The following is a 57,671-nucleotide window of genomic DNA, read 5'->3' on the forward strand; positions in this document are numbered from 1 at the left end:
CGAATCCGGCTCGGTGGAAGCGCTGGCGCAGGCCGTCAGCGACGCGTTCGGTACCCCGCACGTCGTCGTCAACTGCGCCGGCATCCTGCAGAGTGGCAAGCACGTCCTCGACCAGGATCTGGACGAAGACGAGAGGATGTGGCGAGTGAACTATCGCGGCACCTTGCTGGGTTGCCAGGTGTTCGGTCGGCTGATGTCGGCTGCCGGGCGAGGCGCGATCCTGAACGTCGGCTCGCTTGCCTCCTTCGCGCCGCTGTCCCTGCCCGCCTACACGCCCGGAAAGCATGCCGTCCTGGCCTTGACCCAGATCCTGGCCGCCGAGCTCGGTCCGCACGGCGTACGCGTCAATGCGGTGGCACCCGGCTACACGCTTTCGGACGGGCTGAAAGCCAGGATCGCCAAGGGTGAGCGCAACCCCGAAGCCATCCAGGCGACCACCGCGCTGCGCCGCTTCGTCGAGCCGCGCGACGTTGCCGAGGCCGCACTGTTCCTCTGCTCCGACCGGGCCGCATCGATAACCGGCGTCACCCTGCCCGTCGACGCCGGCTGGCTCGTTCAGGCGCCCTACGCACAATATCTGCAGGGAAACCCCATCCGCCAGACGCCGGCAATCTGAGTCCATCCGGCGGAGGCCGGAAATCTGACCCATCCGGCGGAGGCCGGAAATCTGACCCATCCGGCGGAGGCCGGAAATCTGACAAGGACAATCCAATGAGTGACATCAAGCGCTTCGACTTCGACACCCGCATCCACCACGGGGTCATCCACAATGGCACCCTCTACCTCACCGGCCAGGTCGCAAAGCCGGGTCAGTCCGCAGCCGACCAGATGCGCGAGGCGCTTGGCAAGGTCGACGTCCTGCTTGCCAAGGCCGGTACGGACAAGACACGTATCCTTCACGTGCAGATGTGGCTGGACGACATCAGGGATTTCGACGAGGTCAACACGGTCTGGGACGGATGGATGCCGAAGGAGCATGCACCCGCGCGCTCTTCCGGCGAAGGACGGATGGCCAAGCCTGGAATGCTGGTCGAGCTGATCGTCACCGCGGCGGTTTGAATGGCCTTGCCGGTTCGGGCATCATCGCGAATCTGGCTAAGGGGAGACTGATGACGAAGCGCAAACCGCTTTCCACTGTCGTGGCGGAGAGTCTGTCCGAAAAGATCCGTTCCGGATCTCTGCTTCCCGGCGCGCAATTGCCGACCGAGGCGGAGCTTTGTGCCGAGTACGACGTCAGCCGGACGGTGGTGCGGGAAGCGGTGGCGCGATTGCGCTCCGAAGGGATGGTGGTGCCGCAGCAGGGCCGCGGCATGTTCGTCAGCGAAACGCCGGCGCCGCGCAATTTCTCGATACCGGACGAGGCGCTGAGGACCTTGCCGGAAACCATTGCCCTGCTCGAACTGAGATTGAGTGTGGAAGTGGAGTCCGCCGGGCTATGCGCGGAACGGCGCACCGATGCGGAGGCGAACGGAATCCGAACCCTGATGGAACAGGTCGACGCCCAGCAAGCGGATCCCGCTGTGGTCCAGATCCACTATGACTATGATTTCCATCTGGCGATCGCCAAAGCCGCGCGCAACGAATTCATCCACGGCTTCCTGAGCTATCTCAGGCCGATGATCGTTCCACGCTTTCAACTGGGCTACGTGGTCACGCCGGCGCTCAAGGACAGCTATTACGCACGCATTCACAACGAGCACAAAACCATCGTGGATGCCATCGAAAGGCAGGACGGTCGTGCCGCTCGCCAGGCCATGCGCAAGCATCTGCACAACAGCCTCGGGCGTGTGCGCGCTTTGGCACGGGCTTCGGGCGTCGCGGCGACAGAGGCAGAGCAGCAGGCGGCTGCGGCCTCGCTCTTTACCGATATGAAGAGGCCTGTTTCGACCGGCGGATAGGCCCCGGCTTCGATCACCCAGGCATTCGCACTCACCCAGATTAGCCACCGCATTGCGAAAGCCATGTTTTGGCTCCGCCAGCTGACCTGAACCGTTTCCCGCAGGTTGAGAACATCGTTTTCCCGTCGTTTCCTTCGGTTTTCAGCCTCGGCGCCGAGGTCACCACCTGTCCAGGTTTCGGGCGGGAGAAGAGAATTCGAAAGTTTATCTTTCCTTTTTGCTGGTTTTCTTGGTTTCGCGGCATCGGCCCAGGCCGCAGACTGAATCAGGCAATCAGGGAAGCCAACGTGACGACAGCCTTCATCACAGGTGCAACAAGCGGCATAGGGCGGGCCATGGCGATCGCACTGAGCGACGCCGGCTACGATGTCTATGCGGTCGGGCGCAGCCAGGCCGCGCTCAAGGCGTTGCAGGCCGAGCGATCCGGCATCGTGCCCATCGCCGTCGACGTGACCGATCGCGAGGCGCTGGAAGCTGTTCTGGCGGATCTGACCATCGACGTGCTGATCAATAATGCCGGGATCATGCCACCGTTGGGCAATTTCGCCGACATGAAAATCTCCGACATCGACACCACGCTGGAGGTCAACCTCAGCGCGGCAATCCTGCTTACCCGCCTCGTCGTTCCGCAGATGCGCGAGCGGCAGGCTGGCCACATCCTGTTCACCGGCTCCACCGCGGGCCACGCGGCATATTCCAACATTGCCGTCTATTCGGCCACCAAGGCGGCGATATCAGGCTTTGCCGCCGCGTTGCGCGCCGACCTCTCCCCATCAGGCGTCCGTGTCACCGAGATCGTCGCCGGCCGTGTCGAGACGCAGCTCTACCAGGACATCCTCGACGCAAAGGCGCGCGCGGCCATGTACGCCAGCAAAGTGGTGCAGCCGGATGACGTGGCCAGAATGGTGGTCGCGGTACTCGGCCTGCCCGCATGGGCCGACGTTACCCGTTTCGACATCATGCCGACATGGCCAACCTCGCCAAGCGGCACCAAGTAAGGAAAAACTGGAATGAAGGATCTTTCCGTTCTGATCGTAGGCGGCGGCGCTGGCCTCGGCGCGCTTTTGGCCAGGATGGCTGTAGAGGCCGGGGCTGCAAAGATCGGCATCATCGACATCAACCAGGACGCCGCCGAAGCCGCTCTCGCACCGGCAAAGGCCAACGGCCTGCCGACCGCGGCCGCCCTGTGCGACATCCAGGTCGGCCCTCAGTGCCACGCCGCCTTCGACGCCATCGTTTCGAAGCTCGGGCGTATCGACACGCTGATCAATTGCGCCGCGATCTACCCTCGCCGCCCGCTCCTCGAGATCAGCGACGCCGATTGGGATGCCTCCAATGGCATCAACATCAAGGGCACTTATCACATGATGGTGGCAGCCGTTCGCCACATGCAATCGCAGGAGCCGAAGAGCCATGTGCGTGGCCGGATCGTCAACCTGACCTCTGTCGATGCCTTCAAGGCGCATCCGCAGAACGCCCACTATGCGGCAACCAAGGCCGCCGTGGTCAGCCTGACGCGCTCCTTTGCCCATGACGTCGCAAAACACGGGATCCTGGTCAATTCGGTGGCCCCCGCAGGCATGGCCACGGAGCGGGCCAAGGCCCTCGGCTTCCTCGAGGAACTGGCCAAGGCGAGCCCGCTGGGTCGTGGCGCCGAGCCTGCGGAGATTGCCGAGTGGGTTCTCATGACCGGCGGCCCCAAGAATACCTACATGACGGGAGAAAATGTAATTGTTTCAGGTGGTTATATATACGCCTGAGCTATTTTCGCGGCGCCGGCGGCGCTGAATTGTCCAACAGGAACGCAAGCGAAAGGAGGTGGAATAGACGATGACCGGCAAGCTTCGCCTTCCCTCGCTGAATGCGCTTCGCGTCTTCCACGCCGTCGCGCAGCACAAGAGCTTTCGGCAGGCGGCGGATGAATTGCTGGTCACGCCGCAGGCCGTCGGACAGCAGATCAAGCTACTGGAGGACACGCTTCAGGTGACACTGTTCGAACGCAAGGGGCGGTCGGTCGAATTGACCGAGTCTGCCATCCTTCTCTCGCACTATGTCAAAGCTGGGTTCGACGAGTTTTCCGAAGGTGTTCGCCGCGTCACCAAGTCGAATTACCGGGACCGCATCAACCTGAATGCGAGCCCCTATTTCGCGACCCACTATTTGCTGCCTCGCCTATCTCTGTTCCGGGAGATATTGCCCGGTGCGGATCTGCGCCTGACGACGATGGTCGATCTGCCCGATTTCGGACGCGACGACATCGATATGACCGTCCAGTGGGGCTACGGCAATTGGCCGGACTACGAGACCATACTGCTGGTGCCTGATCCGAAGGTCATCTGCTGCACTCCGGCCATCGGCGAGAGCATCAAGTCGGCGCAGGACCTGACGTTGTTCACGTTGCTGGACACCGTCAAGTCGAAGCGCCTTTGGCCAGACATTTTACGCCACCTTGCCATCGAGCAGACGGACGGCAACCGAAGCATCAGCTTCGACGATGCCGCGACCATGCGCCGTGCAACCCTGCAAGGCATCGGCGTCGGTCTCGTCTCCGTCATCGACGCCGAGGAAGATTTGAGGTCGGGCGCGCTGGTCGCGCCGGTCGGGCGCGACGCCCTTGCCGATATGCGGCCGGAAGAAGTTCCTGGATTCTACCTGATCGTCCCGCGCGGGCACCTGCGCGTGAAGGCGGTCGCCGCCCTTCATCGATGGCTCGCCCAGCAGGACTGGGGCAGCGATCTGAAGATTTCCTCCGTGCCGAAACCGACCCCGCTTTCCGACTAGGAGCGGCTTTGAGACCGAGCTCCGAAAGAGAACTTTTGGGCCTCCAACAACAAGAAACCAAACAACCTCAACAGTGGAGACGGAACATGAAGACGATGAAATGGGGGGCCGCAGCCATGGCCCTTGGACTTGTGCATTTTGCAGCGCCGGCAGAAGCCGCCGGCGGCAAGACGCTGGAAGCCGTCAAGGCGCGCGGCGTGCTCAACTGCACCGGCCATGACGGGTCTTACCTCGGCTTCGCCGAAGTCGACGACAAGGGCAACTGGAAGGGCATGGACATCGATCTCTGCCGGGCGGTGGCCACGGCCGTGCTCGGCGACCCGGCAAAACTGAAGGTCGTTCCGATCAGCTGGGCGCAGCGCTGGCCGTCCCTGCAATCGGGCGATGTCGACATCATCATCAAGGCGTCGGGCGGCACGCTCAGCCGCGACACCGAGCTCGGCCTGCAATTTTCCATGTCCTATTACCTCGGAACGACCAAGGTGATGGCGCACAAGGAGCTAAACCTCAAGTCGCTCAAGGATGCGGCCGGCGGCACGATCTGCATTCCCGCCGGCACGTCGCAGGAACAGCAGGTCGCGGCCTATACGGCCAAGCTTGGCATCAAGCTCGAACCCGTGCTCATCGAAAAGACCGAGGAGCTCGAGCAGGCCTATTTCTCCGGACGCTGCGATCTCTATGCGCAGTGGGGCCCGACGCTCGCCATTGCGCGCATCGCCAAGAGCAAGGTCGACGACCATGTCATCCTGCCCGACGTGCTCGCCGTCGAGCCTGAAGTCATGATCATGCGCCAAGGCGACGACAATTGGGTTGACATCGCCAACTGGACGCTGAGCACGCTGATCTTCGCCGAGCAGGAAGGCATCACCTCCAAGAACGTCGACGAGGTCAAGGCCAAGCCGACCTCGCCGCAAGTCGCCAAGTTCCTCGGCGTCACGCCAGGCATGGGCAAGGGTCTCGGTCTCGATGATGACTGGGCCTACAAGGTGATCAAGAACGTCGGCAATTACGGCGAAATCTTCGAGCGCGACCTCGGCAAGGACTCGCCCTACAAGATGGACCGCGAGTTGACCAACCTTTGGAACAATGGCGGGGTCCTGTTCCCGCTGGTGATCGACTGATCCGTCCTTAACTCACCCGCTCCAGGCCCCGCCCGGCACAGCCGGGCGGGGTCGGCGACAATTCGGCAAGGATCTTTGGATGGTCAGCCTGCTGAGAAATCAAAAGGTCCGCAACGCGCTGTTGCAGGTCCTCTATGTCGGCTCGATCGCCGCGATGGTGCTTGCCGGCATCGTGATCGCCCGCCGCAACCTGGCTGATCAGGGGATCACCTCCGGATTCGACTTTCTGTTCAAGTCGACGGGTTGGGATGTGAATTTCTCGCTGCTGCCCGCCACGGCCAATGATCCCTATTGGTGGTACTTCCTCATCGGCATCATCAACACGCTGTTCCTGGGGAGCGTCGGCCTGATACTGGCGACGATCGTGGGAACGATCGTCGGTCTGGCGCGGACGTCTTCGAACGATTTGGCGCGGCTGCTCGGCCGTACCTATGTGGACATCTTCCGCAACATTCCCCTGATCCTCCAGGTTTTCTTCTGGTATGCGATCATCACGCACCTGCCGACGCCGCGCAGCGCGCACGAAGCCTGGGGCTTCCTGCTCACCAGCCGAGGACTCTACATCCCGTTCCCGAACGTCGGCAGTGCCGCGTTTGCCGCAGCCACAGTGGCTGTGATCGCGGCCATCGTGCTGCCGGCCTGGCTGGGCAGGACGTCGCTCCTTGCCCAGCCGATCGGCCAGCGGCGCACCATTCAGTTTGCCGCCGCCGCAGCGGCACTGGCCTGCGCGGCCATCATTCTGGCTCTCGGACGTCTGCCGGATACGCCGCTGCTGGACTTCCCTGCCCTGCAAGGCCTCAATCTGAGAGGCGGCCTGCGTATCCCTCCGGAGTTCGCCACCCTCGCCATCGCCATCGCCATCTATGGCGGCTCCTACATTGCGGAGATCGTGCGCGGAGGCTTCAAATCTGTCGGCACCGGCCAGGTCGAGGCAGCCCTTTCCTTGGGCCTTAGTCCCTGGCGGGTCTTCACGCTGGTGCGGCTGCCGCTGGCGCTGCGTGCCATGCTGCCGATCCTTGCCAATCAGTATGTCTGGCTGATGAAGGCGACGACGATGGGCATCGCCGTGGGCTTCACCGATTTCTTCATGATTGTGGCGCTGACGATCAACCATTCCGGGCAAACCCTCGAAGCGATCGGCATCCTGATGGCAGGCTTCCTCGCCATCAACCTCAGCCTTGCCGCCGTCTTCAACCGCATCAACAAGGCAATTGCCCTCAAGGGCAATCAACTGAGGGGCTGAGAGATGGAGATGGTCATTGTCGCTCCACCCGCTCCCGGCAGGCTTGAGGATCTGAGGCGACGCTTCTTCGCGACGCCGCTTCAGGCGGTGGTGTCGCTGGCCTGTCTGACGATCATGGTCTTCCTGGCCTGGAAGCTGCTGAATTGGGCGGTTTTCTCGGCTGTCTTCACCACCAGCGGCGGGCCGGAAGCCTGCCAGGCGGCAGCGGGAGCCTGCTGGTCGGTCATCGCAGCGAGATGGCGGATCATCTTCTTCGGCCTCTATCCCTACGAGGAACAATGGCGCTCGGCGCTGGCCTGCGTCGCTGTTGTGGTGATGACGGTGCTGAGCTGTATCCCGGCGTTCTGGACGGGCCGCCGGATCGCGCTGGTATGGGGAGCCGGAACAGGCCTTTTCTACCTATTGATGAAAGGCGGCGTGCTTGGCCTTGCCCATGTCGGCGAGGAAGCCTGGGGCGGGCTGGCGCTGACCCTGTTCATCTTCGTTACCACCTGCCTGATCGGTTTCCCCTTGGCGATCTGCCTGGCCTTGCTGCGCCGGTCGGAGCTGCCCTGGATTTCGCGGACCACCGGCCTCATCATCGACGGGGTCCGGTCGCTTCCGCTGATATCGATCCTCTTCACCTTTGCAGTGGTTCTGCCGTTCGCGCTGCCGCAATGGCTGCAGGGCGATAAGCTTTACCGCGTGATCCTCGGCTCCGCTCTGTTCTTCTCCGCCTATCAGGCTGAGATCGTGAGAGGCGGCATGCAGGGCGTTGCGACAGGACAGGAGGAGGCTGCCATGGCACTCGGCATGCGCTACTGGCAACGCATCAGCCGCATCCTCCTGCCTCAGGCAATGCGCAACGCGATGCCGGCCACGATCAACCAGTTCGTCATCTCGTTCAAGGAGACCTCGCTGGTGGTCATCGTCGGTTTCTTCGAGATCCTGGCTTCCGGCAATGCCGCCTATGGCACCGGCGAATGGCGCTTCGCCTATGTCGAAGTCTATGCCTTCATCGCCTTCATCTACTTCATCTTCGTCTTCAGCCTATCCCGCTATGGCGCCTTTCTCGAGCGCCGCATGTCGGTCAGCGAACGGTAAGGAGGCGTGCAGGTGATCTCAACCAATTCGACCGGTGAGCCGGCGCTCCGCATCGAAAACCTCGACAAATACTACGGCACGTTCCAAGCACTGCGCGGGATAAACCTTTCCGTACAACGGGGCGAAAAAATCGTCGTCTGCGGACCCTCCGGCTCCGGCAAATCGACGATGATCCGCTGCATCAACCGCCTCGAACAGCACAATGGCGGCCGCATCGCGGTGCTCGGGACCGAGCTCAACGACGATGTCGGCAATATCGACGAGATCAGGCGTGAAGTCGGCATGGTGTTCCAGCACTTCAACCTGTTCCCGCACATGACGGTGCTGGAGAACTGCATGATCTCCCCGATGATCGTGCGCAAGCAGCCGCGGACGCAAGCCGAGGCAACCGCCCGCCACTACCTGGAGAAGGTGCGCATTCCCGAGCAGGCCATGAAATATCCCAGCCAATTGTCCGGCGGTCAGCAGCAGCGCGTCGCCATTGCACGCGCTCTTTGCATGCAGCCGCAGATCATGCTGTTCGACGAACCGACCTCGGCGCTCGATCCGGAAATGGTTTCCGAAGTGCTTGACGTCATGGTCACGCTTGCCTCGGAAGGCATGACGATGATCTGCGTGACGCATGAGATGGGCTTTGCGCGTCGCGTGGCGGACCGGGTGCTTTTCATGGACGGCGGCGAGATCCTCGAAGAAGCGCCTCCGGACGAGTTCTTCACCTCTTCCCGCAACGAGCGCACTCGACAATTCCTGTCGCAGGTGCTGGGTCATTGATTGGAAGCAACGATCCGGGACGTGTCGGACGGCACGCCCTCAGCTAACTCGGGTAAATCAATGACCGATCCCGCCACCGCGCTGCACGAGATTCTCGGGCCGAAAGGCTGGCTTTCGGGCCGGGATGCCGAGCCCTACCGGCGCGATTGGCTCAATCGCTACGGCGTCGCACCTCTGGGCGTTGCCAGGCCCGCGAATACGCCGGAGGTTGCCAGTGTCGTCAAACTATGTCGCGAGGCCGGACTGGCAGTCGTGCCGCAAGGCGGAAACACCGGGCTTTGCGGCGCCGCCGTCGCCGAGCAGCCGAATGCGGTGATCGTCTCGCTGTCACGCATGACGGCGATCGGGAAGCCGGATCTGGACAGCGGATCGATCGTCGTCGAGGCGGGTGTCGTGCTGGCCACGCTGCACGAGGCGCTGGAGCCGCATGGGCTGATGTTTCCAATGCATCTGGGCGCAGAAGGCAGCGCCAGGATCGGCGGCCTGATCGGCACCAATGCCGGCGGCAGCCAGGCTTTCCGATACGGCATGATGCAGGATCTCGTCCTGGGTCTCGAAATCGTGACGCCTGATGGCGGGATTTGGGACGGACTGCGCGCGGTGCAGAAGGACAATGCCGGCTATCAACTGCGCAAGCTGTTCTGTGGCGCTGAGGGCACGCTCGGCATCGTCACGCGCGCGATCCTGCGGCTCTACCCCAAGCCTCGGCAGCAAGCGAGCGCCCTTCTGGTCCTGCCCGACTTTGCCGCCGCCGTTTCGTTCGGCGCCTTCCTGCGCGGCGAGGCCGGGGAATTCCTGACTGGCCTCGAGTTCTTCTCCGATGTGGGCCTGCGATTGGCGCTCAAGCACGTGCCCGACCTTGCCTACCAACTGGAGACACGGGGCGGTGTCTATCTGCTGGTCGAACTGGCATCGGGGTCGTCACGCGTTCCCCTGGACGAGATCCTGGCTTCGGCTCTGGAATGGGGCATGGAACAGAGCCTGGTTAGCGACGGCGCGCTGGCGGCGACAGGTGCGCATCGGGCACAATTCTGGCGGCTGCGCGAGGAGCAACCGGAGGGACAAAGGCTGGAAGGCGAGCAACTCAAGCACGACATCTCCGTCCCTCCAGGTGCAATCGCCCGTTTCGTCGAGGCTGGCGCGAAGATCTGCGGCGGCATTCTTCCCGGTGTGCGGATAAACCCGTTCGGGCACCTCGGCGACGGAAACATCCATTACAATTTGTCTCCGCCGGAAGGTCGTGCCGATTTCGACGGCAAGGCCGAGCTGTTCGCAGAGGCGCTGTCATCTCTTGCCACTCAGATGGGCGGCAGCTTTGCCGCCGAGCATGGGCTTGGCCGGGCAAAGGTGGTCATGGCCGACCGCAATCGCGGCCTGGTGGAGCGAGAGCTCATGGCGCGGCTCAAAGGCGCGTTCGATCCGCTGGGCACGATGAACCCGGACGTCCTGGTTCGCGCCTCTCGGGAAAGAAAAACTTTCGAATAGACGGCATTTCTTGGTTTCGTCTCGATGCGCCAGCGTGCACGTATGAATCCGAAAGGCAGGCTCGATCCGCTTGCCGCCTGAATGAAGGATGTCGCAGCATGATCCGCAATGGCGGTCGCCTTCTTGTCGAATGCCTGATCGCGCTCGGCGCGACCAAGAGTTTCGGTGTGCCGGGCGAAAGCTATCTGGCCGTGCTGGACGCGCTGCACGACTCTCGTGGAAAGCTGGACTACGTGCTGTGCCGCAACGAGGGCGGCGCGGCATTCATGGCCTCGGCCTATGGCAAGCTGACGGGTTCGCCGGGCATCTGCTTCGTGACGCGCGGACCGGGTGTCGCCAATGCGTCCATCGGCGTGCACACGGCGATGCAGGACAGTTCGCCGATGATCCTGTTCGTCGGCCAGGTCGGCACCGACATGCGCGGCCGCGAAGCGTTTCAGGAAATCGACTACCGCGCGGTGTTCGGCACGATGGCGAAATGGGCGGTGGAGATCGACGCTGTCGAGCGCCTGCCGGAAATCATTGCCCGGGCCTGGACCACGGCGCTCACCGGGCGGCCCGGCCCGGTGGTGATCGCCCTGCCCGAGAACATGCTGACGACGCCGACCGATGTCGCGGCGCTCAGCGGGCCTGCCAGGGTGTTCGAGGCCGCGGCCGATGCCGATGCGCTGGCCGAGGCCCGGTCCATGCTGGCCGCCTCCAGCAGACCGGTCATCCTGATCGGCGGTGCCAACTGGTCAGCTGACGGGCGTGCCGTGCTCCAGGCTTTCGCCGAAACCTCCGACATTCCGGTGGTCGCGGCGTTCCGTTTCCAGGATCAGTTCGACAATGGCTCACCGGTCTTCGTCGGCGAGGCCGGTGTCGGCATGGTCCCGCATGTCAAGAAGCTGATCCGGGACGCCGATGTGATCCTGGCGATCAATGTGCGCTTCGGCGAGATGACCACGGATGGCTACACGCTGCTGTCCGTGCCCCAGCCGAAGCAGAAGCTGATCCATGTCCACGCTTCGGATCGCGAGATCGGCAAGATCTACGTGCCCTCGCTTGGCATCCATGCCGGGCCGAACGCCTTCGCCAAGGCGCTCTCGCCGGTCAAGGGCGACTGGGCCGCGTGGCGGTCGCAGGCACGCCAAAGCTATGAGGGCACGTTCACCGCGCCTGCCCAGCCGGGCCCGGTCGACATGGTCGAAGTCAGCCGCTGGCTGCGCGAGAACCTACCCGACGACGTCATCCTGACCAATGGCGCCGGCAATTTCACCGTGTGGCCAAACAAGTTCTTCAGGTTCGGGCAGAAGGCGCGGCTGCTTGCACCGCAATCCGGCGCCATGGGCTACGGCCTGCCGGCGGCCATCGCGGCCAAAGTGGCCTTTCCCTCACGCACGGTGGTCTGCTTTGCCGGTGACGGCGATTTCCAGATGAACTGCCAGGAGTTGGGGACGGCGATGCAGGCCGGGGCGCAGCCGATCGTCCTCATCCTGAACAACGGCATCTACGGGACCATCCGCGCGCATCAGGAGCGGCACTATCCGGCGCGCGTGTCGGGAACGAACATCGAGAACCCGGATTTCGTCGGCATCGCCCGGGCCTATGGCTTCCACGCCGAGCGGGTCGGCGCGACCTGCGATTTCGCCGGCGCTGTCGGCAGGGCGCTGGCATCCGCGACCGGCGCGGTCCTGGAGCTGGATATTTCCCCGGAGGCGATCACGCCGCGTCAAACCCTTTCCCAAATGCGCGACGCAGCGCTCGCTTCGCATAAGGCCAACGCATGACCAGTACGGCAAATGACATCCGTCTCGGCGCGGATATCGGCGGCACGTTCACCGATATTGTGGTCGATGTGCGCGGCACGATCTTTTCGACCAAGATCCTGACCAACTATGCCGCCCCCGAACAGGCCATCCTCGACGGGATCGAGATCGTCGTGCGCGACGCCGGCATCACGCTGGCGGACCTCGACATCGTCATTCACGGCACCACGCTGGCGACCAACGCGCTCATCGAACGGCGTGGCGCCAAGACGGCATTGGTCACCACCGAAGGGTTTCGCGATGTCATCGAGATGCGCACGGAAAACCGGTTCGAACAGTATGATCTGAACCTGAAGCTGCCGCCGCCGCTGATCCCGCGCGAGCATCGCTATACGGTCAAGGGGCGCATCGGCGCGGACGGAAAGGAATTGCAGCCGCTGGACGAAGCAGCGCTCGACGAGATCGCCGACAGCATCGCCGCGGGCGGCTTCGGCGCCGTCGCCATCGGCTTCATCCATTCCTACATGAACCCGGTGCATGAGCAGCGGGCACGCGCGATCCTCGCCAGAAAGCTGGACATACCGATTTCCATCAGCGCTGAGGTCTCGCCGCAGATGCGCGAGTTCGAACGCTTCAACACGGTTTGCGCCAATGCCTATGTCCGGCCGCAGATGGCCGACTATCTGGTGCGCCTCCAGGTGCGGCTGAAGGAGATGGGGGCGAACTGTCCGGTGTTCATGATCCACTCGGGCGGCGGACTGATCTCGGTGGAAACCGCGTCCGAATTTCCGGTGCGCCTGGTCGAGTCCGGTCCGGCCGGCGGTGCCATTTTTGCGGCCGACGTGGCGCGGCGCTTCGACCTGGACTCCGTCGTCTCCTACGACATGGGCGGAACGACCGCGAAGATCTGCCTGATCGAGGACTATTCGCCGCGCACGGCGCGGACCTTCGAGGTCGCCCGCACCTATCGCTTCTGCAAAGGCTCCGGCATGCCGATCTCGATCCCGGTCATCGAGATGATCGAGATCGGCGCCGGCGGCGGCTCGATCGCCTGGGTCGACGCCATGGGCCGCATCCAGACCGGCCCGGAAAGTGCCGGGTCCGAACCCGGTCCCGCCTGCTACGGGCGTGGCGGCAGCCGCCCGGCCATCACCGATGCCGACCTGGTGCTGGGCAAGCTCGATCCCGACAATTTCGCCGGCGGCGCCATCAGGCTCGACACGCAGGCGTCGGAGCAGGCGATCACCCGCGATGTCGGCACCCGGCTTTCACTCAATTCCGTTTCGGCCGCCTTCGGCATCTGCGAGGTCGTCGACGAGAATATGGCCAATGCCGCCCGCGTCCATGCGGTGGAAAACGGCAAGAACATCTCCGACAATGTCATGATCGCCTTTGGCGGTGCAGCGCCCCTGCATGCGGCGCGGCTGTGCGAGAAGCTTGGCGTCGAACAGTGCCTTGTCCCGCAAGGCGCCGGCGTCGGCTCGGCCATCGGCTTCCTCAAGGCGCCGTTCGGCTACGAGGCGCTGGCTTCCAAGCTGATGCGGCTGTCGCGCTTCGATGCATGCGAGGTGAATGCGCTGCTCGACGGGCTGAAGACGACCGCCGAGAGCTTCGTGCGAGCCGGCACGAACAATGCCATCACCCGCGAGATCACCGCCTTCATGCGCTATGCCGGCCAGGGTTGGGAAATCCCGGTGCCGCTGCCCGACAGGGCGTTCAAGCCCGGCGATGAGGTGAGCCTCAAGGACGCCTTCCGGGACAATTATGCGCGCTTCTTCGGCCGTGCCATTGATGGCCTCGACGGATTGGAAATCGAGATCGTCACCTGGTCGGTCAAGGCGCAGGACGTGCGGCCGGCGCCCGCAAGGCACGAGATCACCATGGGGACCAGGACCGTCGCCGCTTCGCAAACGCGCGAGGTTTTCGATCCGGCGACCGGAACCGTGCAGGTTTCAGCCATCATCGAACGCGCCGACCTTTCGCCAGGGGATCGCATCAGCGGTCCGGCGGTGATCGTCGAGCGTGAGACGTCGACGGTCGTCACCACTCTCTTCGATGCCGCGCTACAGAGCGACGGTTCGATCCTCCTGATCCGCAAAGGGGTCCAGGCATGAGCGACATCTTGGAAATCCGCATGCAGGTGATGTGGAATCGCCTGATTTCGGTGGTCGAGGAGCAAGCGCTGACCCTGTTGCGTACGGCCTTCTCCACGTCGGTGCGTGAATCGGGCGACCTGTCGGCCGGCGTGTTCAATCCGCGCGGCGAGATGCTGGCGCAGGCCGTGACCGGTACGCCCGGGCATGTGAACACCATGGCCGAGGCCGTGCTGCAGTTCATGAACGAGATCCCGCGCGAGGAGATGTACGAGGGCGACACCTATGTCACCAACGATCCCTGGAAAGGCACCGGCCATCTCCATGACATCACCATGGTCTCGCCCTCGTTCCTGAACGGCGAACTGGTGGCATTCTTCGCCTGCACCGCGCACGTGGTCGATGTTGGCGGACGTGGCTTCGGCGCCGATGGCAAGTCAGTCTACGAGGAAGGGATCCAGATCCCGATCATGAAGTTCGCCGAGCGCGGCAAGGTGAACTTCGATCTGGTGAAGATCCTGCGCGCCAATGTGCGCGAGCCGAACCAGGTCGTCGGCGACTTCTATTCGCTGGCCGCCTGCAACGAGGTCGGCCATCGCCGCCTGGTCGACATGATGAAGGAGATCGGCCTGGCATCGCTGGACAGGCTGGGAGAGTTCATCTTCACGCGCACGCATGACGCGACGCTGGAGCGCATCAAGGCGCTGCCGAAAGGCACCTGGTCGAACGAGTTGGTGACCGACGGCTACGATACGCCGGTCAAGCTGGTGGCAGCTGTCTCGATTGAGGACGACCATTTGAATGTCGATTTCTCCGGCACCGATCCGACAAGCCGATGGGGCATCAACGTTCCGATCATCTACAGCAAGGCCTATGCCTGCTACGCCCTGAAATGCGTCGTGGCGCCGGAGATCCCGAACAATGCGGCCTCGCTTGCTCTGTTCACTATATCGTCGCCGACCAACATCCTGAACGCCCCGCGGCCGGCGCCGGTCTCCCTGCGGCACGTCATCGGCCATATGGTGCCCGATCTGGTGCTGGGCGCGCTGGCCAAGGCGCTGCCGGGCCAGATCCTTGCCGAAGGGGCGGCGGCACTGTGGAACATCCACATCTCGGTCAGGCCGGTCGCCGGGAGCGATGGACGCCGCGCCGAGGTGCTGATGTTCAATTCCGGCGGCATGGGGGCCCGCCCGACGTTGGACGGGCTGTCCGCCACCGCCTTTCCGTCCGGTGTCCATACCATGCCGATCGAGGCGACCGAGCACACCGGGCCGATCGTCATCTGGCGCAAGGAACTGCGTCCCGATTCCGGCGGCGACGGGGAATTTCGCGGCGGCCTCGGCCAGATCCTCGAAATCGCGGCCACTGAAGGCCACGAGTTCGATTTTTCCGCCATGTTCGACCGGGTCAGGCATCCAGCCAAGGGGCGCGATGGCGGCAAGGACGGAACCGCCGGCATCGTCAGGCTCGACGATGGCACGCTGATGCGCCCCAAGGGCTGGCAGCACGTTCCGGAAGGGCGTCGCCTGGTGCTGGAACTTCCTGGCGGTGGCGGCTATGGCGATCCCTCCAGGCGCAGTACGGAGGCGCGGGCACAGGACGTGTCCAGGGGCTATATTTCGGAGAAAAGCCGATGAGCTACATTTCCTCGCGCCTGTCCGTGGTCAAGCCGTCGGCTTCGATGGCCGCCTCGCAGGCGGCCAAGGCGCTACGGGCCAAAGGCGTCGACGTCATCGACCTTGGCCTTGGCGAACCTGATTTTCCGACGCCTGCCCACATCATCGAAGCGGCCTATGCAGCCGCCAAAGCGGGCCAGACCCTCTACACCGCCGCAGCCGGCTCGCCGGAAGTGCGCGAGGCCGTGGCCGGGAAGTTCAGGCGCGAGAACGGACTGGACTACACGGCCAACGACATCGTCGTGGCCAACGGCGCCAAGCAGATCATCTTCAACGCGCTGATGGCGACGCTGGAACCCGGCGACGAGGCCATCCTGCCCGCGCCCTATTTCGTCTCCTATCCTGAGATGGTGAAGCTGCTAGGCGGCACGCCCGTCACGGTCGAATGCAGGGAAAGCGGCGGCTTCAGGCTGACGCCCGAACTCTTGGAAAAGGCGATCGGGCCGAGAACCAAGTGGCTGTTCCTGAACATGCCCGGCAATCCATCCGGAGCGGTCTACTCGGCCGACGATCTCAAGGCGCTTGGCGCTGTCCTTGCCAGGCATCCGCAGGTGCTCATCCTGTCGGACGAGATCTATGAGCACATCATCTTCGATAACCGCGAATTCGTATCCTTCGGCAAGGCCTGCCCTGACCTCAAGGACCGAAGCCTCATCGTCAACGGTGTGGCCAAGGCCTATGCGATGACCGGCTGGCGTGTCGGTTATGCAGCCGGCCCGGCACCACTCGTCAAGGCGATGTCGATCATCCAGAGCCAGTCGGTCACTTCGGTCTGCTCGATTGCCCAGGCGGCGACGGTCGCCGCACTGAACGGCCCGCAGGACGAGGTGGCTCGTTTCCGCGATGCATTCGAGGCGCGCAGGAACCTGGTCGTCGATGGCATAAGGCGCATCAACGGCCTGACGCTGCCGCCGCCGGAAGGCGCATTCTATGCCTATATCGGTTGCGCCAGCCTGATCGGCCGCAGGACCCCAAAAGGTGTCATGCTGGAGGACGATACGGCGGTGGCGACCTATCTTCTGAACGAAGGCCGCGTGGCCTCGGTGCCGGGCACTGCCTACGGACTTTCACCCTATTTTCGTATCTCCACCGCCACCAGCGAGGAGGTGCTTGCCGAGGCGATCGCGCGGATCAACGCCGCCGTCGCGCAAGTGGAGTAGACCATGCCGCATTACGAACGCATCCTGATCACCGGCGCCGCCGGCCGGCTTGGCTCGGAACTGCGAAAGGGGCTGGTGCCGCTGGCAAAAACGATCCGCCTGGCAGGTCGCGAACCGTTCGGCGATCTTGCTCCTCACGAGGAAGAAGCGGTCTTCGATCTCGCCGACATGGAGGCTACACTTGCGGCCACCAAGGACTGCGACGCGATCGTGCATTTCGGCGGTGCGCCGCTTGAATGCGAATGGCAAACGATCCTGGATTCCAGCATTCGCGGATCCTACCACATCTACGAAGGCGCCCGGAAACACGGCGTGAAGCGGATTATCTATGCTTCCTCGGTGCATGCCATCGGCTATCATGAAGTCGAAGCCCATATCGGCGTCGATGCGCCGGTGCGCCCCGACAGCCTCTACGGCGTGTCGAAGAATTTCGTCGAAAGCCTGAGCCGGCTCTACTGGGACAAGTTCGGCATTGAGACGGCTTGCCTGCGTATCTTCTCGTCCTTTCCCGAACCGGCCGACCGACGCATGCTGTGGTCGTATCTTTCCTTCGCCGACTGCGTGCGTCTGGTCGAAGCAGCACTGACGGCGCCGCGCGTCGGGCACACAATCTCGTTCGGCATATCCGACAACAAGCTGAAAATGGTCGACAACAGCGGCGCCAACCATCTGGGGTTCATCCCGCAAGACAGCGCCGAGCCATTCCGCGCAGCGGTCGAGGCGAAGACGCAGATTCCGGATCCCAAGGCGCCATCGGTGAAGTATCTGGGCGGGTGGTTCTGCGAGCTTGGCCATCCGGACGACAAGCGGGCGTAACTATCAAAAACCAATCCGCTAGATGGCGAAGACGAAACATCCACCAACACCCCTACGGCTCCCTGCAATTCACGGCGACAGCCGAATAATGATCATGAAGCGCTTCCGGGACGTTCAGGCCAGGGCGACACCGGCGATCGTGCAAGACCGTAGGCTCCGGCGATCACCCCCATGCCTCCGATGTGCTTCTGGGGTTCGGTGACGTCTGCCATGTAGGCTTCCGCGATCACCTGTTCTGATGCAGGATCGTCTCGGCCGCAATGAAGCCCCAGGTTCCCGGCAGGGATTCGCATCTGGCAGAAGAATCCCGAGTCTTTGCGCCATAGATACGTCGCCCGCTCCAAGTGTGCGTTTCTGGATAAAGGGCGATAATTACACAATATAATAAAAGACTTAGGTAATGGTGGGCCCGGAGGGCGAATGAAACTCCTTGATTTTGTTGAGTTTTTCGTGGGCCAAAATCTGAAAGCTTCCCGTATCGTCCCGTATGCTCCCGCGACGCCAAACAGCCGACCGTAGCTAACCTCGTTTGCGAACGTTCGGAGACAGGGTCTAGAACGGCGGCATACTCAGGCCGTCAATTTCCTACGCGCAGGACGCCATTCGCATTACGAAGCAGTTTGAGATAGAACAAAAGCGTTGCGGATTCACGGCTGTGCAATGGACCTGCCACCTACGATCGTGCCAAGCAGGTAAAGGTCCCTTACCTGGCCTCTATCATCAGTGCAGTCAACGTCTCGGGCGTAATGGTGCCGGTTACCTTTAAAGAGTAGTCTGCCTGCATGCGCAGTAGTCCGGCCCTCAGCTCGGGGTTCATCTCGCCGTCTATCTCGCCACTATAGTAGCCGAACGCGAGCAAGGCGAACTGAACCTCCTGGACGATCTCCTTGAACTTGTAGGAATTGCCTGGGAGTGTCTTCAGCGGTGACGGCGCTGGCGCAATAGCGGGCGGTTGATAGATCGGGGCAAGCGTGGACGGCGCGTTATACAGCGGAGCGGCTTGGCTCGGCGCTGGCGGGGTGTAAGAATAGCCGCCCGACGACGACCTGTGGCTCGAGTGAGAACTGTGACTGCTGTGGCTGCGATGTCCCGCCAAGGTATACAGGTGGTCGAGCTTAAAAATATCGAACAGAGATTTCGTGTTTGCGTGATCGCCGTCCAACGTTGGCTTGGTCGGCAGCGCCTGTGCATTGGCAGGCAAGAATCCCGCAGCGAGTAGCGACGGTATCGCGAAAAGTCGTTTCCTCATTGAATCGCCCCCAATTTGCCGTACCCGTGATTAGCTGGATGCCACTCGAAAAACCCCCCGCACCGAGTCTTCAACGAGCATCCCTCGCACTCCTTCCGGTAGGCACGCTTCCAGTCAGAGATCGTAGCGGGCGCCAGCCAGCGGTATGGTTCCGGTACCGTGCAGAGCGGGAAATTGTAGAGCCAGGCATCAATTCCCCGGCTCCGCACGAGATCGATGGAACGGCTGACGACATCGAAGCCTTCCGAACTGTCGTAGAAGAGCGTCTTCCAGTTCATTCGACCGAAGCCGATGTTTTCCATCTGCATGACTGCCCATGTCCGGATGAACGGCAGGGTGGAGACGATGAACCTTGCCAGTTGAGGCAGCCCATCCGCATTCGGACGCATCAGCACGGTGCGGAGCTCTACCTGGGCACCCAAGCGGCACATGAGCGCCAGGTTCTCCAGCAGTTGCGCGTGCGCGCCGGCCTTCCCGACGATCTCGTCATGAACAGCGGGATCGCAGGAATAGAGAGGGATTCCCCAGACCACCCTTCCCCGATCGATACGACTCATCGCCTTCCAATCATCCAGATCGAAATGCTGGCCATTGGTCAGGATGTGGAAGGAAAGGTCCGGGCGCGCCAAAAGCACCCTCTCTAGGAATCGGAACAGCTGAGTTTTGAAAAGCGTCGGCTCCCCACCGGAGATCCCGATGGTCGCGCCTTCCGGCGCAAGCAACGCCGCGGTTTCGAAATACGGGAATAGATCGACGTGGTGCTTCTTGGGCGGCTGGGAGCACATCAGGCAAACCTGGTCGCACCGCTCCGTGACCAGGAAGGTGTTGTGTTGAGACGCACTACGGATAAGGCGATCTGCAGTTCCACGCCGAGGGTTCACGAACAACACGTCGCCATCGACCTTGGAAGGATCGATGCCAAGGATTCGTATGGGACCGCCCTCGCCGACGTAATCAGCCCCTTCCGGGCCGACGCGCTCCAGTGCGACGTCGAAAGGAGTCAGTTGTTCAGTCCTTTGCTCGCAGACCGCGAGCTCAAACGAGCGAAGCCGGACCACGAAAGGCTGGTCAGCGTTGGCTTCCACCTTGATGCGCAAGGGTATCATGGGTGCACCGGCGCCATGTCGCCGGTCCAGCCGGCAACGCCGAGCCAGGCGGCCAGCGAGGCGCGCGTCGGCTCGTCGTTTCGGTAGAGGAGCTCAAAGACCTTGTCGAAGAGAGACAATTGCCGGCCGCAGAACCATGTGTCAGGCCGCGGAATGTCGATCCGGCCATACCGGGAGATATCGTCGATCACGTCAGTGCCGCAGAACGGCTGATAGGCGCAATGGATGCAATCCGGATCGAAATGGTTGAGTGCCCCCGAATTGAGAACGTCTACCTTTGCCCGGTCGATTCCTGTTCCGACATCGCCAATGCTGAGATCGATACGGCCGGTCCTGGACAGCATGCGCGCCTCGTCGGTCGGGTAGAAGCGGCCGTCGTGGTCTATCACGACATAGTCGGAGGCGAAGAAGTTCGGGTTGCGTATGTCGACGTGGTTGTCGGCATCGAAGCGGAGCACACGCTTCAGGCACTGGCTGAAGTAGTATTCCTCCATAAAGCGTCCAGTGCGACGGTTGCGAGCGATCAGCAGGTCGATGAATTCGCAATGAAGGCGATTCCAACGCGCAAGGGCGTTGTCGCCCTGTTGAATCCTTCGCGCGAATCCTTGGTGGTTTATCGGGCGAAGGTAGACGGACCGGACTCCGTAGCGTTCGTAGTTGTCCAGCAGCGCCTCGAAGTCCGGTGGGTTGTCGACGTCCACCGTCGGCAATGCCGAGATCTTGCCCTTCGGATAGCGGGAAACGGCTGCCTCGAGATTTCGAAAGAAGGTGTTGGTGACCTCGCTTTCATGCGTGCGCTGGCGCTCATGCGTTGCCCGGTCTCCGTCAAGGGAAGTGCTGATGAAGGTGTCGTCGGCATCGAGGAACACCCATGCGCGCGGATCCAGTCGCTGCAAGTTCGTGCAGACAACGAACTGGGATTGGGAAAACTTTTCCCGGCAGAAGTCGCGGACAGCTTCCAGCATGTCGACCCGGAGCAGGGGCTCGCCACCCTGGAATTCGATCTTGATGTCGGGACCTTCCAGACTGTCGAGAAACGAGAGGACGCCAGCGAGGGTTTCGGGCGACCAATCGAACCCGCGGGCCGTTTCGGGAGCGCGGGAAACCTGGCAATAGCCGCAGGCAAGATTGCAGCGGAGCGTCGGCACGAGGATGACGTAGTTCATTCTCGTCGGCCTCGACTGGCGCCTCGCCCACCTGTAGGCGAACGATGTCCAGTGAAGGTCGAACTCCTTGTCGAAGCCGTGATTTCCCTCGTTCAGGAAGGTCTCATCGGCGGGGGACAGGTTGTCGGTGGCGTACCGGTCCAGGAAGCCGTGGCTGGACTTGAAGAACTCGCCTGCGTCATCGGAGAACAGCACCGAACCCTCCGACATCTCGCGGAACTTCAATGGCCATACGTTCATCGGCGTGTCACCGCGGCGACCAGCGCTTCACGCGTGGACAAGGTTTCCGCGTATATTTTCTCGCGGTAGACGGCGTACAAAATATCTTTTCGAAGCTGGTCTTCAATACCGGCTGATGAGCCTATTGATATCGTACCGCCTTTCCACTCAAGGCGGCAGTTTGGGTAGAGGGCCTGCAGCCGAAGCATCGCGGCATCGGCGTATTTCTCGAACTGCGGCGGGATCTTCACCACACATTCGCATTCAGTAGTGTTCGAAAATTTCGTCATGTCCCCACCCAGCTCGATAATGCGCGGCGAGACATGAACAATCAACGCATATTTGCTTTTCTTTCTGTCTTTCCACTCTATCCACTCGCTAAAATACTGTATCGTCTCTCCGCCTTCGATTTGTCCTGCGTTCAGACGTGGGACCAATCTTCGCCGAGCTGCACTCAACCGTGCTCGCGGCGCGTCAACGATCCTTGTCCGCCCTGGAGGCCGCGTTCTCCCGATCCTTCAGAAGTCGCGAACGAAGCTGGCGGGCCTCGACGACAAACTCATACGGGAGCACCTCAAACACTTCCTTGAGGCTGACCGGATCGTTGCGCGCCCACAGATAATAAGGATCGACGATTTCAATGATTTTTACCAAGCGAGTCCACTGGATCGGCTTCGGCGAATCGAGCAGCCGACCGCGATGCAGTAGCGCAGACGTTTCAAGGCGACGTTGACGGAGCGCCACAAGAGCGGCATCGCATACGGCCGGCAGGGTTTCGGCTGCGAGCTGGTCAAGCCAAGGTACAACCACAGCCGAAGGAATGACCGCGGCTACCTGAGCCGCCAAGACTCGGTCCTTTGAGCGCTGCGAGCTCGCCAGCGGAGCGAGCAGCGCTGCCAGTCTGTCGCCCCCCAGATGTACGCGAAGGCGCCGCTCGAGCTGCAGGCGAAGGGAAGGCTTCGCGTCCGGGTAGCGGTTCAGGAGTTCCGGGGCGGCGCTATCCGGGTCGATCTCAAGCATCAGGTCGGCGGCAGCTGGTACCTTGTGGCGCGTGAGCAAGCATTGCGCGGCGAAATAGGCCTCTTCCGGATCCTCGCTTCGCAAATAGCCAATGGCCCCGATCGCGTTGCCGCGGTCAAACCCCGAGTGGCGGTAGGCCGCGCGCAGCAGCTCGTCTCGGGCCCGGCCGTCGCCCGCCTCGGCAAGCAGTCGCAACAGCCCGCCATCGAGATCAGGTGTCCATTCGCTCGCGAGCGCCGCAGGAAGCTGACGACCGCAGCCCTGCCCTCTGGGGATGGTCGATGAGCGGACGCAGGTAACCTTGGTGCGACCATGATGAACTCCCTATGTCCTGCTCTGACAGCCAGTCAATAACGGCGCGCCGGGCATCTGCATCTCCGTGTTCACCGAGGTAGGTAGCGACGAGATGCGCCTCCTGGTGGATCTGCCCGGCAATCATCGCGCGCGCCACCGGAAGCAGTCCGGGCGTGTAGAAGCCCAGCGCGCGAAACGAGGCCAGTATCCTGAGCCTGATTTGGCGGGGGGTCCCTGGTTCCAAGAAGGTCGCGACCAGGCGGGACGCATCCTCCGCGGCGCGGAGGAAGCCTGTCAGAGCTGCGGCAGTGTCGAGAGATTGTGCGTCGCCAGTTGTGAGGAGATCCATGATGCGCAGGCGGAGCGCCGAGGTGTCCCGGCCGTTCGACGAGCGCATCAGCGTGTTGCTTCAAGCGAGCCGTAATGAACGGGGTCGTGGTTCCGCACGGCATCCAGGATTAATGTAACGATTGCTTGCGCCTCACTCATGTCTGGTAAACGCATTCCGGCACTTCTCGAAAGCGTGTGAGAATAGAAATGCATAAATTTGCGGGCGCGCTCAGCATCAACCGGATCGGTGATGAGACGATCAATACTGCTATCTATGTTAACGTGCTCGAGGAACTTGAACGAAGCGTACCCTTCGATGAACCTCCTCGCCATGTTGCCGAGATTGAAGATGATCTGATGATCGTTCTGGGGGTTCTCGGCGTAGCCGGCAATCTGGTGAAAGATGTAGAGGTACTCGGAGCGATATTTCTGAATGCTGTCAGGGCATGGAATAATCTTCGAAGCGACAAGGCCATTCGCGTCCGTCCGCTCAACGAGATATGTCCGATACATCTGATCAGTCATCTTCCTCATCCAATCCAGCATGAGATTGAAAAACTCATGGCTGTGGGTCGAGATGAACAGTTGCCTGGCCAGACATTCATGCCTGGCGGGTTTGGGCGCCCCTTCGTTGAACCGGTAAAATATGGTTCTGATGAATGCGCAAACGTGCAGAAGATGGTGCGCGTCAAGGCTCGATATCGGATCGTCGATATAGACGATGGTCTGCGAGAGATTGTTTCCGTTTTCGAGCAGCTTGGTGATGAAGTAACAGAAGGCGATCGCCGTACGCTCGCCTTCGCTCAAGTTTCGGGCAGGTGCTTCGCCGCGCATCAGCTGAAAACGGTCGCTGTCAGTGACATTAACCTGAATATCGGCTTTGCCGAAAAATCGCCGAAGGGTCTCGTTGATGGCTTCCGCACCTTTGGTCGCGTTTGAGAGTTCCGCCTGAAGGTTGGCGATCTCCAGATCAAGGACAACAAGGGCCGCTTCAGAGTCCGTTACAGCTTTCTTCTGAGCACCAATTCGGACCTCAAGTGCAAACCGATCGATCCGGCGCATCGCGTCGGCTGCGTAATGATCCTTTAGCATGGCAACAGCTTCGTTGCGCGCGGAGTTGAACCGACGGGTGCGATCATTGTTCTCATCTATCAGGGCCTGAAAACGCCTCGCTGCCGCAGCGAGTGGATGGGATTGTGGTTCGCCGTCCGGTGGCTGCACAATGTCGAACGGATTTCTCTGCTTTTTCTTCAGGGCATCGATGAGCGCCTGTATGGCACCGTTGAAGCCGTCTCTAGCGAGTGCCAGCTCGCGACCAGCCTGTATATGTTCATCATGCAGATCCGCATAAAAGCCTGATCGGGGATAGGCGGCACCGGAAAACTCCATCCGTTGCCCAGTAAGTTCATCAATCGTTGTGGTGATCCGCTTCATGAGATCATCAAACGCATCGGAAAAGTGGGCGTTGAGTGCCGCCTTGCGCGCGGTAGTCAGTTCTCCTTCGCAGAATTCACAGTGCGACTTGCCGTCATGCAGGTGTCGCCCATGTTCAACCCATGCTGCAATATCCGGTTGTTCCACAAGGCGCGCGATCGTGGCAGATGAGTCGATCTGGTCGCTCAGGAGAGCAATGCCTTCGCGCCAGAGTTGGTTGATGGAGTGCGTGACAATCGAAAGATCGGGCAGAACATCCTTCTGCTCGGCACTCACTTTGCCGCGTGCTGCCTGAACCTGCTCGGGAGGTAGGGCATCGGGCATCGTGCCATTCCAAGCACTGATTATGGGACGCAGGTTAGTCCTGTTGAAACGGCCGACCGGAAGCTCGTTCACGATCTGGCTGGCACAATCCGTTTCAGCCTTACTGATTCTGTCATCAAGTCTCTTGGCCTCAGCGACGGCTGCCTTACGCTGATCGTCGAGTTGCGCACGTTGCATTTGCTTCTGTACGAGGTTATCGCGTCGTTCGATATTTTCGGCACCGAGCAGGAGGATGGGATTGAAACCGTCGGCATCATCCCAACGAAGATGTGCTTTGCGGAAATCCTCATTGAACACACGTACGTTGCAGGGCGTTGCAAAGGAATGATCATACTGTGTGCCGTCAGCGTGCACCACGTCAAAGCGCGCGTTGGGATAATCCGGATGAAGTGCCCCATCTTCCAGGCAGCGAAACACACGCGACAGCGTTGTCTTTCCTGAGTAATTCCAGCCGTAAATCAGATTGAAGGGCGCGAACTCCGGTAAGGTACCTCCGGTGAAGTTGTTGAAGACACCGAAATCCTTGATGCTTGAAATACGTCTGAACATAATGCCCACCCTAAAATGCGATTCGTTGCTCTAGCCAACCAGCACTCGCAACGCCTGGCGGGTTCCGCCGAAAAGTTTCGAACAGCCACTTTGGGCCAGCGGCAAGTTTCGGCGGGCGCTGGTGGATAGTCGTCCATGTGACGCACGCGTCAGTCAGGTCAGGGCTTAAGCGATCAGGCCGGTGCGAGGTCCGATCCGTCCGCCAGCGAATGGCAGCAGTCTCCTCACGGAGCGCCATGTCCAGCTGCGCCTTGACCTTCGCTACACTTAGCATCTAAACCCTCTTCCTTCTAAGGTCATTTGTATACATGGAGATTCGCACCCATGTTCGGCGGACCATCCATTGGCGAGAACAGTATCATTTACTTCTACCGGCCCACCCACGGGTGAGAAAGTCTAGTTGTTCAGCTGAAAAAATGCGAATCGCAATTTGGATTCTCTGGCGTCAACTCAATCATCGAAACTAGCGTAACAACTCGCTGAACAACGCAGCGGTGAATCGAGATGGATGTCGGCCGTGTGAACAAATCGAAATGCCATTCAGTCTCCAGCCAAGGACAGGGTCGTCCCAGGTTCGCTCTGATTTAGCGAGGGCGATTAAGTCCACCCTCACATTTCGCTGATTTCTTACTGAGCGTTTGCGCCGTCTATCAGCAGCCCGTCTTGGTACCGCAACGATCCCTTGGCGACAGCAGCGGCGACCGCCGTTGAAATCAATTGCCTCAATTGAGCGCTTGTGGCTTTGAAGCCCAGCATCCTCGCGATGCTCGGTCCAATTTCGTCCTCCGTCGCGCCGAGATTGGATCTCACCACCTCAATGGCTCCTTGGGCAACTTCTTCCGATGAGATCATTTCGGGCTTACGCAATCCAGGGGACATGACACCGCTGCGGTCCCGTAGCTGAATAGGGGCGCCGGGCTTAAAGCAGAAGTCGCCCCGCCGTGCCACCGCTCCCCGTGCTTCGGCGACAATAAGGCCGCGCTCAATCGCGTCCTGAATTCTACCGCCGGCCCGCTGCAGGCCCCACGCAAGCCGAATACGCGATACCACCTCATCGAGATGGATTGGCGTCTCCGCAGCCACGACCTGCTCGACCAGCCCAGCCAGAAGACCGGTGGGCGTCTCGTGAAGTTCAAACTGGCCGGGCGGTCTCTGTATATGGGCTTCCGAGTAGGTCCGATCTGGTGCCGCGGTTCCGTTGGCGGTTTCCAAGCCGATTTCAGTAACATTACCTCGGTCGACGGTTACGACTTGTACGGCTGCGGCACGGCTTCTCTGGTTTCCCAACTCTGCTCGTTCAGCGAGTTCTCTTGTCGCAGCATCAATCGCTGCCACTGTCCGCTCGAGCTGTTCGCGCGGCCGTTGGAACCAATCAGCGCTCCAAATGCGATGTATGATCCAGCCATGGTCTTCCAGGACAGCCTGACGCAGCCGATCCCGATCTCTGGCAGAGCGCGACGAATGATACTCAGCGCCGTCGCATTCGATGCCTAGTAGGTAGCGCCCTGGCCGCTCCGGATCAGCAACCGCCAGATCGATGAAGAAGCCCGCGATACCGACTTGCGCATGGACCTGGTAGCCTCGTTCAATCAATGCGTTGGCTACCTGTTCTTCAAAGATTGAATCCATCTCCCGGGTCGTCGTCTGGGCGAGCGAGATACGCCCGGTCCTCGCGTAGTGCAAAAAGAGCTTGAAGGCGAACACCCCCTTGCCCTTTCCGCGCTCAAGGTCGATGTCCTCATCTGTTATCGACGCGTACACCTCACAGGCACGCTTGGCCCGGCTTATGAGAACGTTGAGGCGACGCTCACCGCCTTCCGAACCGAGTGGGCCGAAGCGCATGGCCATATAGCCCTGGGCATTCTTCGCGTACCCTACCGAGATAATGATTACATCCCGCTCGTCGCCTTGAACGTTCTCCAGGTTCTTGACGAAAAACGGCTCACTCGGATGAGCGTGGAAGAAGTCTTCCGTGTCGGTATTCAGTCGCCGCAGCGCTTCAAGCTCATCTTGAATTGCACGACGCTGGCTAACAGAGAAAGTCGCAACGCCCAGAGACTCCTGCGGATTCGACTTCGCATGACGGATGATCGCTTCTGCTACAGCTCGCGCCTCGATCGGGTTCGTTCCGGTCCCTCCTGAATCGAACACCCCGTCCGGCACGTGATGGAATCGCAGCCCCATGCCGGCCTCCTGGGTGTAGGGGCTCGGCACAATGAAGAGCCGGTTCTCGTAGAACTGGCTATTCGACACGGCGATCAGCGATTGATGGCGACTGCGGTAGTGCCAGCGAAGCATCCGCTGCGGCAAACCACGAGCCGTGAAAAGCCCGAGGATGCTCTCGATATCAGCGACCTGTGCACCCTCTCCGTCGTCATCTTCAGACTGCGAGCCCGTCATCTTCGCGAAAAATGTGGTCGGCGGCAGTTGCCGTTCATCGCCAACGACAACCACCTGGTTCGCCCTGGCAATTGCGCCGAGCGCATCCACCGGCTGGATCTGAGACGCTTCGTCCATAACCAAGAGGTCGAACGACATCCGACCGGGCGACAAAAACTGTGCCACCGAAAGCGGGCTCATCATGAACACCGGCTTCAGCGCTTGGATAGCAGGCCCTGCCTTGAGCATCAACTGCCGGACAGGCATATGGCCCCTCTTGCGAGCCATCTCAGATCGAAGCAATCCGACAGGCCCAGCTCCGCCATCTCTTGGAGGTATCTTCCGATGATGTGCGGTCACGACCTCGATGGCGCTAGCCTTGATCCTTTGTCGGTCCAAATCAGCAAAGTCGCGGACAGCTCTGGAATGAAGCTCGCCGTCGAACCTCCCTAGCTCCGGCTCTCTATAAGCCATCGCCGTCAGCATTTTCTCGTAATAGGCCATATCGAAAACCGACCGCGCCAATGCGGTTGGAATCTGGCCGTTGGCCAGGCCGTCTATCAACTGCCCTAATCCGGCCTTTCGGGCAGTGTCGGATCGTTCTTCGTAGGCAACCCATTTCGAGAGCTGTTCGTGATTCTCGACCCAGCCCTGCAATCGAGCAATCAACTCGGGTATCACGACCTCGGAGAAATCGCCTACTCCAAACAACGACGAAGCGTCAGCTTTCAAATCCTCTGCAACCGCCCTGAATTGCAGCGCCGCGGCTTGGGTCGCTTCTCGCATTGCACGAGCTGATTTCGCTATCTCGACCCTGTCAGGCAAACGGGCGACAAGGTGTCGAAGTGCGCTATTATTTTTCAGCCAGAGCTCGGCCTGCGTAAGCGCGGCCCAGTTGGATCCTCGCCCGAGCCAAGACGAACCGAATGCTGACGTGCCAAGGGCGTGAGCCGCATCGATCTCTTGAGCAAGCGTCTGTAGGGCGCCCAGGCGTCTTACGAGCTCCAGCCGATGCGACAACCGATCGGGCACGGTGGCCAGAAGCTCTCTAGACGCTTCGTCCGCTTGTGCCACGGAGCGCGCCTTCACTTCCATCAGCTGCAGTGAAGCTCTTTCTGCGGAAGCCACGTCACCCAGCATGGACGGCGCGAGGTGACCGAGATCATTCCAGAAGCCCTCGATCATCGGCCGGCCGATATCGATCACCTTGCGAACCCGGAGCGCCCGCGCGCCCGCTTCGGAGCGTTCGGCCATCCGCCCAGCGATAAGACGCGGTTCCGAGCCAAGACCCCTCAGCGTGCGCATCCATTCCACTAGCGCCAAGAGCGGTGCCGACGACGATTTCTCCCGGCGCCAATCCGCTCCGAAGGCGGAACGACCAAAGGTGTCGCCATCACGGACCCTCGAGGCCGCCGCTTGTCCCTTCATCAATACGTCTAGAAGACGCACGATCTCGGTCGACGGCGCGTTGGAATCAACCAGAAGGGATCGCACAAGTGCTTTGGCGCGGCGGTAGTCGCCGCTCAGTGCCTTCAACAGTCCGGTTTGGGTTGCGAGGGCCTGCCTTGTCGGTGCTACGTCCGTGTTCCAGGCAGCGTCGACAACCTTGCCCTTCAGTTCTGCTTGAACCGCCTCAAGCGTTGCGACGCTCTCGGCAAGATCTGCTGCTTGTTCAAGTCCAGAGTCCCACACGGTCGCAGCAAACGCTTCTGGACTTGCGTCAGGGGCGGCCGCAACTCTCTCCCCCGTCACGATTAGTCTAACGAGCCCTGCCAGCGTGTCCGGTACAACCGTTGACCCCAGCTCCTGATTCAACCGCTCCGCTTCATCCCGCAATCGCGGGAGCAGAACGGCCAGATGGTGCGCGCGGACAAAGCCGTCTTTCGGAAATTCCGATGGCAGTTTCGCAAGCTCTGTCTCGAGATCGTCAATTGGGGTGTCGATCGCTGTCGCCGCCAAATGCCGAGAAACGTCTTCGAATTTGCGGGCGAAATCCGATCCTGTCCAAAGGACCGACGCGATTTCCTTCGGCTGGTCGTCCCACGCTGGCGAGACCAACGCGTCGGCGGGCAGCTCTGGTGCGGAAGCAAGAAGTTCCCCGCGATCTTCTATCTCGCCGCTGTCGCTCAGAATTCGCGGAGGCTCGGCCTCGATCCGCGCGGCAATGTCAATCAGTTTGGCCTGTACGGCCTTCGCTTGATCCAGCAAGGATGATATCCGTGGGATAAACCGTTCGACGGTGGTCGGCAGTACGACATCCAGGCCAACCCCTCTCCAGGGATGGTGGATGGGTAGCCCGATTTCGTTGATCCGCTGAGAGACCTCGTCGAGCAGCTTCCGGCGTGACGAGACGCCCTCACTCGTCCAATCGGTGGCACCCGCGAGTTCGATATCAACGGGTTTTTGCCCACTCTGCCTGAGCCGGGTTAACTGGCCGAACACCTGGTACGGCGTCAGGGCGGATGCGCCAAACGGTACATGCATCCGGTCGGCATGCGCATTGAGTCTATCTCGCGCCTGCAACAACTGGTCGGTGAGCGCAGACGGAAATTGGCCTCGGGGCGATCCGAGCTGCCAGGTGCGGCGCAGCTCCTCCAGCATCATGCGCTTGTTCGCCTTGTTGCTGTGGAGTTCCAGGCAAGCGTCACCTACCCCGGCATTGTCGAGGCGACGCTTAACGACCTCCAGCGCGGCCATTTTTTCGGCTACGAAAAGGACGGTTTTTCCGTCGGCCACGGCCGACGCGATAACGTTTGCAATCGTCTGCGATTTGCCTGTGCCGGGAGGACCTTGGATCACAAGGTCGCGCCCCTTCCTGACATCATGGATCGCGAGCGTCTGGGAACTGTCGCTGTCGACAATATGCAACATCTCCGCAGGCGCAATGTGCGGATCGATCGCGATATCATCAGACATCAGCGGCTCGCGTGCTTCAAAGCCGTCTGAAAGGAGCGAGCGGATCTTCGGCTGTTCGATGATCTTGGTGCCATCGGGCCAGATTTCGGGATCAAGGTCCCGGTACATCAAAAACTTCGCGAACGAGAAGAACCCCAGCACCATGTCGTCCTGGAGCACCTCCCAACCTTCTTTGGTTGAGATCGCTGCGGCCACGGCATCGAGGTACTTTGAGGCGTCGAAGTCGTCTCCAGCATCGAAGCTCGGCATGGCGAGCTTGTGCATCCGATCGAGATAGAGTTCGAGAGAGAGATTCGCGCTCTGATCCTCAGGCCTCGCGCGTAACCGGAACTTCTCTCCGGCCGTTCCTCGCTCGAGACGAACCGGTACCAAAATGAGCGGTGCTTGACGGATGTTTTCCTTGTTGTTCGGGTCAACCCACTTCAGCATTCCGAGCGCCAGAAAGAGGACGTTAACGCCCTGCTCCTCTTCTAGCGTCCTGGCATCGTGGTAGAGATCAAGAAGCCGGCGTTGCAAGCCGGTGGGAGTCATCCGCGTTTGCAGCTTGGTGTCTGAATGTCGCGTCGAGATCCCCCGATCGTCGACCCCATCGTCCTCTGGCTGAGCCAGGGAAATGGGCGAGTAGTCAATCTCGTCATCCGCGGCGGCTTCTTGGCCTGCCTTCGGTCTATCGGGCTTGCCGGCGAGGAAGGTAAAGGCCTTGCCTTCGTTCACCAGCAACCGATAAATCTCGGACGACTTCTCATCGACGATGTCGATCGTCTTCGCGCTCTTGGAAAACCGCGGCACGTTCAAAAGCCGATTGCGCGCGGAAAGGTCGAGCAGCTCCATCCTGGCACGCTCGAGTTTCTCCCTCAGAGGCAGATCGCTCTGGAAGACCGATTTTTCGACGTCAGACAACTACACCCCCATGCAGAACGAAACACATAGAACCTACGCAATGGCAGTCGCAATAAAAATACCAGTCGCTTTTGAAATTTGTGAATAAAAGGTTTCATGCCGGCTACGCCTCAATATTTGTGAAAGCCGACGGGACGGGCTGCCTGCTCAAGCAATCGCGCCATTTTGGACGTATGGGACAATTGCCGAACCTAGAGACGCGATGGAACCGTCTTCAGACCCAGTTTGCTCTCTCTTTGTTCCGATCAACTGCGCCAAACAGCACACTGGGTTGGATGCGCCGGAAGGTGGCATATGGCGTCACCGATCGCTTGGGGTTAACGCTAGAGAGCGACGCAAGAGGATGTCGTAGACGGCTCGGTGTCGCATACCAGCTCTGATGGCCCTGGGGCACCCTCCGTCTATTTCTCCAGAGCTAAAAGATCCCTGATGTTAGCGAATGTATCTGGATCGTGGATTGCAGCCCTTAGATGCTCCCGTAGCGACTCATCATCTTGGAACAACTTCAACATGTCGTGAATGAGGAATTCGGCCAGCTTTCCAGTCCTACCGCTGAATTGGCTATCTAGGTAGGTGGCGCAAGCTACTTCCAGATCGTTTAGGAGGTCGCGAAAGGCACCGGTCCATTCAGGGTTTTCGCTATCGCCGAGAGTCGGCTCTAAGCGGGACAACATGTCGATCCGTACGCGAATATTCTCGTGTAGTGTAGCCACGGCTCCTGCCGAGGCTGACAATTTGTCGGTTCGCATTTGGTATAAAACTAGTCCGACGCCAACCAAGCCAAGAGGAAAGCCGATCACTGTGAAGAGATCGGCCAAATTGCTGAGGCTCAAGACTTCTTCCCGCCGCTTTTCACGCCCAGCCGCGCTTTGTAGTGATCGGTACTCAGAGATTTTGTTTCGTTGGTTGCGCCAGTGCGAGTCTTCCCGTCACCTGCAGGCCTTTTAACAACTTCGATCTTCTTAACCATTTCGTCCCTCCGCTGATCGTGAAACCGGCGGGCCGAAGCCCGCCGTCACTTTATTTTCCGTGCTTGGTCGGATCCACAAGCTTGTAAGTGGATCCCTTTGACGGAGTCGGCGGCAGTGGCTCATTGCGAGTCACTGTTCTTTCCGGTCCCTTGCCGCCACGTGGGCCAGTAATTTCGTACTGACCTGACCGTGGAGCGGGTTGACCAGGCCGAAGGGGAGGATTCTTCGCCATTAGTCTTTACTCCTGTGGCTTGCCAATGAAGCCTCAGGACGCTAGCTACCGACCTGCTAGGGAGCGGACTCGCGGTCTTTGTTCGTCCACTCGGCGCCACATTTACCGCGAGTACGCGTAAAAACAGAGGCAGGCTACCGAATCGGCGCCTGCCTCTTTTTTATGCAGAACTTGTTTGGCAAGTAAACAGAGATTCCCGTTCTGTGAGCAGGGAAGCACAAGCAAATAAGTCAGTATTGCTGTCCTTCTAGTACGTCCTTTGACCTGGAAGAGCTAGAGGTACGGCACAACATCGTAGAAACTCGGGCGTGGGGTGGCTCGCCAGTTCGCATCCCGAAAGCACTTCCGAACGGAGTCATGCGGAGGGGCGGCCATTCGGGCCTGCAAATTGCCCGTGTGCACTCGGTTTGTGGGCGCTGCAAGCGGCGGGAGTCGACGTGGACATTTTGCTGCCTAGTGCCACCCCGGCTCAGGGGGCTTGTTGGCGTCCGTATGGTACGGAGGACGAGCTGGCGACATGGCGATGAAGATACCAGACCTCGCTATCATGATGCCTCCAAAGCTCGCCTGCTGGTCAAAGGAGACGGTGGGATCGTAGTTGAGAGCTATACCTGGATTGGAGCAGACGCACGATCTTTGATCCGACGGAGCCCTTCGGTAAGCACATGGTCAAACGGCAGAAGCCAACTCAATGCGAAAGCTGCCAAGGCATAGGGGGCGCGCCAGCGGATAGCTCCCTTCCGGTTCTACCGCACATTGAGACGCGACAGGTCGTGCGAACCGTTCGCCGATCGCAATTGCGAGAAATCGTCCCGTTATCGGACACGACCATTTATGAAATGGAACAACGAGGCGAGTTCCCCCGACGGTTCAATCTGACCCCCCGCTGTGTCGTTTGGGACCTGGGAGAAGTCGAAGCCTGGATTCAGGAACGCCGGAACGCGTCCTTTGCTGGTTCGATCGAACTGGCCCCGGGACCAGACGTGCGGTCGCGGAAGACGAGGCCCGTCAAATCGGATCGAGGATGACGGCTGCCCCGGAAATCGGCTGCAGTGTGGGTGCGTGTTTGTTGCCAGCCGCCCACGCTTCAATCATGTCGGCCCATTCCTGCAGCATGTGGCGCCGCTGCGGTTCGTATTCAGCCTTGTTATAGACGCCGCGGGAGGAGCGACTGTCTTCGTGTGCAAGGCATTTTTCGATCCAGTCGCGATTGAATCCGATCTCGTTTAGGAGCGTGGAGCCGGTCCGCCGTAGATCGTGCACCGTAAAGGGAGCAAGCGGCAGATTTTGTTGTTTTGCGCGGTCCACAATGGCCATGGTAACCCGATTGAAGGTCGCGCGCGACATGGGTTCGTCGGCGTCATAGCGAGATGGAAGCACGTATCGAGAGTTCGCAGCGCAAGTCTTGAGCGCAATCATGATGTCGAGGGACTGGCGGGACAGGTAGACGTTATGTGGCTTCTTCCGCTTCATTCGCTCTTTGGGAATGCTCCATACCGCGTTCTCGAAGTCGACCTCATCCCACGTCGCGTCCAGAAGCTCACTCTTCCGAACCATGGTGAGCAGGATCAGCTTTAGGCCCAGCCGAATGGTCGGCAAAGTCGGCACATTCTCCAACTCTTTCAGCATGATTCGAATTTCTACGGGTGACAACGCCCGGTCTTTCGCCTCGAAGGTGGCTATCGAAGATGGCCCTACCTTGTCCGCCGGATTGGCGATCTTCTCGCCGTGCAGAATGGCATAACCATAGACCTGCTTAACAATATCCCGGACATGAATGGCGGTTGCTGGTGCGCCACGGTCCCGGACCTTTGCGCACAGCGCCCGCAAATCGTCCGATGTTATTTCTGTGAGGAGCCTTTTGTCCCAAATCGGCAAGATGTCTCGATCGAAGACGGCTTTGCGCATGGAGCGCGTGCTGTCCGCCATCTTCGCCTCTTTAAACCATCTTCTGCCGGCATCGCCGAACGTCCCCGTCTCAGACAGGCGCCTCTTGTCACGCTGCTTTTCCTGGGCTGGTGATTTTCCGGCTGCCACCATTTTTCGTGCTGCAAGACAGCGGTCACGCGCCTCTGCTAGCGAGATGCCTCCCTCACCATAGCGGCCCAGCGTCACTGTCTCTCGCCGACCATTCACTCGGTAGTCGTATCGGAACGATATCTGCCCTGTGGGAGCCACGGTCGCGTACATACCGTCACGATCAGTGACTTTGTATATTTTATCTTTTGATTTCAGCTTCTTAAGTGCGATGTCTGTGAGCATAGGAGGAGACAAATGGGGGCATCAGGATTGTGAAATGCCTAGTTTTACCGTCATTCGTTTTACCGTCAAGGCTCTGGGAGAGCCCATTGGATTCAATGCCTTACCTCGAAAGATGCCAACAGGCTTGAGTCCGGCGCAGTGACGGCATCAGTCTGCAGCGAAGATGACGCGAAAAGGAATGCCGTCAGATCTACCGTCAAATGATTCCGCTTAGGGGCGATAGTCAGCGATAGACGTAGAGACGAAAGCAGATAAAATTCAGACGTTTAATGAAGTTTCCTCGATAGTCGCCGAATGCTGGCGAACGACCGACCTTTATTCCCACTCGATTGTTCCAGGCGGCTTCGACGTCACGTCATAGACGACGCGGTTGATGCCGCGGACTTCGTTGATGATGCGGGTGGCAGCAGCCCCCAGGAAGGCCATGTCGTAGTGGTAGAAATCCGCCGTCATGCCGTCGACCGAGGTGACGGCGCGCAGCGCGCAGACGAACTCGTAGGTGCGGCCGTCGCCCATCACGCCGACCGTCTGCACCGGCAGCAGCACGGCGAATGCCTGCCAGATGGCATCGTAGAGGCCGGCCTTGCGGATCTCGTCGAGATAGATGGCGTCGGCTTCGCGCAGGATCTCCAGCTTTTCGCGGGTGATGCCGCCGGGGCAGCGGATGGCAAGACCCGGACCTGGGAACGGGTGCCGGCCGATGAAGCTTTCGGGCAGGCCAAGCTCCTTGCCCAGCGCCCTGACCTCGTCCTTGAACAGTTCGCGCAGCGGCTCGACCAGTTGCATGTTCATGCGCGCCGGCAGGCCGCCGACATTGTGGTGCGACTTGATCGTCACCGAGGGGCCGCCGGTGAAGGAGACACTTTCGATCACGTCGGGGTAGAGCGTGCCTTGCGCCAGGAATTCGGCGCCGCCGAGTTTCTTGGCCTCTTCCTCGAACACCTCGATGAACAGCCGGCCTATGGTCTTGCGTTTTTTCTCCGGATCCGACTCGCCCTCGAGGGCGTCGATGAAACGGTCCGACGCGTTGACCAGAATGAGCGGCAAATTGTAGTGCTCACGGAACATCGCCACCACGCCCGCGGCCTCGTCCTTGCGCATCAGGCCGTGGTCGACAAGGATGCAGGTCAGCTGGTCGCCGACCGCTTCGTGGATCAACAGCGCGGCAACGGAGGAATCGACGCCGCCCGACAGCGCGCAGATGACCTTGCCCTTGCCGACCTGCTTGCGGATCGCCTCGACCGCGTGCTCGCGGTAGGCGCGCATGGTCCAGTCGCCCTCGATGCCGGCGATGTTGTGGACGAAGTTCCTGAGCAGCCGGGCACCGTCGGGCGTATGCACCACCTCGGGGTGGAACATGATGCCGTACATCTTGCGCTCGATGTTGCCGAAGATGGCGAAGGGCGAGCCCTCCGATTTGCCGAACACCTCGAAGCCGTCGGGCAAGGAGATGACGCGGTCGCCATGGCTCATCCACACCTGGTGGCGCTGGCCGGGCGCCCACAGGCCCTCGAACAGCGGGCTGTCCTTCTGGATCTCGACGAAGGCGCGGCCGAATTCGCGATGGTCGGAGCTTTCGGCGACGCCGCCCATCTGCACGCACATGGCCATCTGGCCGTAACAGATGCCGAGCACCGGCACGCCGGCGTCGAAGACGATCTGCGGCGCGCGCGGACTGCCTATATCGCCGGTCGAAGCCGGGCCGCCGGACAGGATCACGGCTTTCGGATTGATGCGCTTGAATGCCGCTTCGGCCGACTGGAACGGCACGATCTCGGAAAACACGCCGGCCTCGCGGATGCGGCGGGCGATGAGCTGGGTGAACTGGCTGCCGAAATCGACAATCAGGACGGTATCGGGATGATTGGCTGTTTTCATGGCGAGCGTTTAGAGAAAGAAATGAGTCGACGCAATGGGTTGCGAGTTTCAGAGCGGTCTGGCGTCTTCATGCGGCGAATCTTTCAGAAGCGTGCCCGAACCGATGGCCTGTTCGAGCCGCATGACGGCCTCCGCCAGCTTCCCATCGATGACTTCAAGATATTCGGTCCAGTCGCCGACATGCCTGAGATCCGCCGCCCCGTCGGAAATGCCGCGCAGCCCGATCAGCGGAATGTCGAACAACTGGCAGGCGCGCAGGCAGGCGAAGGTCTCCATGTCGACCATGTCGGCGTTAACAGCATCATAGGCCGCACCGGTGATGATCGCGCCGCCGGTCGATAGCGTCGCCTGCTTGATATCAGGTATCTTGAAGGGCAATGGCACGGTCACCGGCAGGTCGAGGAAGGGTGTGGCACCCTTCTCGAAGCCGAGCGGCGAAGCGTCGATGTCACGGTAGCTGACCGAAACCGCCTGGTAGATTCCCGTCTGCTCCAGCGTCCGGCTGCCGGCTGAGCCGAGCGACACGACGAGGTCGGGCAGGGTTTTTTGCGACTTCAGCCAGGAGAGTTCAGCGCCTAGCCTGACGCCGGCCTCGACCGGACCGACACCTGTCATCAATGGCGTGAACAGCTGCTTGAGATGCGGACCATATTCGGCCTGTGCCGCCATGACGAAGAGAACGTCCTTGCCCGACAGGCGGCGAATTTTATCGGTCATGATGATTTGCTCCTCTCCGCCCGATCCCCTGCTTATCTGCGCCGCCGCTCGCCGGGGCCCGCTGCCTGCGGCAGCTCCCGGCGTCCGTGGCCTTTCATCGTGCCACCGGCACGATGAATTCGCCTGCGGCGAACCGGCCACTCACCCTTCTATCCCATCACGCCCGACCACCGTCATCATCGTTCCGGTCATGGTGGCGATCAGCTTGGCCTCGCCGTCGGCGGCAAAGGCGTAGGCCTGGCCGTCGGCAACGATGATGGTGCGGCCTGGCTTGGTCACCGAGCCGCGGAACAGGAAGCGCTCGCCCCTGCCCGGCGCCAGCAGGTTGACCTTGAACTCGATGGTCAGCACGCCGGAATTTTCCGGCATCAGCGAAAAGGCGGCATAGCCGCAGGCCGAGTCCAGCGCCGTCGAAATGACGCCGGCATGGAGGAAGCCGTGCTGCTGGGTGAGTGCCGCCGAATAGGGCATCTCGATCTCGATGATGCCGGGCGTCACCAGCGTCAGTTCGGCGCCGATCGTGGCCATCGCCTTCTGGCGTGCGAAGGAGGTCCTGACGCGATCCTCATAGTCCGGGGCGGGTACGATCTTTGCTGCCATGGCCGCTGCCTTCCTTTATGCGGATAAGCTTATTGCAGAGGCATGGACGGCAGGCAAATGCTTTTGCTGCACTGCACAATCGGCCTAGCCTGCCGGCTGGCGCCACGCATCCGCGAGGAATTGGCGACATCCGATCGGATTCAGGCCGACCTGCGCAATGCACAGAAGTAAAACCCGTCGGTGCCGCTCAGCGCCGGCGACAGCGAAATGTCGCCTTTGATGCCGATGCGCGCGGCTGCCTCATGGCCGGGAAAACGGCTGTCCCAGAGCTGGCGGTGCTCGACGGGAACAAAGCCGCTGTTACGGTCCCGAAAGGCCGCGATCTGCTCGCCATTCTCCTCATCAAACACCGAGCAGGTGATGTAGACCAGCAGGCCGCCCGGTTTGACATAGGCTTTGGCCGCATCGAGGATCGCCGACTGTTCGCCCTTGCGGGTATCGAGCTGCCTCTGCGTCAGCCGCCACTTGGCGTCGGGGCGGCGCCGCCAGGTGCCGCTGCCGGTGCAGGGCGCGTCGACCAGCACGATGTCCATGTGGTTGCCGAGCGGCGCGAGTTCCGTGGGCTTGGTGACCACCTGCACATTGCGGTTTTCCGAACGACGGATGCGGTCGAAGATCGGCGCCAGCCGTGCTTTCTCCGCATCATGGGCAAAGATCTGGCCACGATTTTCCATCGAAGCCGACAGTGCCAGCGTCTTGCCACCGGCGCCGGCGCAGAAATCCAGCACCTGCATGCCGGCTTCGGCCCCGGCAAGGGCGGCCGCGATCTGCGAGCCTTCGTCCTGGACCTCGAACCAGCCCTTCTGGAAGGCCGGTTCGGCCTGCACATTCGGGTGCCGGCCATCGCCGTCGATCGGTGGAATGCGGATGCCGTGCGGGGCGATTGCCGCGGGTTTGGCGCCGGTTCCCGTCAGTTCGGCCAGCACCTTGTCGCGGTTGGCCTGCAAGGTGTTGACCCTGAGGTCGAGCGGCGGGCGCGTCGCCAGTGCAGCGCCCTCGTCGGCCCAACTCGGGCCGAAGGCTCGCTCGAAAAGCGGCGCGCACCAGTCGGGAACATCCGCCCGCACCGCGTCCGGCGCATCGGCGAGCCGACCGTCGGCGATGGCCTGAAGCTCGGCGGCGGTCAGCAGCGGCGGTGCGAACTTGTCACCATCCAGCGCCTCGTTGAGCGACTGGGCCGTCTGCCCCCATTCGAGCAGCAGGGCGCCGAAGCCAATGGCGCGCGGCGTGTCCTGCCCCAGCAGCCAGCCCGCGGAACGCTTGTGGCGCAAGGCGTCATAGACGATGTTGCCGATGGCCGCACGGTCGCCGCCGCCGGCGAAGCGATGCGACAGGCCCCAATCCTTCAGCGCGTCCGCCACCGGCCGGTGGCGCCGGCCGATGTCTTCCAGCACTTCGATGGCCGCAGCCAGCCTTCCGCCCAGTCGCATTGTCTTGTTCCGTCACGCAGAAAATTATTCCGGCCCTGCTCTAGAGCGCGCAACCGGCGCGCACAAGCAGGTCGGCCGGCACAACCGCTCTGCTTTCCAACTTTTCTGGTTGCGAATACTCTTCCGATTGTGATTCGCGGCGCGAAAAGGTGAACCGGCGGATCGACACGAGGAGAGGGCAATGAAGACTTATCTGGCGGAAGTTCTAGGCACATTTCTATTGGTGTTCATCGGTACGGCTTCTGTGGTGACGGGCGGCTTCGGCGGCGCGCTGCCGCTTGGCCAGGAAGGCATCGGTCTGGCGTTCGGCATCGGCCTCATCGCCGCGGCCTATGCGATCGGCCCCATTTCGGGCGCGCATCTCAATCCGGCGGTGACGCTCGGCGTCTTCCTTGCCGGCCGGCTGCCGGCCAAGGACGTCATCCCCTACTGGATCGCGCAGGTCATCGGCGGCGTCCTTGCTTCACTGGCGTTGTGGATCATCGTCTCCGGCCAGGTTGGCGGACACACCACCGGCTTCGGCGCCAATGGCTGGGATGTGACGAAATGGGGTGTCAGTTCGGCCTTCCTGTGGGAAGTGATCGGCACCTTCACCTTCGTCACCGTGATCCTTGGCGTCACGGCCGAAAAGCACTCGACGGCGTTCGCCGGACTGGTCATCGGCCTGACGCTGGCAGGGCTGCACTTCGCCATCATCCCGGTGACCGGCACGTCGCTCAACCCGGCCCGCTCGATCGGTCCGGCACTGTTTTCGGGAACTGCGGCGATCGGCCAGCTCTGGCTGTTCATCGTGGCACCGCTGATCGGCGGCGCCATTGCCGGCGTCGTCGCCAAGGCGCGCATCTTCGAGAAGGACTGAGCTCTTTGGAAGGCTGAATATGCGAAGGCGCGGGCCATGGCCCGCGCCTTCGCGATTGGCACGATAGACCCGGTAAGTCTTCTATTCCCGATCACGACTTAAATAGGCTCGGCCTTAGACGGCAGCTTCACGCCTCATGTCGGTCCTGGAACTGAATTGTGCGGCGCCCGAGAACGGACATCGCCTGCGGTCGCGGTTGCGCCAAATAGGACAGGCTGAGGAGCCAAACTATCTCCCCGTCGGCACTGTTTGCAGCATTTCCGAGAGGCTTCGCTCCTGCTGGCCTGTGAACGCAAGGTCCAGGCCGGAAAGCAGATCGACAAGGTGACTTCTCATCAAGTCTGCCGCGGCCTTGGCGTCATGGCGTTCTATGGCGTCAACAAGGGCGTGATGGGCATGGCTTTCGCAGGTTGTGTCCCGACGCTTCCAATAAAGGGCTATAATCAGAGAAGATCTCGATAAGAGATCCTTGACAAAACCCGCAAGGGTGGCGTGCCCAGCGATGTCGGCGATCGCGAGGTGGAACCTCGCGGACAGAACGATCGCTTCGCCGTCCTGATTGGCATGCAGGGCTTCGTGCTCCATGGTCAGATGGTGCCGCAATTGCTTGATGGCCGCCGGCTTTGCCACTTCAGCGGCAAGCGCGGCCACCTTTGGCTCTATAAGCGCGCGAGCTTCGAATACCTCTCGTGCTTCCTGTTTTGTCGGCTGGGCGACAAAAGCACCACGGTTCGGCTCCAGACGAACAAGCCGATCATGAGAAAGGGCCTGCAATGCCTGACGAACCAAGGCCCGGCTTACGGAATAAATCGACGAGAGCTCGTCCTCGGGAAGCTTCGTCCCAGGGGGGATACGATGGCTGATGATCGCTTCGCTTAGTGCTCGGTATACCGGGCTCCAGCGCGCGAGTTGCGCATCCCCAGATTGTTGACCTTGATTTGGTGACTTCATGCTCGGTTGGCGATCTCTCAGATTTTGTCTGGCTATCATGAGTGAGGGCAAAAATCCACAATCATGGCCTGGGATGTGCACAATTCATGCGTAGGACGTAAGATCTTGCATGCCGAAATACCAGTTCTTCCACCACGCCCGAGCTAGCCGACCGGAGAGAAAGGAGAAAACATCCCGGCGAACGATTTGGGCCGAGGTCGTTGATATCCGCCTTGCACGGCCGTCAATAGGCCCAGATGGACAAGACCTTCGCAAAGCCGCACAGCGCAAGATACACCTTCGAGAACCGGAACGCCCACTTGGTGGGTAAGCGCCAGAGCAAGGTCGGCCATTCCTGCGCAGCCTAAGATGATCGCCTCGGCCCCGTCCTCGTCAATCGACCGCTTGATTTCCTTCGCAATGCGATCGTGCGCGTTGGAATTCGGACGCTCCAGCTCCAGGACAGGAACATCACACGCCCGGACGCCCGTACAACGGACCGATAGTCCATACCGGATGAGGTTCTGTTCGATCGAGGGAATGGACTGCCGGAGTGTGGTTACAACTCCAAAGCGCCCGGCAATCAGGCTCGCCATGTGGAATGCGGCCTCGCCAATCCCCAGCACCGGTGCTCTGGTCGTGCACCGCGCCGCATCGAGCCCGGTATCGTCGAAGCATCCAATGATCACCGCATCGGCGGTGCCGCGATGACGAATAATCTCGCCGATGAGGCCGGGAACGGCAAAGGCCTGATCATAATAACCCTCGATACTTGGTGGCCCATCTTGCGGGTTGACGGTCACGATCGTCGTCGACACGCTCGCCGCCCGTCGCGCCGCTATATCGATCGTTGCCGTCATCGAGGCTGTCGTGTTCGGATTGATGATGAGAATTTTCATTGTGCCTTCGGGGGAAACTTGGATGCGTCGGAAGGTGCGGCCGGAAAGGGAAAATCGAATACAATCTCATGCTAGATTGTAAACAATTGTACAGCCTGTCAAGCGAGTTGCCTGATTGGGATCGCTTTTTGGGCTATTTCCCTACCCGGAGCCCTCTTCACCGGCCTACGTTTCGTTATCAGTAGATCACGCCTTTTCTCGATTGTGGAAAAAGATTGTTGACGTGAGTGTAAAATTTTGTTCACAATGTGCGATACGATCCAGACTCCAACGAGATCGCTTCAACCAAAAGAGGGTAACAATGAACAGAGATCCTGTCGCAAACTCAACTATGGCCACCCTGCTGGCCGCGAACCAGGTGAGCCGACGCACCGTATTGAACGGGATTGTCGCCGCGGGAGCCACCGCATTGGCCTCGCCCCTCTTCATTCGCGGGGCAAGGGCATCGTCCGGTCAGGTGAATGTGCTCGGTTGGGCCGAGGAGTTGCCCGACTCGGTCACCAAGAAGTTCACGGCCGCAACCGGCATCGAGATCAAAATCACGCCGTTCTCGTCCAACGAGGAGCAGATGAACAAGCTCATGGCGACCGAGGGTGAGGGTTTCGATCTATGCCAACCCACGGTCGATCGGGCTGCGCAGTTCAAGGATCTTGGGGTATTGGCGCCGATCGACCCAAACAAGATCCCCATCGACGATATCTTGCCGGCCGTAATGCAGGGAATGAAAGCTTGGCAGTCTGCGGAAGGACTTTTCAGCTTGCCGCATTGCTGGGGCACGGAAGCCATCGGTTGGCGTAGCGACCTGACGAAGCTCGACTACAAGACGCTGAGCTACGGTACCCTGTGGCAGGAAGAATATGTCGGCAAAGTGCAAGGCAAGCCGGACACGCTGCTGCTTGGAATTGGCCTTTGGTTCGATGCATCGGGAAAGCTGCCGTCAAATCGTATGCTCGACAGCTACAAAGACGAGCCGACGATGAGGAAGATTTTCGATGAAATTCTGAAGTTTGCCGTCGCTCACAAAGCGCAGATCAAGCAGTTTTTCGACACGTCCGACTTGGTCAAGTCCGGTTTCATGGAGAATGGATGCGTCATCGGCCAAGTGTGGGACGGGCCGGCACTTTCATTGAAGAAGGAAGGCAAGCCAATTCAGTACATGGCTCCGCAGGAAGGGGCTCAATCCTGGATAGACGGGCTGTCCGTGGTCGCCGCGTCCAAAAATGTTGAACAGGCCTACGAGTTTCTCAAGTTCCTTTATACGCCCGAGGTCTCGGCCATGGTGGCGGAGGGTTCCGGCTATAATGGTGTCATGAAGGGATCTGATGCTTTTCTTTCGGCCGAAACCAAGAAGAGTTTTGCCGAGGCCTATCCTGAAGATGCCTTGTCGAAACTTTGGAGCCGCCCGGAGGAGCCCGGCTGGTATGGGGCGGCGCGCAACGAGTACGCCGAAAAGTTCAAGGCAGCCTAGCAACCAAGGGCGGGTTGATCGGCCCGGGGCGGGCCGGCAACCTGACTGCAGCTAGACTCAAAAGCAGAGGGACTGTGTTGCACATTTCTGGCGTGTCCGATGCCGTACCGGGACGAGGATCTGTCGAGTTGTCGGAACTGGAGGTCCGGTTCGGCGATTTCGTGGCAGTCCACCGCACAAATCTGAAAATTGAATCCGGCGAGTTCTTCAGTTTCCTCGGGCCTTCGGGATGTGGAAAAACCACCCTGCTGCGAACCATTTCGGGTTTCATGGAGCCGACCGTCGGCCAGATCAAGATCGGGGGGGTGGACATGAAAGGCGGCGGTCCCAACAAGCGGCCGACCGCATTGATCTTTCAGAATCTGGCCTTGTTTCCTTTGATGACGGTCGCCGACAACATCGGTTATGGCCTACGTGTTCGCGGTGTTCCCCGGCCGACACGAGATGCCGCCGTCGAGCGCCTGCTCGATCTCGTTTCCTTGCCTGGCCAGGGCAAGAAAATGATTGCCGAGTTGTCGGGAGGGCAGAAGCAGCGTGTGGCTATCGCACGAGCTCTTGCGGTGGAACCGTCGGTCCTCTTGCTGGACGAGCCGCTTTCGGCACTGGATCTGAAACTGCGTCAGCACATGCGGGCAGAACTGCGAGCGATCCAGCAGCGGATCGGCATAACCTTCATCTACATAACGCACGATCAAGGCGAAGCGTTGGCCATGTCGGATCGCATCGCCGTCATGAATGCCGGTCGCATCGAACAAGTCGGAACGGCCAGATCTGTTTATTGCGACCCGAAGACCCCTTTCGTCGCGTCGTTCGTGGGCGAGAACAATGTGATCCACGGGCAGGTCAAAAAGGTGTCGGGCGCCGAGGCAGTGATAGCGACGCCACTGGGGAATCTTGCGGGTCGAACCACGGGAACACTGCGGCAAGGAGATCAGGCCGCGTTCTTCATTCGGCCGGAGACTCTGAGGTTGCAAGACTCAGCATGTGATTTCAATTTCTCGGGGGAGGTCACCGAGGTGTCCTACGAAGGAAGCACCTCGCAAATAGTGCTTAGAACGGACACTGGCCAGCGCATGCTGGCGCGCGCGACCACGAGCAGGACATTTGCGCCTGTCGCGGGCGAACGGATCCATGTCGGCCTCGATCGGGCTGATGGGATAATCATGGCTGCCGACGGGAGCGGCTCATGAGGAGCCAGGTCGTCCTGTATGTGATTTTTCTGCTGCCGCTGACTACGGTGGTCCTGCTGATCCTGGGCAGCCGGTACGACCGCCGGTCGGGCACGGTGCGGGGCCAGGGATTCCTGGAGCGAAACGGCGCCATTGTCGCCACCTACCTGGTCCTTGCCACTTTCATATGGATATTCGTCACCATTATTTTTCCCCAGATTGCCATGGTGGATTTGTCTTTCCGCCCAAATCTGCCGCCCAGGCAGGCCGGCGGCCCGGATGATCATTATACTTTGGATAACTATCGGTATTTCTTGTTCGGGCCGCCAGGCAGCACTGATTTGTTCAATTTTCTACACCTTAACGCCTATGTCGCGACTATTGTCGCGAGCGTTTGCATAACCATATTCAATTTTTTACTCTGTTATCCGATTGCATATTTCATGGCGCAGTCCGCGTATCCGCGCACGCTTCGCCGCCTCATTGCTTTTTTGATATTGCCATATTGGGTGAACGAGGTTTTGCGCGTATTCGCGATACGCCTGCTGCTGTCCAATTCCGGCATCGTCAACAACGTCCTGATCGGCACCGGTATTTTGACGGAGCCGGTGGATTTCATCGGCAACAATGTCGGTCTGTATTGGGGCCTCAGCTATTCCTGCATCCTGGTGATGGTGTTCACGCTCTACAATGCGCTGGAGAGCCTGGAGAAGAGCCAGATAGAGGCTGCCAGGGATCTGGGCGCGCCGTGGTGGCATGTTCACGCATTCGTCGCCATGCCGCATGCGAAGCCTGGAATTGCGTCCGGCTGCTCGCTGACATTCATGTTCTGCGTCGGATCACTGGCGGCACCGCTCGTGCTCGGCGGCCCACGGACCTTGTGGTTCACTCCCGTCATCTACAACCGGTTCTATCAGGCCCTGAACTGGCCTCAAGGTGCCGCCTACGCGTTCATTCTCCTGGTGAGCTGCGTGATTTTCGTCCTGGTGACCCTGCGGCTGTTCAGGCTGAAACTAGGGCAGATCGCGCGATGAAAGCCGAGCCGATGCATCGCGTAGCTTTCCGCATCTACCTGGGATTGTTCATGCTGCTGCTCTTGTCGCCGCTGGCGGTCATGGGGCTCTCGGCCTTCAACACTCCGAGCTATCCGCAAGCCTGGCCGATCGAGGGTTTTACCTTGGCTTGGTTCCGCAAGCTCACGACCAGCAGCGATCTGCTGGAAGGGTTGCGCAACAGCATCATCATCGCCGTCGCCGTCACGGCTCTGTCAGTGCCTATCGGTCTCGCGGCGGCGATCGTCATGAACCAGCTCCAGGCGAGATTCCGATCGATCTATTACCTCGTCGTTATTTCCCCAATGCTGACGCCCGGGATCATTACCGGGGTTGCCACCGTGGTCTTCTGGCGGGAGATCACCCGTCAGGCCGGGCTAAGCTATCTCTATAACGGGCTGCTCCTCAGCGTCATCGCGCAGACCACCTTCATCTCCAGCCTGTGCATGCTGATTGTTCTCGCTCGACTGCAGCGCTTTGACCGGAGCCAAGAGGAAGCCGCCCTGGATCTCGGTGCAACTCCACTGCAGATTTTCTTTGGCATCACACTGCCGTTCCTTCGTCCGGCACTTGCCTCATCGGCCGTGCTCGCGCTGTTGTCTTCGGTGGAGGAATTCAACGCCACGACATTCACCATCCTGGCCGACAAAACGCTCACGACCGTGCTGGCCGGCCGCATACGCGTGGGCTTGACTCCAGAAATCAGTGCGTTGGCCGTGGTGATTGTCGCGCTGACCCTGCTCATTGCCGTTGGTTACGAAATCGCCAGCCGACGCATCGAGGCAACCAGTTCGCGCCGTTAGCGGCGGACAGACAGAACCCCAAGGAGTTCCAGAATGAAGACCATTCGCCTGATCGCGGAAGAACACCTCACATATGTTCCTCACCACGTTGCCGAGCATCTGGGCCTGTTCGAACGTCAGGGGCTTGCGATCGAGGTCAACTACGATTCCGGTCCGGGCGGTTCGTGGCTTGCCGATGTGTTGGCCGAGGGCAAGGCAGACATCGCGCGGGGCGGCGTGTGGATTCCGTTGATGTATCGCGGCAGGCTGGAAGAGTTGCGCATCTTCACCCAACTCTGCGGATTCAACACTCAAGTACTGATCGCGCGCGAGCCATATCTCAATTTCCAATGGAGCGATCTTTACGAGAAGAAAGTCCTTCTTCCCGCCGGCTCGACGAGTCAGTGGATGTTTTTAAAAGGTGTGCTGCGCGAAAATGGTATCGATCTCAGCCGTATTCAGTTCATCCGCGACCTCGATGAAGCCACCACAACCCGGCTATGGCGGGGTGGCTTTACCGATTTCTATCTGACCTATTCGCCGCTTGCCGACGCGCTTCTCATGGAGGGGTTCCACCTGGCCGCAGACCTATCGGTGGTTGCCGGGGAGGTGCCTTGGAGCGTTTACTACACGACCCCCCGGTTCCTGGCAGGAAACAGGACGGAACTGACCAGTTTCGTTCGTGCGCTATCCGAAGCCAGCGAGTGGATCGGCGCGCATACGCCGGAGGAAATCGCGAACCTGATCTCTCCTGATTTTCAAACCATACCGATCCCCGTTTTAACCGCAGCAGTGCAGCGAATGCGCTCACACCAAACTTGGTCCGCCGATATGTCGGTGAGGCGCGAACCGTTCATGCGCTATCAGGGTATGATTGCCGCGTACGGGCTCATCGATGCGCCGGTCGCCTACAACGACATCATCGACACCATCAGCATCTAATGCTGTTTCACGTGCCAAGCGTCTGAGGGATCGATGGGACATTACGCATTTTCAAACAGGACAGAAAAGCTGCTCGAGGGGTTCGAGCCGAGTTTCGATTTCATACCCGTCGATCCCTTGCCTGAAGCTGAATTCGTCGACCGGTTGCGACGTATCCGGCGTGCGGCGGTCGTTGGTGAGTATGACGCGCTCATCGTCCATACCGACGATGTCGGCTGGTATCACACCTCGAACTCGTATTTGCGCTACATCTGCGATTGGTCGCGCGAAGGCCTTCTGATCATTCCGACCGATATCGACAAGGGCCTGCAGCTCGTATCCTTCTTCAGTGACTCGGTCGTGCTTCCGCCGGCTGGAGAACCTCTGCTGGTAGACAAGATATGGCAGGTCGGCTGCTGGGGCCGCGAATATGCGGACAGGCCAGGGGTGCCGATTCAGAAGGCAGTGACCTCGGTTCGCGACATCCTGGCCAAGATGGGACTGGATAGTGGACGAATTGGGCTGATCGGCGACCACACATCCGCGCCTTACTGGGCAAAACTGGGCGCCGCATGTCCCGATGTCGAGTTCTCAGCCGAGAACGGCATTGTCGACCGAATGCAGCGTGTTCGATCCCCCAGGGAGATCGAACTGTTTCGCGCAGCAGGGCAACTCATCGATATCGGCATCCAGGCCGCGTATCATGTCATCCGGCCCGGGGTGACAGACTACGAAATCTATGCCGCCTTTACCTTTGCGCAGTTGTCTCGAGGGGGAGAGACGGGCGACGGCTATCAGATTGGTATCAACCCGTTTGGCACCCACTGCGGGCGACCTTACGGACATATTGTGGCTCCAGGCGATCTGATAAATCTTTACATTTCAAATGTCACGTATCGAGGCTACTTCGCGCAATCCTCCCGGATGATTGCCGTTGGCAAGATCAGCGCCAAGCAGGAGGAGGTCCTGGAGATGTGCGCGGAAGGCGTTCGACGCGCCACCGCTATGGCTCGCCCTGGTGTTCTGTTGCGCGATATCAACGAGGCCTCGTTCTCCCCATTCATAGAACTCGGATATCTCCCTGACGCAGAGGCTAGAACGATGCCCTTCAACTGGGAGTCGATGCCAGACGGGTCGGCAAGGGAGATCCTGCGGCAGTATGTTCCGGATGCTGACTGGGAACGTCAGGGCCGTCGCCTGGACCATATCTATCCGGCGCAAAGGGGGCCGCACAACCCCAACCTAGGTCACGAGGTTTCTATGCCAGGCATGCCTCTTTACAACATATCTTCGAACAATTTTGATCGCTTGGAACCGGGAATGGTCTTTGTGTTGCACTCGCAGTGGCTAGAGCCCTCGGTCGCAGGTGCCAATCTGGGGGATTGCTTCGTCGTCACATCGACCGGCGTGGAGAATCTAACCCGATACACTCCGGTTGAAACCCACAGAGTCTCCGTTTGAGATATGGGACCGGGATTGCCCTCAGGTCGATGGTTGTTCCCCTGAAGCTGACAGCGTATGCGAAAGCCTCCGATTTTTCGGGCCTCCCTGGGATAGACGTTCTCGCCGCCGCGGATGACCATGTCCTTGACCCGGCCGACGTCGGCCATTGCCCAGCCGCAGCGCGAGCCAGCCCTCAAGCGCCAACCTGAGCCAGAGTTCATGGCACAAATATAAGAAATATATATGTAAGAAATACCACGATATGGACAGCGCCCGTCAAGAATGTTGTTCTTTCAGTACTAAAGCTCACATTGCATATGAAGAGCGCTAAAATCAAAAGCACTGTGTCAGTCGCTGGAAGCCCCAGGGTTAATCCTCTGCCCGTCAGCAGGCTGGCGGCTGCGACCGCCGGTATGGTCAGGCCGATTGTGGCGCAAGCCGAACCCATCGCGACATTCAAACCGCGTTGCAGCTCATTGTTGAGTGAAGCGCGAACCGCCGAAATGGCCTCCGGCATCAACACCAGCCCGGCGATCATTGCCCCCACAATGCTGTCAGCCTGGGTCACCTGGTAGGCAACGAGCGTATCTTCGACGCTTGCCGCGACCTGCTCGGCGAGCATGACAATGCCGATCAGCCCGATCAAAAGCAGCAATGCGCCGGCAAAGACGCTTTCGTGAGGAGCAGTCCGCAACGAAACGCCGTGGGCTTGCCCTTCGACAAAGTCTTCCCGGTGGCGGACAGTCTGCGCGAACACGAAGCTTGCATAAAGCAGCACCGAAAGCACGCTCACAAAGCCAAGTTGAGCTGCCGAAAATGTGCCCGGCCCCGTAGCTTGTGTGTAGGTCGGCAGAATAAGCGTCATGATGGTCAGCGCGATCAGAACCGCCAAATATGCGCTGGTCCCTTGTCGAACAATTGCCTGCTTGCGATGGCGCCAGCCGCCAAGCGCAAGACACGTGCCGACGACGCCGGTAGATGCAATCATCACCGTTGAAAAGACGGACTCACGCGCAAGCGTAGGGTTGTTCTCTCCATGCAGCATCATGGAAACGATGATCGACACCTCGATTGCCGTCACGGCAAAAGTCAGCACCAATGTGCCGTAGGGCTCTCCTACACGCCGAGCCACCGCCTCGGCGTGGTCGAGCACCACGAAAATGGTGGTGAACATGATCGCACTCGAAAGCGCTCCGACGAGTATCCTGACGCCCAGCGAACCTTCGTCCGCCGACAGCCCGCCTGTCCTGACGGCGACAGCCATGACCAAGGCGGCCAGCGGCATCGCATATGAAGTCACCGAACGTCCGAAACCGCTCATGCAAGCCCCTGCACGCTGCTGCGAACCGTGGCTGCATTCGCGCACCGACAGATCGAAGCGTTCACCCGTTCACGCCGTCTTCTGCGCCACCAAGCCCAGCTCCTCCACCATCGCCTCGCGCATCAAGAACTTCTGCGGCTTGCCGGTCACCGTCATCGGCAATTCGGTGCGGAAGCGGATGTGGCGGGGGATCTTGTAATGGGCGATCTGGCCGGCGCAGAAGTTTCTGACCTCCTGCTCGGTGGCGATCTGGCCGGGCTTGAGCACGATCCAGGCGCACAGCTCCTCGCCATATTTGGCGTCGGGAATGCCGAACACCTGCACCTCCTTGACCTTTGGATGGCGGTAGAGGAATTCCTCGACCTCCCTGGGATAGACGTTCTCGCCGCCGCGGATGACCATGTCCTTGACCCGGCCGACGATGTTGCAATAGCCCTCGGCGTCGATGGTGGCGAGGTCGCCGGTGTGCATCCAGCCGTCGGCGTCGATCGCCTCGCGGGTCTTGTCGTCGTCGTCCCAGTAACCCTTCATCACCGAATAGCCGCGCGTGCAAAGCTCGCCCGGTACGCCGACCGCAACTGTAGCGCCATCGGCATCGACCGCCTTGACCTCGACATGGGGGTGGATCCGCCCGACGGTCGAGACGCGCTTTTCCAAGGGGTCGTCGACGCCGCTCTGGAACGACACCGGGCTGGTCTCGGTCATGCCGTAGGCGATGGTCACCTGTTCCATATGCATCAGCGACACCACCTTTTTCATCACCTCGATCGGGCATGGCGAACCGGCCATGATGCCGGTGCGCAGGCTGGAGAGATCGAAGGCGGAAAAATCCGGATGATCCAGCAGAGCAACGAACATGGTCGGTACGCCATAGAGCCCGGTGCAGCGTTCCTGAGCCACCGCCTTCAGCGTGGCGCCGGCGTCGAACCCTTCTCCCGGGAAAACCATGGTGGCGCCTTTCGAGACGCAACCCATCGTGCCCATCGACATGCCGAAGCAGTGGTAGAGCGGCACTGGTATGCAGAGCCGGTCGTCGGCGGTCAGCTTGATCGCCGAAGTGACGAAGTTGCCGTTGTTGACGATGTTGCCGTGGGTCAGCGTCGCGCCCTTGGGGGCTCCCGTGGTGCCTGAGGTGAACTGGATGTTGATGGCTTCGCCCGGCTTCAGCTTCTCAGAGATGCGGTCGAGGCTGTCATGCTCGTCACGCCCGGCCATGGCCAGCACATCACCGAAATTGAACATGCCGGGCGAGTTCTCGTCACCCATGCGGATGACGATCTTCAACGCCGGCAGTTTTTGTGCCTTGAGCTTGCCCGGCGTGGCCTTGGCGATCTCGGGTGCCAGCGTCTCGATCATGCCGAGATAATCTGACGTCTTGAACCTGGCAGCGGTGACCAGCGCCTTGCAGCCGACCTTGTTCAGCGCATAGTCGAGCTCGGTCAACCGATAGGCCGGGTTGATGTTGACCAGGATCAGGCCGATGCGGGCGGTGGCGAACTGCGTCACCAGCCATTCCCAGCGGTTGGGCGACCAGATGCCGACGCGATCGCCCTTTGCCAGGCCCAGCGCCAGGAAGCCGGCAGCCAGCGCATCCACCGTGTCCGAAAGTTCGCTCCAGGTGAAGCGCTTGTTCTGGTCGACGAAGACGGCGGCGTCGAGCGTGCCGTATTTGCTGACCGTGTCGGAAAACAGCGCGGGGATGGTCTTGTCGAGCAGCGGCACGCTGCGTTCGCCAGAGACATGCGCCCTACCATCGACGGGTGCGACGAAGACACCGCCCGCTCGCGCTCCGCGTCCGCGCAGATTGCTGGCATTCTTCAGCTCGTCGAGATTGACCGGCATCGCTCTCTCCTCCCGGGATTGGCCGAGCCTATCAGCCTGAGGGGGTGGTGAAAATCCCGCCGATAGTCGTGGCAGGGCAACGATCCGGCCCACGACGCTTCGGGGCCCTTCGTTGGTTGATGAACATCAAACGCAAAAACCCGCCTGGGCGGCGGTCACTGGCGCAAATCAGCACCATGGGCAAAAATGTAGCATAGCTGCCCTCACCAATCAAGGAAATAATTCCTAATTATATACGTGACAAAGCATGAGGCATTTGCTACAAACATGGCAGGGAGCACCTAGCCATGAAACTCGACAGCCCAATCTTCCAAGACGCCGACGCCGCTCGCATCCATTTGGAAGCGCAGCGTTGGCCGCATGGTCCTAACTGCCCGCATTGCGGCAATGCAAATCCCGACCGCATCACCAAGATGGAAGGTAAGGCGCACCGTCCCGGCCTGTACAACTGCATGGAATGCCGCGAACAGTTTACCGTCACTGTCGGAACCGTATTCGAGCGCTCTAAGATCGCCTTGAACAAGTGGCTTCTGGCGACGTTCCTCATGGCTTCGTCCAAGAAAGGCATGAGCGCTCATCAGTTGCACCGTATGCTCGGCGTCACCTACAAGACCGCTTGGTTTATGGCGCACCGCATCCGCGAAGCCATGGCAGAAGACGTAAAGTCCGCTGGCCCGCTTGGTGGCGAAGGCAAGACCGTCGAAGCAGACGAAACCTATATCGGTCGCGTGGATCGCGATTACCTTTCGCCTCAGCGCAAAGGCCAGCCGCGCTTGAAGCGCAAGATGAAGCCGAAGCGCACCGTTATCGGCCTTGTCGAGCGTGGCGGCAAAGCCCGCATGGTTCACGTCCAGCACGCCACAAAGGCCGTGGTGCGCGATATCCTGGTCCGCAATGCCGACCGCAAATCGACGCTCTACACCGACCAGTCCAAGCTCTACACCGTGACCGGCGAGGAATACGCCTCACATAAGACGACCAACCATTCCGCTGGCGAATACGTCCGCTATGAGGACGGCGTGTCGATCCATTCGAACACGATTGAGAACGTGTTCTCGGTGTTCAAGCGCGGCATGGTCGGCGTCTATCAACATTGCGGCGAAGCTCATTTGCATCGCTACTTGGCCGAGTTTGATTTCCGTTATAACCGCCGCACGGCGCTCAAGATCACCGACACCGAACGCCATGACCAGTTGCTTGCGATGATCGAAGGCAAGCGCCTCACTTATCGGCGGATTAACGAAGGCGATCTCGCCTAAACAGAAAGCAAGGAAGTTTATCGTCCTGAGGAAGAAACTTCAGAGGGAAGCCGCATGCGACCCTCTGCGTGGAAGCGATGAAAGTCCTCACCACGACGATAAATAGCTAAGGCTATCTTTGCATAAGGCACGAAGTGATTTTGACACGCGTCTTTGACCGCTTCCGGGTCAGCGACACCCAAACCCGCCAAAAGACTGTCGGACCGTTCCACGGCCATTCTCTCTGTAGCTTTGTTCGAGAAATCTTTGTTATCCGTGCCTAAAACCCCATCTCGATCCAATATACCGTGCAGTTCTCGATACAGGGTTGATAGATCAGATTTCTTGGAATCGAATATGCCAATAAGAGCATCAATTTGTGTGAGCGAGCTATAAACGCCCTTGACCTCTATCACTCCGGGTGAGGCATATTTTATCTTTGATACCTGAAGCGGATAGTCCTCTTTAGCTCCCGCCGCGATATCTTTGAAAAAACCCAGATAGCTTCCGCCTCGTTGCCACGGATATTTCGCAATTTTTTCGACTAGGTTTTGAGCAAGTGGGCCAGAGGCATCCCTCACTTCGCCAAGGTATGAGAACAAGCTATATAGGTCATCGAGTTTGGCGTAAAACCGTGAAAAGTCATTCGCCGACCACCTGCCATCAATTCGGTAGCTATGGCTGGTGAGAGACGAGACCTTTATGCCTTTGAATTGCTCAGTATGGTTTCGAGCAAAAAATCCAGGAGAAGGCAAAAGCTCCGAGACATTTTCGACCACCGCTTCGGCGGGAATAAGCTGGACCTCATCTTCGAACTTTGCCCAGTCGAACATATAAGGCTCGCCACCCCGCCGCTCTCGCATGAGGTAGCTGAGATCGATTCTCTGCCGGAGATAGTCCGATAGCAGCTTTGGGCTTGTAGACTTTGCTATGAAGGGCTCATCGAAGCCTTCAACCTCATCGGAGACCGCAAATGCGACTATATTGTTGCCTTGGCGATCCTGCAGCAGCGCAAGGATGGGGCCGTCGTAATACACCAATGTCTGGACGAAAGACGCGTGTCTCTTGTTGCGAGCCTTCATAGCAGGCTCACCACTTCAACAACCGCCCCAATCGGATCAAAGCCCGCCGCCATCCAAAAGCTCACGTGAGGCGACTCCTCCGTCCCACGGTGTCCGACACCGGACTCCGGTGTTATATCAATAATTGCACCGAATGTCTTGTGTTTGAGCAAGCCAACGTTCTGCGCAAAATCCCGCACCCGAGCTAATGGGCCATCCACCCAATTTTCATCGTAGACGATTAGCGAGCAAGCTGCCCAAACGCATGGATCTGACTTTTTTCGCGGAGGCAGCCCCAGAGCATTGTGAGAGTGGCAAAACATCTCGTCTATTTCTGGCCCGGTAACCAGCCTGATAAACCGCCCTGTCATCTCGACTGCGGCAGGTGGTGGGCACGTGCCGTCGTTCGGCAATTCTTCTTTGGGTATAAAAGGCACTGTCAGGCTTCCCCCCGGACACTGGGGGACTTATCACCTGAGCAGCTAGGTTTTGCAATCGTCGGCCGAATTATCCCGCTGTTTTTTATTATTACTGTTGATTTCAGGTTTCTTTTGGGCGGTAGCATCATGATGCTTAGGCGGCGTTTTCAGCATCCGTTGCAGCGTGTCGTTGAAGCGCCGTTCGTCATCGGTTGTTTTGTTGTTAGCGGGATTGTTCATGCCGAAAGTAGCTCCGGAGAATGACGCCATTAGGCTTAAGTTCGTTGACGCGCTCGATGCCTGGGTAAAGGTCGAGCACGCTCTTTGGAAGGTATTCTACGTCATCCTGAAGCCGATGGAAGCCGGTCAGTCCCAATCTCTCTTTCAAGCCGTGGGAAGCTTTCAATCACAACGAGACGCTGTGATGGTCGTTGCAGGCGGCGCAATCTCAGACGTTGACCTCTTAGGCGAATTGGAGACCCTGCAAGGTAGAGCAAGAGGCTTGGCAACCAAGCGCAACAATCTGGTTCATGGCCGATGGCTTATGGCATCTACAAGAGCCAAAGACCCATCCACGCTGATGCGTTTCTACCGACCAGCCAATATCACGCAATTTCTGAAGCCCGGCGAAACGCTGCTTTCGAAGAAAGGCAAATACATATTCGACTTTCAGGATTTGCAGAATTGCGAGCGTGAGTTCAAGACGCTGGCGACTGATTACGACGCCATCAGGATGAAGATCGCGGCCCACTTGGGCGTAAGCCCCCATATCGAATTACTTGAAAAAGATATTGTCGGACCGATTCGTACGACGATTCAGCGGTCAGACCCTCCCCAAGAAGGTCCCTAGCGAAATCCACTAGGTCCGTGGATATCTCGATTTCGTCAGCACCGGCCTGTCCCGGCTTTTCTATCGAATCACACATACTTTGTCACGTATATAATTAGGAAATAATTCCTATACAGGAAAGCCCCGGCGCAAGGCTACCGACACCGCGGGACGGCCGCCGTCAGGGTTTTCAAGCCGGTTCAGAGCCCTGAGGGGCAGCGGGCGAAGGCCCGCCGCTATCCGACCGCAGTCGCCATCTTCGCCGCGATGTCGCGCAGGACCGCTTCATCGGCCGCCGGCCGTGTCTTCCTGGATGCCACGAGACAAGCCTGCGAGCGCAGGACGAGGCCATCGCCCAGCACCTTGAGATGATTGGCGCGCAGCGTCGAGCCGGTGGTTGTGATGTCGACGATGACATCGGCCAGACCCGCCGCCGGCGCACCTTCGGTGGCCCCCAGGCTCTCGACGATGCGGTAGACCTGGATGCCGTGCTTCTGCGAGAAGAATTGCTGGGTCAGCCGCCAGTATTTGGTGGCGATGCGCAGCCGCCGGCCATGGCGCTGGCGAAAATCGGCAGCGACGTCGTCGAGGTCGGCCATGGTGTCGACGTCGAGCCAGATGTCCGGCACGGCCACCACGACATCGGCATGGCCAAAACCGAGACGGGCGACGATTTCGGCGCGGCTCTCCCAGTCGGCAAGGTTTTCACGCACCAGGTCCTCGCCGGTGATGCCGAGATCGACGGCACCCTGGCCGATCTCGCCTGATATTTCGGAAGCCGACAGGAACACCACTTCGACATCGTCCAGGCCCTCGACGCGGGCGTGGTATTTGCGCTCGTCGCCGGGCAGGCTGACGGCTAACCCGGCTTTGGCCAGCACGTCCAGCGCCTGCTCTTTCAGGCGGCCTTTGGATGGGATCGCCAGCGTGATCATGGCGCCGTCTCCCGCAACGCCTCGATGCGGTCGAGCCAGACGGAAAAGCCGACGCCGGGGATCGGCGTCTTGGCGCCAAGCAAGGTCAGCAGCCGGTCATAGCGGCCGCCGCCGACCAGCGGCCGGTCGCCATTGTCCGCCGCGATTTCGAAAACCAGGCCGGTGTAGTAGTCGAGCGGGCGGCCGAACGCGGCGTCGTAGCGGATTTTATCGGCCGGCAAGCCATGCGCTTCGATCGCCTTGGCGCGGGCAGCGAACTTTTCCAGCGCGACATCGAGCGACAGCCCTGCGCCGGTGGCGAAGGTCTCCAGTGCCTGGGCCGCACCATCAAGCGGAACGTCGATCGCCAGAAAATCCTTCAGCGCGGAAAACGCCTCGCTCGACAGCCGAACGCTGCGCAATTCGGCTTTCTCGATCAGCCGCCGGGCAATGTCGGACGGCGAGCGTCCGGCGGACGCCGACAGGCCGGCCTCTTCCATGCCGCTGGCGATATGGGCGGAAAGACCGTCCAGATCACCGTCGAGGACCAGAGCGGCGACCGGACCTGAGAGCTGGCTGTTGCGCGGCGGGTTGGCGAGATCGGCGAGTGCCGCCTCAAGCATCGGCGCCGAGCCGAAAGCGCGGGCAAGACGCATGCGCCAGCCGCGCGGCA

General features: G+C 60.1%; 49 protein-coding genes (2 of these 49 only partly in view). 26 read left to right on the forward strand and 23 right to left on the reverse strand.

Translation table 11 applies throughout. The features are described from left to right. From A4R29_RS20495 to A4R29_RS20570, 16 genes are all read left to right on the forward strand, one after another. Positions 1–616: the 3' portion of an SDR family NAD(P)-dependent oxidoreductase gene (locus tag A4R29_RS20495; RefSeq protein ID WP_063168722.1), read on the forward strand. It extends 191 nt beyond the left edge of the window; 616 of the gene's 807 nt are visible here — the last part of the coding sequence; its start codon lies off the left edge, out of view; its stop codon occupies positions 614–616. A gap of 95 nt (positions 617–711) precedes the next feature. Then, complete coding sequence (locus A4R29_RS20500) at positions 712–1,059, forward strand: RidA family protein (RefSeq protein WP_013530405.1); 348 nt, start codon at positions 712–714, stop codon at positions 1,057–1,059. Beyond that, complete coding sequence (locus A4R29_RS20505; RefSeq protein ID WP_244506848.1) at positions 960–1,898, forward strand: FadR/GntR family transcriptional regulator; 939 nt, start codon at positions 960–962, stop codon at positions 1,896–1,898. The genes A4R29_RS20500 and A4R29_RS20505 overlap by 100 nt, the downstream gene beginning before the upstream one ends. Before the next feature lie 287 nt (positions 1,899–2,185). Further along, positions 2,186–2,896 (forward strand): SDR family oxidoreductase, encoded by a 711-nt coding sequence (locus A4R29_RS20510; protein ID WP_013530403.1) that lies wholly within the window; start codon positions 2,186–2,188, stop codon positions 2,894–2,896. A gap of 12 nt (positions 2,897–2,908) precedes the next feature. Then, complete coding sequence (locus A4R29_RS20515) at positions 2,909–3,658, forward strand: SDR family NAD(P)-dependent oxidoreductase (RefSeq protein WP_063168723.1); 750 nt, start codon at positions 2,909–2,911, stop codon at positions 3,656–3,658. 70 nt (positions 3,659–3,728) lie between these two features. After that, positions 3,729–4,679, forward strand: a complete 951-nt coding sequence (locus A4R29_RS20520; RefSeq protein WP_013530401.1) for a LysR substrate-binding domain-containing protein — start codon at positions 3,729–3,731, stop codon at positions 4,677–4,679. 86 nt (positions 4,680–4,765) lie between these two features. Beyond that, entirely contained in the window at positions 4,766–5,800 is a 1,035-nt protein-coding gene (locus A4R29_RS20525) for an amino acid ABC transporter substrate-binding protein (RefSeq protein ID WP_013530400.1), read from the forward strand. Between the two features lie 79 nt (positions 5,801–5,879). Next, complete coding sequence (locus A4R29_RS20530; RefSeq protein WP_063172735.1) at positions 5,880–7,043, forward strand: ABC transporter permease subunit; 1,164 nt, start codon at positions 5,880–5,882, stop codon at positions 7,041–7,043. Positions 7,044–7,046: 3 nt separating this feature from the next. After that, entirely contained in the window at positions 7,047–8,126 is a 1,080-nt protein-coding gene (locus tag A4R29_RS20535) for an amino acid ABC transporter permease (RefSeq protein ID WP_063172736.1), read from the forward strand. A gap of 12 nt (positions 8,127–8,138) precedes the next feature. Further along, positions 8,139–8,897 carry an amino acid ABC transporter ATP-binding protein gene (locus A4R29_RS20540; protein WP_082827580.1) on the forward strand — a complete coding sequence of 253 codons (759 nt, stop codon included), beginning with the start codon at positions 8,139–8,141 and terminating at the stop codon, positions 8,895–8,897. 60 nt (positions 8,898–8,957) lie between these two features. Then, the gene (locus A4R29_RS20545) at positions 8,958–10,382 is read left to right on the forward strand and encodes an FAD-binding oxidoreductase (protein ID WP_063172738.1); all 1,425 of its coding nucleotides are present in this window, start codon (positions 8,958–8,960) and stop codon (positions 10,380–10,382) included. Positions 10,383–10,480: 98 nt separating this feature from the next. After that, positions 10,481–12,151: a thiamine pyrophosphate-binding protein gene (locus A4R29_RS20550; protein ID WP_063172739.1), complete on the forward strand. Its 1,671-nt coding sequence runs from the start codon at positions 10,481–10,483 to the stop codon at positions 12,149–12,151. Next, positions 12,148–14,244 (forward strand): hydantoinase/oxoprolinase family protein, encoded by a 2,097-nt coding sequence (locus A4R29_RS20555; protein ID WP_024503264.1) that lies wholly within the window; start codon positions 12,148–12,150, stop codon positions 14,242–14,244. The genes A4R29_RS20550 and A4R29_RS20555 overlap by 4 nt, the downstream gene beginning before the upstream one ends. Next, positions 14,241–15,860: a hydantoinase B/oxoprolinase family protein gene (locus A4R29_RS20560; protein WP_063172740.1), complete on the forward strand. Its 1,620-nt coding sequence runs from the start codon at positions 14,241–14,243 to the stop codon at positions 15,858–15,860. Before A4R29_RS20555 ends, A4R29_RS20560 begins: the two co-directional genes overlap by 4 nt. Next, positions 15,857–17,059, forward strand: a complete 1,203-nt coding sequence (locus tag A4R29_RS20565; protein ID WP_063172741.1) for a pyridoxal phosphate-dependent aminotransferase — start codon at positions 15,857–15,859, stop codon at positions 17,057–17,059. The genes A4R29_RS20560 and A4R29_RS20565 overlap by 4 nt, the downstream gene beginning before the upstream one ends. 3 nt (positions 17,060–17,062) lie before the next feature. Then, a complete protein-coding gene (locus tag A4R29_RS20570) occupies positions 17,063–17,875 on the forward strand; it encodes an NAD-dependent epimerase/dehydratase family protein (protein WP_063172742.1) in 813 nt (270 codons plus the stop codon). Positions 17,876–18,578: 703 nt separating this feature from the next. Here A4R29_RS20570 and hxsA read toward each other — a convergent pair. The 10 genes from hxsA to A4R29_RS34505 form a co-directional block, all read right to left on the reverse strand. Beyond that, positions 18,579–19,124 carry a His-Xaa-Ser repeat protein HxsA gene (hxsA, locus tag A4R29_RS20575; protein WP_063172743.1) on the reverse strand — a complete coding sequence of 182 codons (546 nt, stop codon included), beginning with the start codon at positions 19,122–19,124 and terminating at the stop codon, positions 18,579–18,581. Further along, entirely contained in the window at positions 19,121–20,230 is a 1,110-nt protein-coding gene (gene hxsC / locus A4R29_RS20580) for a His-Xaa-Ser system radical SAM maturase HxsC (protein ID WP_063172744.1), read from the reverse strand. The genes hxsA and hxsC overlap by 4 nt, the downstream gene beginning before the upstream one ends. After that, positions 20,227–21,636, reverse strand: a complete 1,410-nt coding sequence (gene hxsB / locus A4R29_RS20585) for a His-Xaa-Ser system radical SAM maturase HxsB (RefSeq protein WP_063172745.1) — start codon at positions 21,634–21,636, stop codon at positions 20,227–20,229. The genes hxsC and hxsB overlap by 4 nt, the downstream gene beginning before the upstream one ends. Then, the gene (locus tag A4R29_RS20590) at positions 21,633–22,052 is read right to left on the reverse strand and encodes a hypothetical protein (protein WP_063172746.1); all 420 of its coding nucleotides are present in this window, start codon (positions 22,050–22,052) and stop codon (positions 21,633–21,635) included. Before A4R29_RS20590 ends, hxsB begins: the two co-directional genes overlap by 4 nt. A 37-nt stretch (positions 22,053–22,089) precedes the next feature. Then, a complete protein-coding gene (locus A4R29_RS20595) occupies positions 22,090–22,830 on the reverse strand; it encodes a hypothetical protein (RefSeq protein ID WP_063172747.1) in 741 nt (246 codons plus the stop codon). Positions 22,831–22,846: 16 nt separating this feature from the next. Next, on the reverse strand, positions 22,847–23,326 hold the full coding sequence (locus A4R29_RS20600) for a hypothetical protein (RefSeq protein ID WP_063172748.1): 480 nt from the start codon (positions 23,324–23,326) through the stop codon (positions 22,847–22,849). Then, complete coding sequence (locus tag A4R29_RS20605; RefSeq protein ID WP_082827469.1) at positions 23,326–25,566, reverse strand: AAA family ATPase; 2,241 nt, start codon at positions 25,564–25,566, stop codon at positions 23,326–23,328. Before A4R29_RS20605 ends, A4R29_RS20600 begins: the two co-directional genes overlap by 1 nt. A gap of 627 nt (positions 25,567–26,193) precedes the next feature. Continuing rightward, positions 26,194–31,761: a DUF3320 domain-containing protein gene (locus A4R29_RS20615; protein WP_063172751.1), complete on the reverse strand. Its 5,568-nt coding sequence runs from the start codon at positions 31,759–31,761 to the stop codon at positions 26,194–26,196. 401 nt (positions 31,762–32,162) lie between these two features. Beyond that, complete coding sequence (locus tag A4R29_RS20620) at positions 32,163–32,594, reverse strand: hypothetical protein (RefSeq protein ID WP_145923778.1); 432 nt, start codon at positions 32,592–32,594, stop codon at positions 32,163–32,165. Beyond that, positions 32,591–32,731 carry a hypothetical protein gene (locus A4R29_RS34505; RefSeq protein ID WP_155249130.1) on the reverse strand — a complete coding sequence of 47 codons (141 nt, stop codon included), beginning with the start codon at positions 32,729–32,731 and terminating at the stop codon, positions 32,591–32,593. The genes A4R29_RS20620 and A4R29_RS34505 overlap by 4 nt, the downstream gene beginning before the upstream one ends. Positions 32,732–33,629: 898 nt before the next feature. Between A4R29_RS34505 and A4R29_RS33315 the strand changes: the two genes are divergently transcribed. Continuing rightward, positions 33,630–33,992: a helix-turn-helix transcriptional regulator gene (locus A4R29_RS33315; protein WP_435891270.1), complete on the forward strand. Its 363-nt coding sequence runs from the start codon at positions 33,630–33,632 to the stop codon at positions 33,990–33,992. On the opposite strand, the gene A4R29_RS20625 is transcribed toward A4R29_RS33315, so the two are convergent. The 5 genes from A4R29_RS20625 to A4R29_RS20645 all read right to left on the reverse strand — a co-directional run bounded on the left by A4R29_RS20625 (position 33,973) and on the right by A4R29_RS20645 (position 39,851). Continuing rightward, on the reverse strand, positions 33,973–35,226 hold the full coding sequence (locus tag A4R29_RS20625) for a tyrosine-type recombinase/integrase (protein ID WP_063172753.1): 1,254 nt from the start codon (positions 35,224–35,226) through the stop codon (positions 33,973–33,975). The two genes, A4R29_RS33315 and A4R29_RS20625, sit on opposite strands and share 20 nt — an antisense overlap. A gap of 315 nt (positions 35,227–35,541) precedes the next feature. After that, a complete protein-coding gene (gene guaA, locus A4R29_RS20630; protein ID WP_013530373.1) occupies positions 35,542–37,104 on the reverse strand; it encodes a glutamine-hydrolyzing GMP synthase in 1,563 nt (520 codons plus the stop codon). Between the two features lie 48 nt (positions 37,105–37,152). Continuing rightward, a complete protein-coding gene (locus A4R29_RS20635) occupies positions 37,153–37,821 on the reverse strand; it encodes a 5'-methylthioadenosine/S-adenosylhomocysteine nucleosidase (protein WP_063172754.1) in 669 nt (222 codons plus the stop codon). 141 nt (positions 37,822–37,962) lie between these two features. Then, on the reverse strand, positions 37,963–38,421 hold the full coding sequence (locus A4R29_RS20640; RefSeq protein WP_013530371.1) for a PaaI family thioesterase: 459 nt from the start codon (positions 38,419–38,421) through the stop codon (positions 37,963–37,965). A gap of 140 nt (positions 38,422–38,561) precedes the next feature. Beyond that, positions 38,562–39,851 carry an RsmB/NOP family class I SAM-dependent RNA methyltransferase gene (locus tag A4R29_RS20645; protein WP_063172755.1) on the reverse strand — a complete coding sequence of 430 codons (1,290 nt, stop codon included), beginning with the start codon at positions 39,849–39,851 and terminating at the stop codon, positions 38,562–38,564. 181 nt (positions 39,852–40,032) lie between these two features. Here A4R29_RS20645 and A4R29_RS20650 point away from each other — a divergent pair, with 181 nt between their 5' ends. Continuing rightward, positions 40,033–40,710 carry an MIP family channel protein gene (locus A4R29_RS20650; protein WP_013530368.1) on the forward strand — a complete coding sequence of 226 codons (678 nt, stop codon included), beginning with the start codon at positions 40,033–40,035 and terminating at the stop codon, positions 40,708–40,710. A gap of 228 nt (positions 40,711–40,938) precedes the next feature. Here the strand turns inward: A4R29_RS20650 and A4R29_RS20655 are convergent, their stop codons facing one another. After that, positions 40,939–41,661 carry a GntR family transcriptional regulator gene (locus A4R29_RS20655; RefSeq protein WP_063172756.1) on the reverse strand — a complete coding sequence of 241 codons (723 nt, stop codon included), beginning with the start codon at positions 41,659–41,661 and terminating at the stop codon, positions 40,939–40,941. Between the two features lie 143 nt (positions 41,662–41,804). Beyond that, complete coding sequence (locus A4R29_RS20660; RefSeq protein ID WP_063172757.1) at positions 41,805–42,539, reverse strand: aspartate/glutamate racemase family protein; 735 nt, start codon at positions 42,537–42,539, stop codon at positions 41,805–41,807. A gap of 331 nt (positions 42,540–42,870) precedes the next feature. On the opposite strand from A4R29_RS20660, the gene A4R29_RS20665 reads away from it, so the two are divergent. The 6 genes from A4R29_RS20665 (at position 42,871) to A4R29_RS20690 (ending at position 49,392) form a co-directional block, all read left to right on the forward strand. Then, a complete protein-coding gene (locus A4R29_RS20665) occupies positions 42,871–44,007 on the forward strand; it encodes an extracellular solute-binding protein (protein WP_244506849.1) in 1,137 nt (378 codons plus the stop codon). Between the two features lie 128 nt (positions 44,008–44,135). Beyond that, complete coding sequence (locus A4R29_RS20670; protein WP_395316692.1) at positions 44,136–45,197, forward strand: ABC transporter ATP-binding protein; 1,062 nt, start codon at positions 44,136–44,138, stop codon at positions 45,195–45,197. Beyond that, positions 45,194–46,210 carry an ABC transporter permease gene (locus A4R29_RS20675; protein WP_063172759.1) on the forward strand — a complete coding sequence of 339 codons (1,017 nt, stop codon included), beginning with the start codon at positions 45,194–45,196 and terminating at the stop codon, positions 46,208–46,210. The genes A4R29_RS20670 and A4R29_RS20675 overlap by 4 nt, the downstream gene beginning before the upstream one ends. Next, on the forward strand, positions 46,207–47,031 hold the full coding sequence (locus tag A4R29_RS20680; protein ID WP_082827471.1) for an ABC transporter permease: 825 nt from the start codon (positions 46,207–46,209) through the stop codon (positions 47,029–47,031). Before A4R29_RS20675 ends, A4R29_RS20680 begins: the two co-directional genes overlap by 4 nt. 33 nt (positions 47,032–47,064) lie before the next feature. Next, positions 47,065–47,952, forward strand: a complete 888-nt coding sequence (locus A4R29_RS20685) for an ABC transporter substrate-binding protein (RefSeq protein ID WP_063172760.1) — start codon at positions 47,065–47,067, stop codon at positions 47,950–47,952. A gap of 33 nt (positions 47,953–47,985) precedes the next feature. Then, positions 47,986–49,392, forward strand: coding sequence for a M24 family metallopeptidase (locus A4R29_RS20690; RefSeq protein WP_063172761.1), 1,407 nt, complete (start codon positions 47,986–47,988; stop codon positions 49,390–49,392). 199 nt (positions 49,393–49,591) lie between these two features. Here the strand turns inward: A4R29_RS20690 and A4R29_RS20695 are convergent, their stop codons facing one another. Then, positions 49,592–50,695, reverse strand: coding sequence for a calcium:cation antiporter (locus tag A4R29_RS20695; RefSeq protein ID WP_027160982.1), 1,104 nt, complete (start codon positions 50,693–50,695; stop codon positions 49,592–49,594). A 69-nt stretch (positions 50,696–50,764) separates the two neighbouring features. After that, positions 50,765–52,537 carry an AMP-binding protein gene (locus A4R29_RS20700; RefSeq protein WP_063172762.1) on the reverse strand — a complete coding sequence of 591 codons (1,773 nt, stop codon included), beginning with the start codon at positions 52,535–52,537 and terminating at the stop codon, positions 50,765–50,767. Positions 52,538–52,824: 287 nt separating this feature from the next. Between A4R29_RS20700 and A4R29_RS20705 the strand changes: the two genes are divergently transcribed. Next, positions 52,825–53,796, forward strand: a complete 972-nt coding sequence (locus A4R29_RS20705) for an IS1595 family transposase (protein WP_063172763.1) — start codon at positions 52,825–52,827, stop codon at positions 53,794–53,796. A 17-nt stretch (positions 53,797–53,813) separates the two neighbouring features. On the opposite strand, the gene A4R29_RS20710 is transcribed toward A4R29_RS20705, so the two are convergent. Together A4R29_RS20710 and A4R29_RS34510 are read right to left on the reverse strand one after the other, a co-directional pair. Beyond that, positions 53,814–54,857, reverse strand: coding sequence for a hypothetical protein (locus A4R29_RS20710; RefSeq protein WP_063172764.1), 1,044 nt, complete (start codon positions 54,855–54,857; stop codon positions 53,814–53,816). 461 nt (positions 54,858–55,318) lie between these two features. Beyond that, the gene (locus A4R29_RS34510; protein ID WP_161491084.1) at positions 55,319–55,495 is read right to left on the reverse strand and encodes a hypothetical protein; all 177 of its coding nucleotides are present in this window, start codon (positions 55,493–55,495) and stop codon (positions 55,319–55,321) included. On the opposite strand from A4R29_RS34510, the gene A4R29_RS20720 reads away from it, so the two are divergent. Then, positions 55,494–56,105 (forward strand): hypothetical protein, encoded by a 612-nt coding sequence (locus A4R29_RS20720; RefSeq protein WP_063172766.1) that lies wholly within the window; start codon positions 55,494–55,496, stop codon positions 56,103–56,105. The genes A4R29_RS34510 and A4R29_RS20720 overlap by 2 nt on opposite strands. Before the next feature lie 215 nt (positions 56,106–56,320). Here A4R29_RS20720 and hisG read toward each other — a convergent pair whose 3' ends face one another. Together hisG and A4R29_RS20730 are read right to left on the reverse strand one after the other, a co-directional pair. After that, the gene (gene hisG / locus A4R29_RS20725) at positions 56,321–57,019 is read right to left on the reverse strand and encodes an ATP phosphoribosyltransferase (protein WP_027160984.1); all 699 of its coding nucleotides are present in this window, start codon (positions 57,017–57,019) and stop codon (positions 56,321–56,323) included. Beyond that, a protein-coding gene (locus A4R29_RS20730; RefSeq protein ID WP_027160985.1) for an ATP phosphoribosyltransferase regulatory subunit crosses the window boundary here: on the reverse strand, positions 57,016–57,671 show its 3' portion. The gene runs 466 nt beyond the window's last position; the window shows 656 of its 1,122 coding nt (coding positions 467–1,122); the start codon falls outside the window, past its right edge — the gene reads right to left on this strand; it ends in the stop codon at positions 57,016–57,018. Before A4R29_RS20730 ends, hisG begins: the two co-directional genes overlap by 4 nt.

The sequence above is a fragment of the Mesorhizobium ciceri biovar biserrulae genome (assembly GCF_001618845.1).
Taxonomy (GTDB): domain Bacteria; phylum Pseudomonadota; class Alphaproteobacteria; order Rhizobiales; family Rhizobiaceae; genus Mesorhizobium; species Mesorhizobium ciceri.

Coding starts and splice junctions, on each gene's coding strand:
- A4R29_RS20500 (WP_013530405.1), top strand. CDS start 712: ATGAGTGACATCAAGCGCTTCGACTTCGACACCCGCATCCACCACGGG.
- A4R29_RS20505 (WP_244506848.1), top strand. CDS start 960: ATGGATGCCGAAGGAGCATGCACCCGCGCGCTCTTCCGGCGAAGGACG.
- A4R29_RS20515 (WP_063168723.1), top strand. CDS start 2,909: ATGAAGGATCTTTCCGTTCTGATCGTAGGCGGCGGCGCTGGCCTCGGC.
- A4R29_RS20520 (WP_013530401.1), top strand. CDS start 3,729: ATGACCGGCAAGCTTCGCCTTCCCTCGCTGAATGCGCTTCGCGTCTTC.
- A4R29_RS20525 (WP_013530400.1), top strand. CDS start 4,766: ATGAAGACGATGAAATGGGGGGCCGCAGCCATGGCCCTTGGACTTGTG.
- A4R29_RS20530 (WP_063172735.1), top strand. CDS start 5,880: ATGGTCAGCCTGCTGAGAAATCAAAAGGTCCGCAACGCGCTGTTGCAG.
- A4R29_RS20535 (WP_063172736.1), top strand. CDS start 7,047: ATGGAGATGGTCATTGTCGCTCCACCCGCTCCCGGCAGGCTTGAGGAT.
- A4R29_RS20545 (WP_063172738.1), top strand. CDS start 8,958: ATGACCGATCCCGCCACCGCGCTGCACGAGATTCTCGGGCCGAAAGGC.
- A4R29_RS20550 (WP_063172739.1), top strand. CDS start 10,481: ATGATCCGCAATGGCGGTCGCCTTCTTGTCGAATGCCTGATCGCGCTC.
- A4R29_RS20555 (WP_024503264.1), top strand. CDS start 12,148: ATGACCAGTACGGCAAATGACATCCGTCTCGGCGCGGATATCGGCGGC.
- A4R29_RS20560 (WP_063172740.1), top strand. CDS start 14,241: ATGAGCGACATCTTGGAAATCCGCATGCAGGTGATGTGGAATCGCCTG.
- A4R29_RS20565 (WP_063172741.1), top strand. CDS start 15,857: ATGAGCTACATTTCCTCGCGCCTGTCCGTGGTCAAGCCGTCGGCTTCG.
- A4R29_RS20570 (WP_063172742.1), top strand. CDS start 17,063: ATGCCGCATTACGAACGCATCCTGATCACCGGCGCCGCCGGCCGGCTT.
- hxsA (WP_063172743.1), bottom strand. CDS start 19,124: ATGAGGAAACGACTTTTCGCGATACCGTCGCTACTCGCTGCGGGATTC.
- hxsC (WP_063172744.1), bottom strand. CDS start 20,230: ATGATACCCTTGCGCATCAAGGTGGAAGCCAACGCTGACCAGCCTTTC.
- hxsB (WP_063172745.1), bottom strand. CDS start 21,636: ATGAACGTATGGCCATTGAAGTTCCGCGAGATGTCGGAGGGTTCGGTG.
- A4R29_RS20600 (WP_063172748.1), bottom strand. CDS start 23,326: ATGCGCTCGTCGAACGGCCGGGACACCTCGGCGCTCCGCCTGCGCATC.
- A4R29_RS20605 (WP_082827469.1), bottom strand. CDS start 25,566: ATGTTCAGACGTATTTCAAGCATCAAGGATTTCGGTGTCTTCAACAAC.
- A4R29_RS34505 (WP_155249130.1), bottom strand. CDS start 32,731: ATGGTTAAGAAGATCGAAGTTGTTAAAAGGCCTGCAGGTGACGGGAAG.
- A4R29_RS33315 (WP_435891270.1), top strand. CDS start 33,630: ATGGTCAAACGGCAGAAGCCAACTCAATGCGAAAGCTGCCAAGGCATA.
- A4R29_RS20625 (WP_063172753.1), bottom strand. CDS start 35,226: ATGCTCACAGACATCGCACTTAAGAAGCTGAAATCAAAAGATAAAATA.
- guaA (WP_013530373.1), bottom strand. CDS start 37,104: ATGAAAACAGCCAATCATCCCGATACCGTCCTGATTGTCGATTTCGGC.
- A4R29_RS20635 (WP_063172754.1), bottom strand. CDS start 37,821: ATGACCGATAAAATTCGCCGCCTGTCGGGCAAGGACGTTCTCTTCGTC.
- A4R29_RS20640 (WP_013530371.1), bottom strand. CDS start 38,421: ATGGCAGCAAAGATCGTACCCGCCCCGGACTATGAGGATCGCGTCAGG.
- A4R29_RS20645 (WP_063172755.1), bottom strand. CDS start 39,851: ATGCGACTGGGCGGAAGGCTGGCTGCGGCCATCGAAGTGCTGGAAGAC.
- A4R29_RS20650 (WP_013530368.1), top strand. CDS start 40,033: ATGAAGACTTATCTGGCGGAAGTTCTAGGCACATTTCTATTGGTGTTC.
- A4R29_RS20655 (WP_063172756.1), bottom strand. CDS start 41,661: ATGAAGTCACCAAATCAAGGTCAACAATCTGGGGATGCGCAACTCGCG.
- A4R29_RS20660 (WP_063172757.1), bottom strand. CDS start 42,539: ATGAAAATTCTCATCATCAATCCGAACACGACAGCCTCGATGACGGCA.
- A4R29_RS20665 (WP_244506849.1), top strand. CDS start 42,871: ATGGCCACCCTGCTGGCCGCGAACCAGGTGAGCCGACGCACCGTATTG.
- A4R29_RS20675 (WP_063172759.1), top strand. CDS start 45,194: ATGAGGAGCCAGGTCGTCCTGTATGTGATTTTTCTGCTGCCGCTGACT.
- A4R29_RS20680 (WP_082827471.1), top strand. CDS start 46,207: ATGAAAGCCGAGCCGATGCATCGCGTAGCTTTCCGCATCTACCTGGGA.
- A4R29_RS20685 (WP_063172760.1), top strand. CDS start 47,065: ATGAAGACCATTCGCCTGATCGCGGAAGAACACCTCACATATGTTCCT.
- A4R29_RS20690 (WP_063172761.1), top strand. CDS start 47,986: ATGGGACATTACGCATTTTCAAACAGGACAGAAAAGCTGCTCGAGGGG.
- A4R29_RS20695 (WP_027160982.1), bottom strand. CDS start 50,695: ATGAGCGGTTTCGGACGTTCGGTGACTTCATATGCGATGCCGCTGGCC.
- A4R29_RS20700 (WP_063172762.1), bottom strand. CDS start 52,537: ATGCCGGTCAATCTCGACGAGCTGAAGAATGCCAGCAATCTGCGCGGA.
- A4R29_RS20705 (WP_063172763.1), top strand. CDS start 52,825: ATGAAACTCGACAGCCCAATCTTCCAAGACGCCGACGCCGCTCGCATC.
- A4R29_RS20710 (WP_063172764.1), bottom strand. CDS start 54,857: ATGAAGGCTCGCAACAAGAGACACGCGTCTTTCGTCCAGACATTGGTG.
- A4R29_RS20720 (WP_063172766.1), top strand. CDS start 55,494: ATGCCGAAAGTAGCTCCGGAGAATGACGCCATTAGGCTTAAGTTCGTT.
- A4R29_RS34510 (WP_161491084.1), bottom strand. CDS start 55,495: ATGAACAATCCCGCTAACAACAAAACAACCGATGACGAACGGCGCTTC.
- hisG (WP_027160984.1), bottom strand. CDS start 57,019: ATGATCACGCTGGCGATCCCATCCAAAGGCCGCCTGAAAGAGCAGGCG.